Source organism: Bacillus cereus group sp. MYBK222-1 (genome assembly GCF_051916425.1).
Lineage (GTDB): Bacteria > Bacillota > Bacilli > Bacillales > Bacillaceae_G > Bacillus_A > Bacillus_A paranthracis.
This window is the reverse complement of the sequence record NZ_JBQAGP010000001.1, coordinates 749,730-807,400: the sequence shown is the minus strand read 5'-3', so window position 1 is coordinate 807,400 and position 57,671 is coordinate 749,730. Positions and strand designations below refer to the sequence as shown.

The following is a 57,671-nucleotide window of genomic DNA, read 5'->3' as shown; positions in this document are numbered from 1 at the left end:
TGCATCATATTCGTTTTGTAACACACTTTTTTTCTAGTTTTTCGGTAACTATTTTTTTAGCTTAATGGGTATGTTGTTCGTTGTACAAGACCTACATTTTAGTAATATTTCGTAAGGTATTAGGAGATAAAAATGTTTAAATTCCTTGACCAAATTGTAGTAATAGATTAGATCAAAAAACGCCATCCTTTCCTATGATTCTATAGAAAGAATAGCGTTTTTTTCATTTTAGGTAGAATTTTATTTTGTTAACTTGATGATACTGTGCTTCTATCCCACATCGTCTCTAATTTGAAAACATTTATTCCATTTAATAATCCTTTAATGAAAATAACCTAACTGACATATTCAAACAACTCTATTGACACTTAACACTACACTTCATTAAGGTACATTATTCTAAATTTATTGATGTAGTTGAGATGGACTCACTTTTTGAATTTGAACAAGTATATCAAACGCTTTACCTAATGATATATCAACTGTTTTTGGTATATCAGGCCCTTCGGTAGTTACTCCAGCGAAAATTGGATGTTGTTCGTTCAACCAAGTTTTTGTCACACCGTTTGCCTTACGTAAATCAATAAAAAATTGATCTTTTTTAACTTGTCCAAAGATGTAGTTATAACTGTTTGGATCATCCGATTTTAATATTCCATTTGGGCCAAATTCACCATCGCTATTCTTGACATTGTATTGTCCTTCATAAACTGATGTTCCAATAGATACGTACCGTTTTCCGTAATACTCTGCTAAATACTGCCCAGCTACTTTAGGGTATACAAAAGGAAGCATATTTGTTTTCGAAACGTGGCCATTATGCCCCCATACAATAGTTTTTCCTAAATGTTCTTCAGTCCACTTTGCATTTTCATACATTGCGATATCATGTTTCAAATATAAATCAGATGGTTTATCAGGAGGTGACGTTAACATTGTAGTAAACTGTTCAATAATACGAGCATTTTGTTTTATCCATGCGAACTCTTTAGATTTCCCATTTAAATAACTTTTATTTTCCTCTAATAAAGCACTAATTTGTTTAGCATCTGAAATATACTTTTCTTTTTCTTCTTTCGTAAGGCTTTCAAAAGTATTCATATCCTTTGTTACAGGAATAAGACCTTTTATCTTCTCTTCTATCCTCGGCACAAGTTTTGAATTGGTTCTTTTAACATATTCTATTATATTATTATAAACATTCTCGTTTACTGATTGAATGTCCATCCCGATGATACGCACTTTAGATTTATGTTTTGGATTAGCATTATATTGCCGAATCCAATCAAGTAAATCTAACATTTCTTTCGTCTTAAATACAGGTGATAAATGCTGGCTTGGATTTCCCTTACCAGTAAGAACATATCGATCAAGTTCTAAAGCTCTGTCCCACCCCTCTTCTAAAACTAGGTTGGTAAAACCCTTTTCAGATACTAAATAATTTACAATACGGTTTTTCATCGTAAAAACTTCATGAGCCCCATGTGTAGCTTCACCTAAACCTACAATTGAAGCTGAACCCACCATATTCTTAAATGGTTTTAAATCATTAAAAGATGTATTTGGATTTGTTGTTTTTAAAGGCTTCGCGTGCATTTCTAACCATTCCGCTATTTGATTTTTATTGTAGGGAGCTGTAACAGAAACTCCTGTTTTAGAGTCTGCATAAGTACTTCCTACAAAATTAGTCAGTATTATAGCAGAAACACCAAGTGCAGTAATCATTTTCTTTTTCATAAAACCCTCCTGAAATATTTACTTAAAACGATAGCGTTCTTTTATACTTAATTACGATTATTAAATTTTTTTAGAGCAAGTTGTTTTTTGCACCAAAATGATATATTTTAAACTATAAACCTATGACAAAACTTATCCATTTCGCCTTTTTGCCTACTTCCTAAATTCAGCAAGTAAAATACTTTTAAAAGGATCAGGATTACTAAAGTTAAAGCTGTTCAAATTGACGGCCAATGTATGCTTGCCTCCAAGTGTTCCACCAACAAAAGTGGAAAACCCTAGAACGCTACCTCTGTGTCCCCATACCGAGACACCGTTCGGAAGCTTAAATTCAACGATTCCAAGACCATATCCCGCTCCTTCTCTATCTGTAGGAACTGTAGTAAGCATTTGTTTTAGTTGCTGTTCCTTCAGTAATTTACCACTAAGTAAGTAAGAGAAGAATTTATTTAAATCGTCAGCAGTAGAAATTATATCTCCATCCGAGCTACCTGGGTTCATATATGTAACGTCTTTTAGCTCACTTGCTCCGTCTAGTTGGAAATAGCCACGGGCATGCTTAGTGCCTGGAATCACGCTTGAATTACCAGGTAGGAATGTATTTGACAAATCAAGCGGTTCAATAATCCGATTTTCAACCTCTTCCGCATAGCTGTTGCCAGTTACTTTTTCAATAAGGATCCCCAGTAATACGTATCCTGTGTTTGAATAAGACCAACCCTTTCCCGGGGCAAAGTCTGGGGGAAGAGAAATCCCCATCTTTACAAATTCTTCAGCCGTATACGATTTTTTTATATCCGTAATATCGAAGTCTTTTGAATTTATATAGTCAGCAATACCACTTGTATGATTCAATATTTGCCGGATTGTAATCTGGTTACCATCATATCCGTTTCCTTGAATGACACCAGGCAACCATTTTTCAATGGAGTCATCTAGATTCAAACGGTTCTCTCCAGATAATTGCAGTAGCACTGTTGCAATGAACGTTTTCGTCACACTGCCAATACGAAAGCGAAAATCTGCTTTCATTGGTTTCTTAGTTCTCACATCTGCTACCCCAGCGGTATAACTCCAAGTTTTACCACCCTTAGAAATTTGAGCGAGTATTCCTGGGTATCCAAGTTGTAGTGCATCTCGCATTGCTTTCTTAACGGAAGTACGATCGCTTTGCGTACTTGTTTGTAAAGAACTAGATACATTTTGCGACGATTCTGCTTTTACAATTGAGGCTGGTGTTATGTATAACAGGGAATTCCCAGCTATTAATAATGCTAGACTTCCACATATAATTTTACTGCGTGTTTTCATAAAGCATTCCTCTCCTCTATTTAAATTGTATTAATGATTGATAGGTCTAACCACACAGCTATCAACTCTCCCCATGATAAGGGTCAACACTGAATTTGCAATCATCTATAGACCAATTATTTCTTCAAACAACTCTCTGACCTAATAAATGATTAATCCCTCTTCTTCAGATATCTGTTAACTTCTATAATTTCTTCTTTTCTTCCATAGCGTTTTATTAATTAATTTGTTTTTATATAAATAGATAGTAACTACTCCCCCTCCCGTTCTTCTCTATATTTTGATCATACACATTGAAAATCTCTTTTTTCTTACTCCTTCCTTACAAATTCCTTACGTTCCAAACCACTTCTATATTTCGGTGGTTTTTGTTTTAAGAAAACTTAGTTCTATTAACTTGGTAACATTGGAATAACACCAAATGCCAATCAATTGAAGTAAAGTAAATGCTTCAAAAATAGGAATATTAGGAATTTCTCTTGATGGACATAGAAATCCGGTCCTCAATATAGAGATTTCCTTATGTAAGTATATTCCGCATTATAATTATAAAACTTAATTATTTTCTTATTTTTCAGAAAAATATAAAAACATCCCGGAATTTATTGTATAATGTTGTAAAAAGATGTCGGAGGGATTTAATGTTACATAAAATATCTCAATTCACAATGAAGCTTTCATCAATTCTTTTATCACTCTTATTATTATTAAATTTACCTTATTTATTTATCACTCAAAATGGATTTACCTTTCAACCAATTCTTTTTTTTAACCAGATTGTTACTATGTTAAAAGATGTTTTCTCCCCTGAATCATTAGTAGTGATAGGATCAGATCCGAAATTTGGTAGTTTCAAAAAAATACCCTTATTCCCAACTGTTTTAGAACCTTACCTATATTCATTTACTGTATTATTTTTAGCCTTTTTACTTGCGCTCTTTCTATCATCCAGCATGGCATTTTTTTATTTTTTAGCAAAAGATTATATAAAAAAATGGATAAACCGAATTGTGTTCATATTAGAAGCTGTCCCTGATATGATGATGATGATTTGTTTGCAAATATTTTTCATATGGGTACTTAGAAAATTCGGGGAAGCTCCTTTCACCATTATTTCTTTTAATGAAAATCGAGCTTATTTACTCCCAATTGTATCTTTAGCAGTCTTACCTACATTACAAATGTTTCGAATGATGGTGTTATACATAAAAGAAGAACATGGAAAAGATTATGTAGAGGTTGCCTATGGAAAAGGCCTTTCATCAAGTTATATACTATGCATTCATTTATTCAAAAATATATCTATCCACTTCTTCCACCATTTAAAAACGATTTTTGTTTTCTTACTTTCTAATTTATTCATTTTAGAATTTGTTTTTAATATGGAAGGCATTATTCAATTCTTATTTAATAAGGCGTTTATTTCACCTCCAGCTGCATTTATCATACTGGTTATGATTATCTTACCGTTTTATACTATTTTTCAAATAATCTCATTCATGATGAATAGATGGCAAAAGCACTTGAAAGGAGTAGCATTATGAAATCTATTTGGAAATCAAAACGCTTTTTAATCGGCTTTACTTATTTATTTATACTTATTTCAGCCAGTTTTATTTATAGTTGGTTCTTTAAAGATAACATCCCAAAACCTCCTCAGTTACTTTACAATGACAATAACGAATTACTTGGAAAGGCCCCCTTTCCGCCATCGTTAATTCCGCCTTTTGGATCTGATCGTTTTGGAGAGTCTGTTTTCTTACAAATTATAGAAGGAGCAAAATTTACTATTTTATTAGCCGTGGCAATTAGCTTCTTTCGAATTTTATGCGGAACATGTATAGGAATTCTCTTAAGTTTATATGCTCCAAAATTCAAGAGATTTTTCCAAGCATGCTCAGAAGTTTTTTATTATATTCCAACTCTATTTATCGCATTCATACTCATCACGCCCGTTAATATTGTAATCACATCAAATGCTGATGGGTTAGATCCAAATATTTCATTTACGTTTTATCAAGTACTCGTACTTATTTTCGTTGCTCTGCCTACACTTTCTTTATATATATCCTCAGAGGTTGATGAATTTATGAAACGAGATTACATTTTAAGTGCACAATTATTAGGTGCTAGCCGTTTTCATATTATGAAAAAACACTTACGAGTCTTATTACTTGACCGCTTATTTGTATTATTTATGGAACATATCGTCCAAACACTCATACTCGTTATCCATTTAGCGTTGCTTAACATTGTAATTGGTGGGATACAAATGCGTGAACTGTATGACGGAGTGCTCAAACCTGTTTCTCTATCTAATGATTGGGCAGGCCTTATTGGCTTAAATCGTAATGAAATGAATCTTTCATGGTGGATCATTTTTTATACTCTCGCTTCATTCTTTATTACGATTCTATTTATTAAGCTTATGACACTCGGGATTCAAGATGCACTGAAAGCAAGAGATTCGCAAACTGTAGCAATTCAAACCGTTCCTGATCATAAAAAATTTGTTAAACATAAAGATTCTTTTTCTTTTGCAAATAAAGTGAACCTTTAATCCTGTCTCATTAATCAAGTATGGATTGGCATTGATATTAGTAGAATATAAAAAAGATGATCCCTATTGCATACAGGGATCATCTTTTTATGCAGTCTAACTTTTTTACATGTACTTTGTTAGACTCATATTTTTTATATTTAATGTGAATTATTTGCAATCACAATTATGCTGTTTAAAATCGATTACCATACGTCCTTGAATTCGACCTTGTTCCATTTCTTCGAATACACTTTGTACTTTATCTAGAGAACAAGTTTGAACAACAGGCACTACTTTTCCTTCTGCACCGAATATAAATGCCTCTTCTAGATCCTTACGAGTACCGACTAGAGAGCCAACCACTTCAATTCCATCTAGTACAAGTCGCGGAATGTTTAAATCCATCGTTTCTACTGGTAAACCTACTGCAACGACTTTACCACAAGCACGTACTGCATCAACTGCAGAGTTGAATGCTACTTTTGAAACAGCTGTTACTACAGCAGCATAAGCACCACCAAACTCATCTTGAACAATCTTATCAGCAGGACCTTGAGAAATTGGATTGATTGTCATATCAGCTCCAACCTCTTTTGCTAAGGCTAATTTATCGTCATTAATATCTACTGCAATTACCTTTGCACCAAATACGTTTTTAGCATATTGAATAGCTAGGTTACCTAATCCACCACAACCATAGATGACGATAGGTTGGCCAGGTTTAATATTGGATACTTTTATAGCTTTATATGTAGTTACACCCGCACATGTGATTGATGATGCTTGAGCTGGATCTAATCCTTCTGGTACTTTCACCGCATAATCAGCTGTCACAATACATTGTTCAGCCATACCACCATCTACTGAATAACCAGCATTCTTAACTTCACGGCAAAATGTTTCCCTACCTGTTACGCAATATTCACAACGTCCACAAGATTGGAACATCCATGCAATACTTACACGGTCTCCCACCTTTAGTGAAGTAACATCATCAGCGATTTTCGTCACAATACCTATACCCTCATGACCAAGAATACGGCCATCTGTGTTTCCAAAATCATGATTTGCAACGTGTAAATCAGTATGACAAACTCCACAATACTCTACATCTACTAGCGCTTCACCTGAGTGTAACGGACGTAATTCTTTTTCAATAATTTCAATGTTTGCTTTACTATTTTTATTAACTACTACTGCTTTCATATGTGATCTCCCCTTTAGTGTTTTAGAATTTTTCATGAGTTCATCTCACAACTTCTGTCTTCACTAGTTTGGCTAATCATTGTGCCAAGTTTAAATGTTCAATCATCATTACATGTTCATCATAACATGACACTTCAAAAACAAATTGTGAAATTATGAACAATGTTTGAATTGTTGTATAAATCGTTTTATATTTTTTTAAATGAGAGTCATCACTGGCTATAAGTAAGTCTCATATTTCTACAAGAAAATAAATAAACAAACTATTCACTAATAAAAAAGGGGCTGTCTCATAAGTCTCTTTCGAAGTAAGATCACATGAAATTGAAAAGGCAGAAACGTTATAAAATCAACATTTCTGCCTTTCACTTTTTATACGATTTTGGCTAAAAAGCACCTTTTGAGACAGCCTCTTTTTTATATTCGTTTCATCGAAATTGTTTCACGAATACTTTGTAGATTTTGCAACGTTTCTTCTTGGTGTTGTAACGATAACCCAACGTACAAAGTATCTAATAAACTTAACTGCGCTAATCTTGATGAACTTGCTTCTGTGCGGAATTCCGTTCCACGTGTTGAAGTGTATAATGTAATATCAGCCAGTTGAATTAATGCCGATTTCTGATAACTCGTAATCGCAATAATTTTAGCTCCTCTTGCTTTCGCTACTTCTAACGCTTCCAGTAACCCTTTATTGCTACCAGAATGAGAAATGCCGATAACAACTGAATTTTTCGAGAGCAAACCAGCTCCTATAATTTGAAAATGCGAATCAGTATGAGCGATACATGAAATACCCGTTCTCATAAATTTATGATATGCATCCATCGCAATAATACCAGAACCACCATTTCTGTAAAACTCGATTCGATTTGCTTCTTACAAAGCTTTTACAGCTTGCTCTAATGCCGTATCATTTAACAAATGCAATGTATCTTGTAGTCCTGTAATATGCGAATGAAAAACTTTTTAGCAACAGTTACCATACTATCTTCTGCTGATACTTCTTCATGAATATTTTGCATCGGTGTATGGACAATTTCACGAGCTAATGTAATCTTTAAATCTTGGAATCCTTGCCAACCGAGGTGTTTACATAAGCGAAATATCGTAGCCTCAGAACTATTCGTAACTTCTGCTAACTCAGTAATAGATCTATGTACAACATCTTGTGGATGTTTTAAAATATGTTCAGCAATACTTCGCAATTCCGGTGATAAACCGTTTAACGAAGCTTGAATCTTTCCAATCCCACTTCTTGTACCAGGCATAGCATATCTTCACCTTCCATCGTAGCTTTATCCCGTAAAAAAACAATTGGTGTGGGTTAATAATCAGTGGGTATAGACCCTCCACGGATTAAAATTTCATTTTATTGTACCTAATTATTGAAAGAAGAAAAACCTTTATTAGACTTAACTATAACATTTTAATTGCTCCTATGTATTCTGTCATACTATGCGAAACATTTATTCATACTTATTATTATTTTCCCCATGTTTCACTGCATACAATGCAGCTTGCGTACGATCATCTACTTCTAATTTAGCTAAAACATTTGAAACATGTGTTTTTACAGTTTGTTCTGTAATATGAAGCACTGCTGCAATTTCTTTATTACTTCGCCCTTTCGCAATTTCACGAAGTACTTCTTGTTCTCTTTTCGTTAACATAGAAAAAGGGTTTTCTTTCTTGACTACTGATCGTCCTAATAGTGCTGGTGTTACTTTCGGATGAAAATTCGTATTTCCTTCATGTACTGCAATAATAGAAGCTACAAGTTGCTCAGGTTGTACTTCTTTTAATTGATAACCATCTGCTCCGGCTTCAAGTGCTGGTAAAACATAATCTTGCTCTGAAAAACTGCTTAATATTAGTATCTTTATCGTTTCATCATATTGTTTTATTTGTTTTGTTGCTTCGATGCCATCCATCTTCGGCATTGATAGATCCATTAATACTACATCTGGCCTTTTTGTTTGGACGAATGTGAATGCCTCTTCACCATTTTCTGCTTCCCCAACAATTTCAAATTCTTCTCTCGTTTTCAAAAAGAATACAAGTCCTCTTCGAACGATATGATGATCCTCAACTAGTAGTAATTTAATTTTCAACCTTCTTCTCCCCTTCAAACTGGCAATTGAATTTCAATTTTCGTACCCTTTTTCAGCTCCGTTTTTATTTGAAATGATCCCCTCATTAACTGAATACGTTCCTTCATACTTTTTAAACCGAGTGCTGACTCTCTTACTTGCTCTTGTATAAATCCTATTCCGTTATCCTCTATGTAAAAATACAACTGGTTATCTTCTATTTTTAAAAGAACATGTACCTTTTCACATGAAGCATGTTTTTTACAATTATGTATCGCTTCTTGACTAATACGCCATAAAACTTCTTCTATTTCATCACCAATTGAAACCATTCCATCAATTCGAACTTCCACGTGAATCCCTAACAACTTTCCGTAATTTTTAATTGCTTCAGCTAACCCTTTCTCTAATCCTTCCGGTCTTAATTGCCAAATCAAAAGTGTCATCTCTTGTAATGCTTCCTGTGATAATTCTCCAATATAGCTCAACATCTCTTGCAAGTCTCTATCTTGCGTCATATTTAGAGTACCTTTTGCGGTTAACATGATAGAAAATAACAATTGTTTTACTGAATCGTGTAAATCACGTGCAAGTCGATTTCGTTCAGCTACTACTACATATTTACGTTCTTTTTCCACTAGCTGAATACGTTGGATTGTCGTCCCTATTTGAAATGCAATTGATTCTAATAATGCTAATTCTTCCTCTGAAAAATGTGTTTTTTGAGGCGCGGCCACATTTAAGAGACCAAACTTCTCCGACCCGGACCTTAATGGAATTGTCGCATGGTGCGTAACATCTTCAGTATCTCCCCAATTACACTCAATCGCATCCTCTATTCGCTTACATTCAATAATATTTGTCGCTTTTTCCAATCTGCCATTTACAAAACGCTCTACACACCAGCAATCTCCTTCACACATCGGCTTCTTCTCTTGCCACGTAAGAGCTGGCGGTAAGTTTTGATCTACAAGCATACGGTGTTTTCCACTTTCATCAATAAAAAAGATCCAGCCTGTTTGTAAATTCATAACTTGTAACAAAGTATGTAACACTTTTTCTAACATGTCTTGTAAATTTGTTGCTTCATTTAATAATTCAGCAATTTCTTTTAATGCCTCTAAACGATGCATCTCTTTTTCTTCAAAGTTCATTTTCATCACCATCTATCATTATAACATTAAGAAATTTCTAAATTCTACAAATTAAAAAGAACTGAATTCCTTCAGCTCTTTTTTATATCAATCATTTTATTATTATTTTTCTATCCAATGTCGAAAGCAGCACTTCCGTTACCAAACTATTCTACTTTAGCTGTCCGATAAAGATTGTCCACCTTGTCTATGCTGTAAACTTTCAGTAGTAACAAGCATATTTGCTGCTGGCATTTGCACTTGATTCTTATGGAACATAGACATTAATTCAAATCTTACTTGTCTAGAAGTTTCAAAATAATCTTCTGGCTTTATTAAACCTGTAATACAAAATTCATATCCAACGTATTTCAGATTCGGGTTTAAATCTGTAACACCTACATATTTAAAAGGTTCAACAGCTTCATCCTCTACTTTATAAAGACTTGGGGCCAACTTTTCATTACAATTCACACAAACTTCCTCTAACAATTCCTTAACTCTTGTCGGATCTTCCTGATAACTTACCGTAATTCGTTCAATTACGCGCATCCAGCCTTTATTAAAATTTTGTATCGTTCTAATCTCTCCGTGTGGTATGGTAAGGAGTTTTCCTGACCATTCACGAATTTGCATAAAACGAATACTAATTTCCTCAATCGTTCCTGAGTTTGTTCCGTTAAAAGTAACAAAATCGCCAACACGAAACTCTTTGTCCGCTAATCTCGCAAAGCCTAATATAACATCTTTCAGCATCTGTTGTGCAGCAAAACCGATAACAACCCCCGCTATCCCTGCACCTGCAATGATACTTTTTATATCTACAAATTGGCTAATTAAATATATGATTAGACTAATGATAATGATATATCTAAAAATAGATCGAATCACACTTTGAATCGTTTGCTCTACCTCTTCATCAAAAAAGCTTGATTTCCTAAAAAACCAATCAATAATGCGGTTTATGACAAATGAAATAATGATTAGGACGAAAGCAAATAGTAAAAATCTTAAAAGTAAAAACTCTCTTACATAATTAAAAAATTCTTCAGTATACGTTAATAAACTCATCTAACCACTTCCTTACTAATTAAAAAATTCATAATCGTCTCAGTTTATTCTAGGAAAATCTATTATCTTCTCTAAAACGTCGCTACCCTTACTATGTATTTTGACTTTATTACTAATTCACTTTAAACAGTATGTCTAGATGTTCTTTTCCTTTCCCTTTAAATATACCCTTTTTAATAACCTAAAGGGAGCTAATCGTGAAATTTTTTAAGCGTTAAAACTTTATTCTACTCATTACGATTTCAACTAATTTATTCATTAACTAGATAAAAAAAGAGCTGAATTTATCAGCTCTTTTATTCGATATTAATTGTTGTTTTACTGTTTTTTTCTTCTTTCAATTTTGGCAATTCAATTGTCAGTACGCCATCTTTATAATTTGCTTTAACATTTTCTTCCTCAACTCGTTGAAAATTAAAGCGTCGAGTTACAGAACCTATAGAACGTTCTTTACGAATATATATGCCATTCTCATTTTTTTCTTCTACTTCATTATGATTAGTTGCTTGAATCGTTAATACATCTTGTTCAAATTCAACTTGAATGTTTTCTTTTTGAAAACCCGGTAAATCTGCTTTTACTGTATATTTATCAGACTGTTCATGAACATCTACTTTAAAAGTATCCATGTTCATCGGTTTAAAGAAAGCATCTGTCATCCCTTCTAATAAAGAAGGCCCAAAATCAAAAATACCATTTTGACGTTTTGTTATCTCTGGAAATAAATTACGCATATTTTTTCCTCCTTATTATTTATGAATGAAAGATTATCTCTTTCTGCCTTTATTATAACATTTGATCAAAAAAGGTCAAAGATTTTGTTTGACCTTTTTTGATGTATATTTTACCAAATAAAACAAATAAGTTATATGACTTCTCTCCCTCTTATAAAGAGGAAAATATTCACATAACAACGAATAGTATATTTGCTCTTATTTTTTCTTACGGAGGTTACATACAATGGGGTATATTGAAGAACTTAGAAAAGTTGTCGGATCAAGACCACTCAATCTAGCAGGAGTTGCTGTAGCTGTTTTCAATGAACAAGGACAAATATTACTTCAACAAAGGCGAAATGGTATTTGGGGTGTTCCTGGTGGATTCGTTGAACTTGGTGAATCAACAGAAGAAGCTGGGAGACGAGAAGTGTTCGAAGAAACAGGGATTGAAATAGGAACCTTACAGTTAATAAGCGTATTTTCTGGAAAAGAATTTTTTGTAAAATTACCAAACGGGGATGAGTTTTATCCTATAACAATCGCATATCTTTGCAAAGACATTAAAGGCGGCTTGCTAAAAGCTGATGGGATCGAATCATTAAGTGTCCAATTTTTTGATTTTGATAAGCTACCAGAAAATATTAGCCCATTTATAAAAAAATTAATTGAGCAAAACCTCGTCTCAATTTAAACGTAAAAAGAGACCTTTTTTAAAGGCCTCTTTTTTTACTTCACTTCTGCATTTAAACAAGATTTAAAATGTCCAAGTGCAAATTCATGCCCTTGCGCATTAAAAGATGCAACCGCCTTTTCATAAACTACAATTTTAAACCCTTTATTATAAGCATCTACTGCTGTATGAAGAACACAAATATCAGTACATACCCCTACAAGGTGAACCTCTTCAATTCCTCTTTCTCTTAACTTCATCTCTAAGTCTGTTCCTGCAAATGCACTATATCGCGTTTTATCCATGTAATATACATTCTCTGCATTTTTATATGTTTCGTACACATCTTGTAATTCACCAAACAAATATCTTCCATTTGTACCCGTTATGTTATGAGGCGGGAATAATTTTGATTCAGGATGATATACATCATTCTCTTCATGTTTATCAATAGCAAAGACAACGTAATCTCCATTTTCGATATATCGCTTCGTTATATGTACAAGTTCTTTCTCAATTTCTTGACCGGGTTTTCCGCAAGTTAAAGCACCTTTTTCCGCTACAAAATCATATGTATAATCAATATTTATAAGAGCTCGTTTCATTACTATCTCTCCCTCTCCTGTTTCACAGTAAACAATAGAAAATTTGTTATTACGACATCGTATGTACTATTCGACATTTCAAATGAAATACCTACATTTTTCTTCTGAAACTTACCTTATTCCGAGTTTATCATATAATAGCTAAACAATGGTAAAACAACTAGACCCTATCGATAAGTCATAAATTTGATAATGGAACGTAACTTGCATCATAAACCAAATTACTGACATCATCATATTAATCAAGAAGATACAAATACACCAGTTCACCTCTTCAACCGCTTTTTCTGTCATAGTAGTAACAAGTGGTCTCTTCCTAATTTAATCATATTAGAAAACGAAACAAGTGATTCACTATTACAACCTCTAGTATAAACAAAAAGTACACTACTTTTTGAGTAATGTACTTTTTATTCTTCTTATGACGCTGGTTTTGTTTCGAATGTTGCTTGATTAAAACTAATAACCTTTCCTTTCGGATCATTGTTTTCATACTGAACTGCCGTAATCGTATGACTACCTGTTTCAAGCGTCTTTTCTTTTAATTGTACTGTTGTCTGTGTTGTACTAGTTACTTGATATTTATCTGCAAACACTCGATCTACAAATACGAATGTTTCTTTATCATTTTGAAAATTAGAGAGCTCTAATTCAACGTGTTGAATTAAAGTATCCTTTTTAATGAATACAGCTGGTATATTACCATTCTCAGAAGTACCGTCTGGTGTAATAACTTTTACTTTTCCTTCTCCGACTGGCACTGCTCCTTCAGGAAATACTACTATATTCTCATTACTTGCGTTTACAACTCTTTCTTCCTGCTTTGATTGCGCACCTTCTTTTTCTTGTGGAGCGCCGCAACCGGCTAATAACAATACAGACAATCCAGTGATTATGAATTTTTTCAAAATTCATCCCCCCTGTCATTTCATTATAATTTATTATACAAAAATAACTTTTAAATTTTAAGACTATTTCCAACACTTTCATGAACAAATAGAATCTTGCTCACGATTAATGTATCATACTTTCCCTAATAGAACATTAATTTTTTTTATGAAATAAATAGTAATTCCCTCTTATCTATCATTTTAGCCTAACAGATTAATTACATACCTATCCAAAATAAAAAGACATTGTTTATTCAATGTCCTTTTATTTTGAGCTTTAAAAAACAAATGTTGTAATCTCATCTACTTCTTTTCTTGGAAGTTTCTTCGGCTTATCTTTCGGAAAACCGAGTGATATAACCATATTTATTTGCTTTTCAGGCTCAATTTGTAAATATTGTCGTAGTTCATCTTGAGCTAACAATACCGGTCCTGTCATTGGGCATGTACCAAGCCCCTTCGCATGTGCAGCTAACATTAAGTTTTGTGCCGCTAAACAGCTGCTCTTAATTCCTTCTTCTTCCCAAACTGAATCTGGAACAAAAGCAATCGGATCAAATATCTTTTCACGAAACTTTGATTCATATGGCGTTGCCAAACATACGATTAATACTGGTGCCTCCGAGAAAGCTGTTGCATATGGTCCAAAAGAACGTGTAAGTAATTTCCCTGCTTTCTCTTCTCCGGTTTCTGCCGCTTTTGCCGCAAGTTTATGTAATGCATCCCATGTCATTTGTTCAATTTCTTTAATTTTCTCTCGGTTCATAATGACCAAGAACTCCCAAGTTTGTGAGTTCGTATCACTCGGTGCATAACGAGCACAATCAATAATTTCTTTTATATCACTAGTGGATACTTCTTGTTCTGTGAACTTTCTAACACTTCGTCTACCGTGAATTACTTCTTTAAAATCTTCATAATTCATACATTAAATCCCCTTTTTACAGCGTTTTCAAATCTTGTCCTATCCTTGAATTATATCATGAAAAAAAGCTGGAGTAATACCAGCTTTTTTCTTCAATATTAGTTCGTAACTTTAAACAAACGAATACTTTCTTCATATGCAACTTGGAGTTTCTTTGTAATCGGTCCTCTTTCGCCGTTCCCGAACTGCTCGTCACCAATTTGAACGACTGGGAATATTTCAAGTGGCGTCGCTGTGAAGAAGCATTCATCGGCCTCATACACTTCTTGAAGTGGAAATTCTCTTTCTTCTACTTCAATATGTAACTCTTTCGCTAATGTAATAACATAGTGACGTGTAATGCCGTGTAGAATGAAATTGTCAGCCGGATGTGTAATCAATTTATTATTTTTCACCATAAAGAAATTTGAATGACAACCTTCCGTTACAATTCCATCTCGCACTAATATCGCTTCTTGATAGCCTTGTTCGTTTATTTTATTTTTAATCATAATATTAGGTAGCAGGTTTAAGGATTTTATATGACAGAACTTCCAGCGTATATCCTCTTCTACAGTAACTTTTATTCCTCGTTCCATAGAAGCAATTGGTCGTGGAAAAGAAACAATGTTTGCGAAATATGTTGGTTGCATATTTGACTCATATACATGATTACGTGCTTGAGCCCCTCTTGATATTTGCAAATATACATTCCCATCTTCTTGAAATTTATTTTTTTCAATCATTTGATATAACTCTTCCACTAACTCTTCCTTAGTAAACGGTGGAATTAATTTTATTTCTTCCATAGAATGAAAGAATCGTTCTAAATGTAAATCTAATAAATGTGGCTTCCCATCATATAGTCTGAATACCTCGTATATACCATCACCAAATTGAAAGCCTCTCTCCTCTAATGGAATCATCGGCTGTTCTTCCTTCGTATTTACAATTCTTCCGTTAAATAAAATCCAATCTTTATGAGTAGCTTTCATTTATTCCCACTCCTTTATTACATGATTGTTTTAATTGTACAACTTATGCACGATCAAAAGAAGCAATTTTCTGTATTTTAACAAAATAAAAAGTGCATCACCTATTTAAAGTGATGCACTTTTTATTTACTTCAGAAAATATTTTTCAATATCATCTAACATAAGATTTGCAGCTACAATACCACCTGCTGTATTCCAAATCACTTCATCTACTTGGAATACTTTATTCTCTTTAGAAGCCTGCAGTTGCTTAAAGAGTGGATCTTCTGTCCATTCTTTTGCTAATGTATTTCCTTCATTATTCTTATCCGCGTCTTTATCAGATGTGAAATAGAATAAATAATCCCCGTCCATATTTGGAATTTGCTCTTTTGTAATTCCTTTAATTGCAAATTCATCTTTATCTTGTAATGGTGGTCGTTTAAATCCAATATCATTTAATACAACACCTGAGAATGAATTTTTTTGATAAATACGAACGTCACCAGGGACGAAACGAATAATAGAAACTTTAGAGTTAACTTTATCACCTAATTTTTCTTTTATTCCTGCAATACGCTTTTTATAATCATTAAGAGCATTTTGCCCTTCTTTTTCTTTATTTACAGCTTTCGTATAAAGTGTAAAGTTTTCTTTCCAATCACCGCGTAATGTTTCAGCATATACTGTTGGCGCGATTTCTTTTAATTGTTCGTATATTTTTTCGTGACGCATTTTATTTCCGATAATTAAATCCGGCTGAAGCTTCATTACTGCTTCTAAATTAATGTCACGCTCAGTTCCTACTACTTTCGTATTTTTTAACTCTTTCGCTAAATGAGGATACCATTCATCACCAGCTCGTGGTTTTGTAGTTCCAACTGGTGTTACTCCAACAGATAAAAGTGCCTCAGCGCCCTCATTTGTTAAAACAACAACTCTTTTTGGCGTACCATTTACTGTCGTTTCGCCCATTGCATGTTTTATCGTATACGAATCTTTTGCTTTAGCTGATGTCTCATTTTCTTTCTTCTCTTCTTTACTACACCCTGCGATTATGATCGTTAGTAGCATAACGCAAAATATAAGTATATTTTTAGTGCGTGCCATAAGTCCTCCTAGTTGAAATTGATTATCATTTACTTTTTAAAGATTAATGTATATATCATACATTGTCAATAGATATATCAGAAAACTTTTTCAATATATATAATTTAGACCTCATTTTTATTCAAACTATTTTTATATTTATTTGCTACTCACATTTTTTATTCGTAACATGTGAAACATAAATGGACATAAGAAAGTAATTGTAATTCCAGTCACTGCATAACGTAAATAATACATATCAGGTATTACTTTTTTTAGTATAAACTGCATTATTAGCATGATACTTAGGCCCAATACTGTTTTTACCACTTGCGTTTTAAAATCATTACTTTCATTCATATTAATAAAATGATTCTCTAACATGATACCAATCGTAGAACCTGTCAAAACTCCTAGTAATTTAAGATTATCTACTTGGCTTGTCATAACATACATAATGAGTGAAACAGCCAATATAATTCGTTGTAACAATATAAATTTCCTATCACTTAATTCCATTGTTACTTTCGTATATAAATAAACAACTATGACACTAAATAAAACGGCACCTATTATATCACTGAGCCAATGTACACGTAAATATAGACGAGAAATAGCAACTAATATAATAAAAACAATACCAATGATCCAAACGATTCTCTTTTTACATAAAATCATGAATGAACCCCAAAACGTTGTTGCTAACTGCACGTGTGTACTTGGGAAAGAATAACTTGCAGCTGATTTTTCATATAAAGATTGAATTCCGTCGTATGTATACGGTCGCGGAATTTTCATAAATTCTTTTATCACTATCCCTATATATCCAGAGAAACAAAGCATAACAATCATATGAAATGCTTTTCTTTTAGAAACGCACCAATACGAAATTGAAATAACAATTAAATATAATGTTTCATTTGCAATAATAGATACAAGTTTAAAAAATGCTGTAAGTACACTTCCCTCCAGACTGATCATCCATTCAAGAAATAACATATCAATATTAAACATACAAACACGATACCTCCCTAAAATTTAATTCTGCTATTTTTTAGCACTTCATATAAAGTGAAACTTTAATCAGCCCTAACCAATCGGACTTTTATGGGCAGCCCAATCCCCATCTAACTTCTTTGCTTTCGTTGAATTTTGAGGTGTGGGTCTTACTGCCCATTAAAGCGAGACAAACTAGTTGATTAACATTTCCAATTTATACACCCACTTACGTTACAGATTAAGAATATATAGTACCACATACTAAAAACAGATAATATGTTAAATCCTCTAATCATTTTTATAAATTTCAATGGAATTTTGAGTTTTATATACAAAGCCATTACAATTACAAATTAAAAAACCGCCTTATGTAAGGCGGTTTCTATCATTTTGTTTTAACCAATTTAAAATAAATATATACGATTGATAGTGAATATAACGTATGCAAAATAAAAGAAATAAAAGGGCTATTCCAGTGGTACTATACAGCAAACCAAACTTCAAAAAAATATTTAACAGCGGTGGAAAGTTCGTTATGTTTTGTAATGTAAGTAGCATACAAAACAAAAGGAAAAACACTGGGGCATATTGTAATTCATATGGCTTTCTCTTCTTATTCATTCTTTTTCGAATAAGCATATGGCTTAGCTCCGCTACTAAAAAACATCCTCCAATTAATACAAGACCAGAAGTCATCGTCATACACCCACCTGCCTTATATTTATCCCGCATAACTACTCATCGTTATATTTTCTTCACATATATTCCGTCTTCCACATTAAATCCAAAGCTCTCTATGAAAGATTTCGCTTGTTCTGTTAATTCCGTTTGTAATACCTTTATCTCTTTCACATTTCTTTCTTTCATCATCATTTCAAATGTGAAATACGTATTTGCCCCATAACCGTAACTTTGATAATCAGAGTGAATAATTAACTGAGATAAAACCACAGTCTCCTCTTGAACACGATAATCTATTACACCAATATATGTATCATCGACTTTCACACAATACTGTACCTGTTTCTCACTTAAACTATGTGAGTGAAACATTTCTTTAACAACGCTTTCATTTTCTACAGTTACTTTTTCAAACGTAATCATATGTTGTCCATCCTTTTACTATTATTGTATCAATAATACGTCCTATTTATGAAAAAAACCTTAAGACCATATGCGATCTTAAGGTTTTTCTAATTAAACTAAGCTATACGCACGTTTCGTTTCTTCGTGGAACTTATTCGTATCGTATTTATGCTCAACATAAATTTGATGCCATACCATAAACGCAAGTACAGTCCAAATTTTACGGCTATAATCGCCTTTATCTGCACAATGTGCTTCCAGTAAGTTTAATACATACTGTTTGTCGATTAAATGCTCTGTTTTACTCTCGTTTATAATATTGATAGCCCAATCATGCATTTCGTCTTTTAACCAGTGACGAATTGGTACTGGGAATCCAAGCTTTTTACGATCTAATACGTGATCTGGAACGATTCCGCGTGCTGCTTCACGTAAAATAGCTTTCGTAGTTCCGTTAGCAATCTTAAATTCAGTTGGAATTTTAGATGCAACATCGAATACTTCTTTATCTAAGAACGGTACACGAAGTTCTAATGAGTTCGCCATTGTCATTTTATCAGCTTTTAATAAAATGTCACCGCGTAACCAAGTGAACATGTCAATGTATTGCATTTTGCTTACATCATCATAATCTTTAATTTCGTTATACAATGGTTTCGTGATATCCATATAGTTAACACTTTCATTGTAATACTTCATTAATTCGGCTTTCTCTTCTTCACGGAAGATTTTCGCATTTCCATAGTAACGTTCTTCAATTGGCGTACATCCACGCTCTAGGAAGCTCTTTCCTTTAAAGCCTTCTTTAAGAGCACCACTTAATGCTTTTAGAACGCTCTTACCTGGGCTAGGAATGTAAGAGAACATTTTCAGTGAGTTTGGCTCACGATAAATGTTATAACCACCAAATAGCTCGTCTGCACCTTCGCCTGAAAGAACAACTGTTACATGCTTACGTGCTTCTTTTGCAACGAAGTACAACGGTACAGCTGCTGGATCTGCTAAAGGATCATCCATATGCCAAATGATTTTTGGGAACTCATCCATAAACTCTTTCGCTGAAATGAATACGTTATGGTTTTTAACACCTAATTTCTCAGCAGTTTCTTTCGCAACATCAACTTCACTGAAACCACGTTGCTCAAAACCAACAGAGAATGTTAAAAGATTTGGATTCATTTCTCTTGCGATAGAAGCGATGATAGATGAATCGATACCACCAGATAAGAATGAACCTACTGGTACATCACTGCGCATATGCACTTTTACTGAATCATATAACACATCACGAATTGCTTGGATATGCTCCTCTTTCGTTGCACTTGAAGCATTGAAATAAGGTTTCCAGTAGCGATGGATTTCCATCTCTTTACCGATTTCTTTTACGAAATAATGACCAGGTTCGATTTTATTAACATCAATTGTTAATGTTTCTGGCTCTGGACCATATTGGTACGTAAAGTAATGTTGTAATGACGTTGGGTTAACGCCTTTATCTTCCATCACATGCATAATACTTTTCTTCTCAGATGCGAAGAATGTAGTATCACCTTGTTGTGCGATGTATAAAGGTTTAATACCGAAGTGGTCACGTGCACCGAAAAGTTTCTTTTCTTCACGATCCCAAATCATAAATGCAAACATACCACGAAGGTAGTCTACACATTTTTCTTTCATATGTGCATACAATGCAATGATAACTTCTGTATCAGATTGCGTTGCAAACGTTGCACCTTTTTCAAGTAACATTTCACGTAATTCTACATAGTTGTAAATTTCACCATTAAAAATAATTACATATCGATCATTTTCATAAGTTAGCGGCTGATGTCCTGCCTCTAAGTCAATGATACTTAAACGGCGGAAGCCAAATTGTACATGCTCATCACGAAAATATCCTTCGTCATCTGGACCACGGTGGAAAATCATCGTGTTCATATTTTCAAATTGATGTTTTTCTGTTTCTGAAAACTCTCTAGGGTTTTCACATAAACATCCTACAAAACCACACATACTTCTTACCCTCTTTCAGTTTTCATTCTGTCTCTATACTACTATATCAACCCTATTTATACTAGCATAATCAACTGAATATGGCGACCAAAAACTATAAAAAAATCACTCCATTTCACATTTTTAACAATTTTTTATGAAAACATGAAAATTAGGCAATCACCTTTCTCCGCTTTTGTCATATGATATTGCAAATTGATTTCTAGGAGGGAATACCATGAGTGAAGAAAAAAAAGACTCTTCTCGCCCACCGGTTCGCAATTATTTAAAGCAAATTGATGATTTCTTCGAGCAAACACCACTTCGCAATGTAATTGCTGATTTAAATCATTTTTTCCAAAAAGGAAATCGTTTATTAACATTCCCTGTAGATTTATATGAAGTTGGTGAAGAACTCGTTGTTACAGCTGAACTACCAGGTATACAAAAAGAACAAATTCAAATTGAAATACAAAGTGAATACTTAAAAGTCTCTGTAAAAGAAGAGATACTGGAAGAAGAAGAGCAAACATCCCATAACTATTATCGCCGAGAACGTTCTATTTCAGAAGCATCCAGATTAATTAAATTACCGTACTCCATTAATAAAAAAGCAGCAAAAGCTTCGTATCAAAATGGCGTGTTAGAAATTCGGGCTCCAAAACTTCCACAGCAACATGACATTTTATCCATAGATTAATGTAAAAAAGAAGGGTGCTTTAATCTGCACCCTTCTTTTTATTCTGCTAATCGCTTCATATCACGTATAATGTCCTCATACGGCGTATTACTAATGCCACTGTACTTTTTCATTACTTTTCCGTTTTGATCAATTAAATAAAATGACGTACCATGTATCACTTGACCATTTTCAGGTTTATCTACAAGTGATTGGAAATTATCTTTTGAAAACTTTGTAATATCTTCTAACGAATAACCTGTTAACAGGTTCCAGTTACTTGTATCTTCTGTAAACTTTTGAATGAAAGCTTTCAAGTTTTCTGGCTTATCAAGGTCAGGATCTACGCTAAATGATACAAACTGAACATCTAATTTCTCTTCCTTTGCCATTTTCTGCAATTTCGCCATATTAGCAGTCATTGGCGGACAAACTGTTTGACAGTTTGTGAACATAAAATCTGCAACCCAAACTTTCCCTTTTAAATCTTTTGTACCAAATGGCTTTCCATCTTGATTTGTAAATTGGAAAGTTTCTAAATCCCAATTCAATGGTTTACGAAGCTTTGAACCTGATCCACTACATCCAGCAAGTACAAAGAGACAAAATACAACCATAAGACCAATTACTTTTTGATAACGCTTCATTTATAAACCTCTTTTCTCTATCCTAAATTTAAATAGGTTATGTTTATCATAACAAAAGTTAACACTACGAGAAAATTGTTTACTACATTTGTTCACGAAATCGTACGAATTTACGTATGTTACTTCTTTATTTCAAGCGAATTACTAGACAAAATAATTTTTTTACTATTATTTCTCTAAATAATCGTCGCAAAACTAATTCTATTGTTATTTTTGTAAATGCACCTTCCTGTTTTTTTACAATTATTTAAACATTCATCCATGTTATACACTGTATTCCTTAACAACATTTCGGTACAATACAATTACAACGATTTTAAATGAGGTGATGTTCATGGCAAAGCGCTATGAAAATATGAATAATGTGAGTACAAAAAAATCAATTCGCTCTTTTATACGCTGGCGTAAAGAACGAAAGCAAAACAAAAAAGATTTTTCTTTCTTAGTAGAACAATCACCCGTTAAACAAAGTGCATTTTTGCAAAGTAATATTGAAAAAACGACTGTCACATGGATTGGGCATTCTACTTTTCTTATCCAAACGAATGGACTTAATATACTAACGGATCCAGTATGGGCCAATAAATTGAAGCTAGTCTCAAGACTTACTGAACCTGGTCTTTCTATACAAGAACTACCTAAAATTGATATTGTCCTCATTTCACATGGTCATTATGATCACTTAGATTTTTCAACACTTCGCCAACTTAATGATGACGTATTATACTTAGTACCCATTGGGCTAAAAAAATTATTTACTCGTAAAAAATTCAATAATGTAGAAGAGTATAAATGGTGGGAAAGTACGACTATTGATGATGTTTCCTTTCACTTCGTACCTGCTCAGCACTGGACGAGAAGATCATTATTTGATATGAACACATCTCACTGGGGTGGATGGATTATTAAAAATGACAATATGGAAGAAACCATTTATTTTTGTGGAGACAGTGGCTATTTCCAAGGTTTCAAAGAAATTGGCAAACGCTTTTCAATTGATGTTGCCCTTATGCCAATTGGAGCTTATGAACCAGAATGGTTTATGAAAATATCTCACGTTTCACCTGAAGAAGCAGTGCAAGCTTATTTAGATTTAAATGCTACACACTTTATACCAATGCATTACGGAGCTTTTGCACTCGCTGATGAAACACCTCGCGAGGCAATAACAAGGCTTCGAAATAATTGGAATTTACGTATGTTACCGTGGGAACAACTGCATGTACTCTTTTTAGGTCAAACTTTCATTTATAATAGTGAAACACATTATAAGAAAGTGAATGAAAAAATTGAAACATTACATGTGTAACGTAACTACTGATTTTCTATATTCAACATATAATATAGAAAATCATAAAGGGTGTTTTTTATGAATGAATATTTACAGACTCGCTATATCATTAGCGGTAGTGCCTGTATAGCCCTTCTTATTTCTTACTTTCTATTCACATAAAAAAGCTACTTGAAATAAATTTCAAGTAGCTTTTTTATTACTCTGCTAAATACATAAATCCGATTGCACCCGGACCTGTATGAGTACTAATAATAGGCGTTGTAAAGAAAATTTCTGATTTAGCAAATCCACTTACTTTTTCAACAGCCGCTTTTACATTTTCAGCTAAAGGAATTGCTTTCGCATGCGGAATTGCCACAGCTTTTACAACTTTTCCAGCTGTATCTTCCTCAAATAACTTAGCTAACGTTTTTACAATTTGACCTTGGCTACGCACTTTCGTTACAGGGTTATAAACACCATCTTCAAGGCTAGCAATTGGCTTTATATTAAGTAGCGAACCGATAAACGCTTTTCCTTTACCGATACGCCCACCCTTCACTAAGTTTTCTAATGTATCTACTACTACATATAATCGAGTATTCTTCCTTACTTCATCTACACGTTTTAAAATTTCTTCTAGTGAGCGTCCTTCATTTGCCATTTTCGCAGCTTCAACTACTTGATATGCTAAAGCATGTGTAATAAATTGCGAATCAACAACTGTTACTTTTGTGTCGGTCATTGATGCAGCACTATTTGCAGTTGCCACAGTACCACTCATTCCACTTGTCATATGAATGGAAAGTACTTCACTTCCATCTTCCCCTAACTTGTCATACATTTCTACAAATGTACCCATTGCTGGTTGTGATGTTTTTGGTAGTTCCTCTGATTTAATCATTTCTTCAATAAATTCATCTGGTTGTAGATCAACGCGATCTAAATATGTTTGTCCATTTACAGAGATTGATAATGGTAGAACATGGATGTCATACTTCTCAATTACCTCTTGTGATAAATCTGCCGTTGAATCTGTTACAATTTTAATTTTTTGCATATTATATTCTTCCCTTTCCAATACGCTCTCCTTGTTATTATACTAGTATTCCCATTGCTTTCAACAATTTGAAACGAAATTTCATTAAATTAATTATATTTTTATATCTAAAATGAAAAAGACAGAGCTCTTAACCCTGTCCCCACTCTATATCATGCATTTTTTTCAAGAGTATTTGTTTTATATACATTTAAATAATCATTCCACTTCAAACAATTTTGTAAATATTCACGGAAAGAATACGAAAATCTTGGGTGTTTTTGTTTTTGAATTTTTGCAATAAATAATTGAAGACGAGACTGTATTAGAAACGATAATGGATGCTGCGCTTGTAGGACAGGGATTTCAAATATTTTAATACACTCCCCTGTTGAATGAGTGAAATAAAAACTTTTCGTAATCACAATATCAATCCTCTTTTTCATTGGATTTTTGAACTTCTTCTACTTTACGCTGTAACACGTTGTTTAAAGTGGCGACTCCCATGAATACAAAAGTATCCTTAGACAATCTCTGTAGTCCTTTTGGTTAGAAGATTTATACTCTATTCATCTTCACCTAATCCATCCCCCACCCTAAATTCCTAATAAGATAAGGACTCGTTATCCGTATATTGCTTAATATATTCAGTATAAACTTATAAAAGCGCAAAGTTTGTCTAAATTTTGGAGATTCTATAATTTTTTTCTTCTCTATATTGTATACGTTTATAACTAGAGTATAACAAATAAATAAAAAAAGTGCCTTTATAACGAGGCACTTTTCGACTGAATTTCTTCTTCTCTTTTCTTTTTTCGCTTACTCACAATCTTTGATAAAGCGATACTAATTTCATAAATACAAATAAGCGGTACCGCAACTAAACTATGTGATAAAAAATCTGGCGGTGATATACACGATGCAATGATAATCAATGCTACGTAAGCATATCTTCTTATTTTTATTAGAAATTCCGCCGTCAATAGTCCAATACTCGTTAAAAACATTACTACTACTGGCAATTCAAAAATTACAGCAAATGGAACTGTTAAATTAAGAACAAAATGAAAATACTTTTCTGTCGTAAACATCGTATTAAACATTTCATTACCTATCGTAGTTAAAAAATGAAATAAAAACGGCATTACAACAAAATATCCAAAGCATAAACCTGCAATAAATAATATAGACAATACCGGTATATACATTAACGTCATCTTTTGTTCATTTGCATGTAAACCCGGTTTTACAAATAACCAAATTTGTATAGCAGCAAAAGGAATTGTACAAACGATAGCAAATACTGTAGCAATCGAGAAAAAAATCCACAATACATCACTTGGACCGAGAACAGTTAATTTCATTGGTAAGTCTTTTACAAGCCAAAAATAAATATCCTTCGTAAAAGTAAACCCAACAATTAAAAATAGTACAAAGGATAACACGGTATATATTACTCGTTTGCGAAGCTCAACTATATGTTCTACTACACTCATTTCCCGATCTTCCATCTCGTTCACCACACTTTATTTATCCATTTCGAAGAAAATTCATTACATTTTTTCTTTCTTTTCCTTCTCTTGAAATGCATCATCAGTCAATTCTTTCGTTGATTTTTTAAATTCTTTTAACGTTTCCCCTAAAGCCTTTCCGATTTCCGGCAATTTTTTCGGCCCAAATAAAATAAGTACAGCTACTAAAATTAAAATTAATCCTGGAAAGCCAATATTTGAAAACATTTCTCCATCCCCTTTATTAGTAGATTCCTTGTCCTACTATTGCATAATTTTATTTTGTCAAAAAAGTTTGAAAACGTCAACAAAACCATTACCTTTTGTCAAAAAAATTCAAAAATATAATCAATTATACAAATTTCATTTTCTATTGCTCTTGTGTATGATATGGTAAGGGAAATGACATATTATTTTATCCCGCTTTAACGGGCAGTAAGAACCACACCTTAAAATTCAGTGCAAGCAAAGAAGTTACGTGGGGGTGGGCTGCCCGTAAAAGCCCGATTGGTGAGGGCTGAAAATCAGTGGGGGGATGCCCCCCCACTGATTAAAGTTTCACTTTATAATAGTAGAAAGGATTACCATTATGACTGAAAAAATGACACGAATGACCCAATTTGTAAAAGAAGAAATTGCAAATGCAATAACACATGGTATCGGTGCCATTTTAAGCATCCCTGCCTTAATCATATTGATTATTCATGCTTCTAAGCACGGTACCGCATCTGCTGTTGTTGCATTTACGGTTTACGGTGTAAGCATGTTCTTACTGTACTTGTTTTCGACATTGTTACATAGCATTCATCATCCTAAAGTAGAAAAAATATTTACTATTTTAGATCATTCAGCCATTTACTTATTGATTGCTGGCACGTATACTCCTTTTCTACTTATTACACTCCGCGGCCCATTAGGATGGACATTACTTGCTATTATATGGACCCTTGCAATCGGAGGTATCATCTTCAAAATTTTCTTTGTACGTCGCTTTATTAAGGCATCGACGCTATGTTATATCATAATGGGATGGCTCATAATCGTTGCTATTAAACCACTTTATGAAAATCTAACTGGACATGGTTTTTCACTACTTTTAGCAGGTGGAATTTTATATTCTGTAGGAGCTATATTCTTCCTTTGGGAAAAGTTACCTTTCAACCATGCCATTTGGCATCTTTTCGTATTAGGTGGTAGTGCGATGATGTTCTTCTGCGTACTCTTTTACGTCTTACCTACAGCATAATAAAAAAGGTTTCAGCTTAATGTAAGCTGAAACCTTTTTTATTACTTATGTAATTGTGATGCGATAACATCCTGTGTATACTTCGTTAACTCTTTAATATCCATAGTCGCATACTCTTCAGGTGTAATCGGCTTAGAAATTGTTACTGTTGCACGAGCTCGCTTCATACGATTTCCATTTGCTTCAAACATTTTATATGTCCCATCTAATGTTACAGGTAAGATTGCTACACCAGATTTTACAGCAAGATGAAAACTACCAGCCTTAAACTCTCCAACTTCCCCACCCTTACTTCTCGTTCCTTCAGGGAAAATTACGATAGAATGTCCATTCTTCAATAGTTCAATCCCATCTTTAATCGCTTGAAGTGACTGGCGGCGATCGCTACGATCCATAAATACACAATTCATAAGTTCCATCCAAGTTGGTACAACTGGGAACTTTTTAATCTCTGCCTTTGAAACGAAGCCAATTGGTTTATTTAAATAACCTAGTAAAACAGGGATATCCATATTACTCTGGTGATTACTTACAACTAGTACCGGCTTGTCTTTCGGAACATTTTCAAGTCCTTTAACTTCTACTGTTCCTCCAGCTACATGTACCATTTTCTTACCAAACCAATTTGTCGTTTTGTACACAGCATTATCTTTTTCTTGTGGCGACATCGTATTTACTTGTCTTTTAAGACGCCACATTCTCGGTGTAATCGCAATTACGATTAAAATTAAATAAAAGATTTTAAAAAACGTTTGAATCATACAGAACCCCCACCTATTATCATTCCGACCTTCATTATACTAGACAAACGAAGGAAAAAGAAGAAAAAATGTCCAAACAACAAGTGTTTGGACATTTTTAAGTATGATATATTAGAAACGTTTTGCTAATTCACGAGCATTAGCAATTGCTGCTTCTTTAATTTCTTGTGCTTTTTCAGGGTTTGCATTCATACCTTCAACTGCAATATATTCAGTATCATTTACACCGACAAATCCTAATACAGTTTTTAAGTGATTGCGTCCGAAGTCTACAGCTGCGTATGCTCCTTCAGAATATACGCCACCTGTTGCTTGAATGTGAAGTGCTTTTTTACCTTCTAATAAGCCAACTGGACCATTTTCAGTATATTTGAATGTTTTACCTGCGATTGCTACGTTGTCTAAGTATGCTTTTACTACTGGTGGGTAGCTAAAGTTCCACATTGGAGTTACAAATACATAACGATCTGCATTCATAAATGTTTCTAAGTTTGTGTTCATTGCTGCAACTTTTTGTTGTTGAGCTTCAGTTAAAGCTTCAAATCCTTCACCTGCTGCAAATTTACCCCAAGCAGCGAATACATCTGCATCGATTGCTGGTACTGTAGTATTGAATAAATCAATTGTTACAACTTCATCTTGTGGATGTTCGTTTTTATAAGCTTCGATGAATGCTTCCCCTACTGCCATTCCGAAAGAACCTTCTGCTGAATTTGGATTTGCTGTAATAAATAGTACTTTTGTCATTGTATTCTCTCCCTTTTCTACATTTTATCTTTAATTTGAGATTTATAATTTGAAAGTAAATAACTTACCTTATGTAAGTATAATACAAAAAGTTTCATTCGATGTCAATAAAAAATAGCTACTTTTTTTTCGTAAGTTAATAATTTATTTTGTTTCCTTAAAATTCAGTATATAGATATTAGGAATTCTTTCATAGAAAAAGGCTAGCTCTACAAATTATAGAGCTAACCTTTTATTACATATTATTTTTGAAATACATGTTTTACTTTTTCAGCTGGAATATTACTTCCGCCTCTACCTTTTACATCTTCAATCATCATAGTAATAACCATATCTGGTGAATTTAAATCAAATGCAGCGAACCAGCCTAGTTCTTTTCCTTCAGCCTCTTTTGATACTTTTAATTCCGCTGTACCTGTTTTTCCAGCAAGAGTCATGCCATCAATTTTAGCAATTTTCCCAGTACCATCTGGATCATTAATTACTTTCGTCATAGCAGTTTTTAATATATCCTGATTGCCTTTTGAAATTACATTCTCTTTCCAAACTTTTGGTTGCTTATCTGTTTTAATAATATATGGAGAAGGTATGTTTCCATCATTAACAATTGGTGCGTACGTTAATGCTAGATGGAGTGGCGTCATTAATACTTGTCCTTGTCCATAACCTGTGTCTGCCATTTGAATATCATTTTTAATACTATCATTTGCGATTTTAGAAGCTGGGAATCCATATTCAATTGGTAATTTCTCATCGAATCCGAATTTTTTCGCTTCACTCATAAATTTGTCTTTCCCGATCTTCAAAGCTTCTTGTGCGAAATAAATATTATCCGAGTATTTCATCGCCTTATCAAAATCAATCGGATTTGCATCTTTTACACGCGTTACATAATAATTACCCCAAGAAGAATCTTTTGTCCATTTCAATCCTTCAATTTTTAACTCTTCTTTTGGATCAATCGTTTTCGTTTCAAGACCAATTGCTGCTGTAATAGGCTTAAATACAGAACCTGGAACTGATAATTGTGTAAATCGATTCGTCATCGGTTTTTTCGGATCATTATTTACCGCATCACGTTGCGCTTTTGACGCCCCTCTTGTAAGGGTATTTGGGTTATAAGCTGGTGTGCTCACAAGTGCAAGTGTTTCTCCAGTCTTTGGATTAATTGCTGCACTTGATCCTACCTCATTTTTCATTTCATTATAAATTTCGCTTTGAACTGCACTGTCAATCGTTAAAGTTACATTTTCTCCATCAACAGCATCTGTTTTTGCTAAATTTTTAATTTCTTTTCCTTGTGCATCTTCTACGAAGACACGACCACCTTTTTTACCGCGTAGCTTTTCTTCCAGTACTTGCTCTAAACCGGCTTTACCTACTGGATCATCTGCTTGATAACCTTTCTTTTGTAACGTTTTTAAATCTTCAGCATTCACTTTTCCAATATAGCCAGTAAGATGTGCGGCTTCTTCTCCTAATGGATATGAGCGAACATTTACTGGTTTTGTTGCAACACCAGGTAAATCTATGTACGTATTTTGTGTTGCTCCTTCAGGCAATATTCCAATTGGTACAAGGTAATTTGGTTTTACCCATTTAGCTGCTAGTTTTTGATCAATTTCTTCGACAGACATATTTAGTAACTTCGCTACCGTTTCTTTCGTTTGCGGAGCTGTATCCCCTAATTTTTCAGGAATCAATCCGATTTCAGAAGCTTTACCATTTACCGCAAGATATTTACCGTTACGGTCATATATTTCTCCGCGCTTCGGCTCTGTCGTTTGCATACGCACTTTACTATCTTTCGTCATACCTGGGAATATAAAATCAGGAGTCCAATCTATTTTCCAAGATTCTTTATCTCCATCCTTTTCTTTCACCATTTTTGCTTCATGGGCAAAATTGATTTTACCACCAACAGTATCCATGCTTACTTTAAAAGGAACAGGACCTTCATCTTTTTTATCTTCTTTTACTTCTCCTGCTTCTACTTTTAAGTTTTTCACTTCAATGCCAGAATAAATTTTTTCATATTTCTCAGTGAACTCTTTCTTTGAAATATCTTTTTTTGCCTTTTCTGATAATTGATCATACATTTCTGCAAATTTTTGTTTATTCCATGCTTTTGCATATGTATCAAATGCTTCTTGTGGTTTTTCTTCTTTACCACATCCGACTAACATGAATGTTAAGCAAAGAAAAAGAATCCCCCATATCTTTCTCAATCGATTCTCCTCCTCTTTCTCTCTTAATACTCTTGAAAATTTTAGCATTTTCACATGCTACCTTTCATTATAGCACTATCGAATCTCATCTATAAACCTATATTGATGGATATAAATAAAAAGATTGATGCGAATATTCACATCAATCCTTATTATTATTGTTGCTTTTCATATACATGATAATAGTACGTATACGGATTTTTTTCATCCGTTAAACCTTTTTCAACAAAAACTTCTTTCCAATTTGTCATATCCATTTCTGGGAAGAATGTATCTCCTTCAAATGCATGATGGATTTTTGTTATATATAACTTGTCTACATAAGGTAAAAAGAGATCATAAATTTGTGCTCCGCCAAAAATAAAGATCTCTTCTTCATTTTTGCATAGCTCAAACACTTCTTCTACAGAATGTGCTACTTCACATCCTTCAACATGATACCCTTCATTGCGAGTTACAATAATATTACGTCTTCCAGGCAGTGGTCTACCAATCGCTTCATAGTTCTTTCTTCCCATAATAAGCGGATGACCCATCGTTGTTTTCTTTACATATTGTAATTCACTCGGTAAGCGCCAAGGTAAATTATTATCTTTACCAATTACTCTATTCTCGTCCATTGCGACCATAAATGAAACTATCATCTTTTCATCTCCTCTACAATTACACTGCAACCGGTGCTTTAATTGCTGGGTGTGGATCATATCCTTCAATTGTTAAATCTTCCATTTCAAAATCGAACACAGATTTCACATCTGGATTTAATATAAGTTTCGGGAATGGACGTGGTTCACGTGCCAATTGCTTTTCTACTTGTTCAAAATGATTCGTATAAATGTGTGCATCTCCAATTGTATGAACGAATTCTCCTACTTCAAGTCCACATTCATGTGCAATTAAATGTGTTAGTAACGAGTAACTTGCAATGTTAAATGGAATTCCAAGGAATATGTCACCACTTCTTTGATATAGCTGACAAGAAAGTTTGCCATCTGCTACATAAAATTGGAATAACGTATGACAAGGCGGTAATGCCATACTTGGTACATCTTCAGGATTCCACGCAGAAACAATTAGGCGACGCGAATCTGGTGTTTTCTTAATCATTTCAATTACATCTTTTAATTGATCGAGTGTCTCACCAGCTGTCGTTTTCCAAGCACGCCACTGCTTACCATATACGTCTCCTAAATAACCATATTTATTTGAGAAATCATCATCTTCTAAAACGTTCTTTTTAAACAATTCCATTTGCTCATCGTACTGAACTTTAAATTCCTCATCTTGTTGTGAGCGAAGACCGAAATCAGTCATGTCAGGACCAGTATACTCTTCACTTTCTACCCAACTCTTAAATGCCCATTCATTCCAAATGTTGTTATTATGCTGCAATAAATAACGAATATTTGTATCACCTTTCATAAACCAAAGTAGCTCACTTGCTACAAGTCGAAACGGCACTCTCTTTGTTGTTAATAAAGGAAAACCTTTACTTAGATCAAAACGCATTTGATATCCAAATACAGATACAGTGCCTGTCCCTGTACGGTCTTCTTTCTTCGTACCATGCTCCATTACATGGCGGCATAAATTTAAGTATTCATTTTCAGCATGTTTCATATGTAGAAAAACCTTCTTTCAAATCTCTAGTCTATATGGATTTTATCATAAATTTAATGCTAACAGATTGAACAAACTAAATTTATAAAAAAACATTTCTATACTTAACAAAATTCTACTTCTGTATGTTCTTACAAAATCTAAATTCATATGCGCCTGAACCTAATTTCATTTCAGGCATATCACTTGACCTCCAATCATCTTCCACTATTCGTAATGTAGCAGATGTATTTGTTGGCACATCAACGTTCAATACTGCTTGTCCATGTTCTACACGCCAATCAATTTTAATTTCCCCATATGCTGTTTCACGCTTAATACAAACCCAATCTAGATTAGAATTAAAATGAGGCTGAATATAAAAATGTTTATATGCTGGTTTTGTTTCATCCACTTCTAATCCAATAATATATCGGTATATCCATTCAACGATAGAACCATATGCGTAATGATTGTACGAATTCATACTATCATTCCAAAGGGTTCCATCCTCTTTCACACCATCCCAATGTTCCCAAATCGTTGTGGCACCTCGTTTCACTTGGTATAACCATGATGGATAATCTTCATGAAATAGAAGCTTACAAGCAAGGTCATGACGGTTAAACTTGCTTAATATTAAATTTAAATACGGTGTTCCTATAAAACCTGTTGTTAAATGATTTTTATTTGCTTTTAAAAGCTCAATTAATCGATTAAATACTTTCTCCTTCACATTATCTTTCACTAGTTCAAAAAGAAGTACTAATATGTGGGCTGTTTGGGTATTTGAAATTAACCTACCATTCGGTGTAACAAATTCATTTTGAAACGCTTGAACAATATTTCCATGTAGCTCAGCATAAAACTTAGCATCTGTATTTTCACCTAAAATCTCAGCAACCTTTCGTAAAAGCGATGTAGAATACGCGTAATAAGCTGTCGCAATAAAATGCTTGTCTGTTCCGCCTTCATATACATCAGGTTTCGTATCTAATGCGAGCCAATCCCCTAAATGATAGCCTGTATCCCATAAATACTCATTTTCACCTTGTGAACGTATGTAATCTATATACTTCTTCATACTGTTATATTGCTCTTTTAAAATGGATACATCTCCGTAATGTAAATAGTGAACCCATGGACAAATAATTGCTGCATCGCCCCAACCGCCAGAAGTATGTAAATCAAAATCCGCTCTTTTCCCAAATGCATCTGGAATAACTAATGGCACAGCTCCATTCACATTTTGATCTAATGATAAATCTTGGAGCCATTTTTTAAAGAACAATTGCACATTCATAATTTGCGTAGCTGTCCCAATAAACATTTGTGCATCTCCTGTCCATCCAAGTCGATCATCCCGCTGCGGACAATCTGTTGGCACATCAAAGAAATTCCCTCTTTGAGACCACTCCACATTATGATGAAGTTGATTGATTAATGGATTAGACGTTTCAAATGCTGTTGCTTTTTCCATATCTGTATGTAATACACACCCTTCAAAATCTGCTATTTGAGGGGGCTGGGTTAATCCACTTATTTTCACATATCTAAAGCCTTGATAAGTAAAATGAGGTTCAAACGTTTCCTCCTCTTCTCCTTTTGCTATATACACTATTTTTTGTTTTGCCTTTCGGAGATTCCCAGTATAAAAGCAACCGTCTTTATTTAATATTTCAGCATGATGCAATTCTATCTTTTGTCCAGTATAAACATGACGGACTTTAAACCGAACCCAACCTACCATATTTTGCCCCATATCAATAAGCCATTCATGATTGGGTAGTTTTGAAATAGCGATTGGTTTTATAATTTTCACTTTACGAATCGCTTCATTTTCCTGTGCAACAATTATTTGTTTGGAATGCTCAATTACTTCACCATCTTCTAGCACTTGTTCACTTTCTTCTAGCCTAGCGTCATAAACTTCTCCTTCATAAATTTCCGAATACAAAATAGGGCTTGGAGTTACTTTCCATGTTTCATCTGTTACAATTTTTTCTTTCGTTCCATCTTCATACGTGATATGTATTTGAGCCATTATCGCACGTCTTTTCCCGTAATAATTACGTACATGCTGCATAGTAATCGGCCCTTTATACCAGCCGTTACCTACCAGAGTAGAAATATCATTATACCCAATCTTTAATACATGCGTTATATCATATGCTTGATACAATATCCTTTTATCATAACTTGTCCATCCAGGGGTAAAATAACAATCTCCAATACGCTCTCCATTTATAGAAGCCTCGTATAATCCTAAACTAGTCATATATAAACGTGCTTTTTTAACTAATTTTTTAATAGAAAAGCTTTTATGAAAAGACATAACTTGCGTGCGTTCTTTTTTCGCAGCAATCCATTTTCCGCTCCAGTTTTGCCCTTGTAATCCAGTCTCCCAAAATGCTACTTCTGACCAAGGTGATTCTTCTCCGTAATTATCCCATACCTTCACTCGGTAAAAATAGCGTGTTTCCGTACTATATGAAAACGAATTAATTGGTATATATAAACTTTGATCTGTTTCTACCTTCTGTGAATCGAATACTATAGTTTGAAACTCTTTATCCTTCGCAACCTGCAATTGATACGCAAGTTGTTTTACATTTCGTTTACTCGACTCGATTTGCCAACTAATTTTAACAACTTTCGAATCTATACCTATCGGATTATTTTTATTATCACAGAGCAATTTTTTTATTGTTAGCACACTTCTTCACCATCTTTTCTAAATCTTAATTTAAATTAATTATAATAAAAATAAAATTCTAAATAAATAATAATTTTATTCATCCTTACAAAATTATTAACTTTCCATATTTAAAAAGGTTTTCATTTTCTATTACCGAAAGTATAGTGCGGTAGAACAAAAATTATATTTGGAGGTTAGAAGTATGTCTAAAATTGAAACGCCTGTTATGACTTCTTTACAAACAACGGTTGAAAAAATGATGAAGGATTTAAACGTTCCGGGAGCTGCTGTAGCTATTATAAAAGACGGTGAAGTTATTATTTCAGAAGGATTTGGCTATCGAAATCTAGAGACAAAAGAACTAGTTACACCGCGTACTTTGTTCGCAATTGGTTCCTCAACGAAAGCTTTTGGCACACTTTCATTAAGTTTGTTAGCACAGCAAAAAAGGTTTAATTGGGATACTCCTGTCCAGTCTTATATACCTAACTTCTCTTTATCTGAACTACTTGCTAGTTCACAAGTTACAGGAAGAGATTTAGCTTCTCATCGTACCGGGGTAAGTCGTCATGATGCCCTTTGGTACAGCTCTTCCTTATCTCGAAAAGATCTCGTTGAAAAAATAAAACATTTACCACTTGATGCACCGTTCCGCACATCATTTCTATATAACAACTTAATGTATGCGACAATTAGCTATATTGTAGAAAACATAACAAATCAAACGTGGGAGCAATACACTACAGAACATATTTTAGAACCTTTAAATATGAGACATACAAACTTCTCTGTTACCAATTCACAAACGACAGATGAATACGCTTTACCTTACATTGAAAATGACGGTGAAATAAAAGAAGTTCCATTCCGCAACATTGATACCGTTGGCGCTGCTGGTTGTATCAATTCTACAATTAAAGATATGGCAAATTGGGTACTTCTCCACTTAAATGAAGGAAAATTTGGAGATCATGAATTAATCTCCTCTGAATTATTACAACAAATGTATACACCACACAATTCCATTCCAGACCAACCGGTTTTATCACTCCCTGAATCTCCATTAAATAGTTACGGTCTTGGTTGGTTTATTAGCGCTTATCGTGGTAAAAAAGTAATTCATCATGGCGGTAATATCGATGGATTTTCAGCGCTTGTTTCATTCATACCAACAGAAAACATAGGCCTTGTCATTTTAACGAATGCTGGAGGAACATTACTTCCTACTTATCTCGCTAATCAAATTTATGACGAACTACTTGAATTAGAATCCATTGATTGGCATAAACGTGCTGTAGAAGATACTGAAAAAATGAAGGAAATGATAAAAGAAGCAACTGAATCCATTCCAGAACAAATTAAAGGAACTACACCTTCTCATAAATTAGAGGATTATACTGGTACTTTCGAACATCCGGCATACGGAACATTACAAGTATACAAGCGAGATGATTCGTTATTTGTACAATTTATGGAGATGGACATTCAATTAACACATCATCATTACGACATCTTTTCTGCAAAAGTTGATTTATTCCAAATGAAGATGAATCTATTATTTGCATATGAAATGAGTGTGAACGGTGAATTCCCTTCCCTTCAGTTACATGTACCAGCTACGCTAAGTACTCAGCCGCTTGCATTTAAGAAAATTAAATAAGTATTTTGATGGTAAAAAATAAAGGTAGGTGCGAATCACACCTACCTTTTCTATTTCATATCAATCTTATTTGGTTGAAACCAAATTGGCTTCGATAACTCAAAGTTATTATGATCCTCTAAAACTATAGTAAGGCGCTCTAACATATCATCTAACATATGCGGCGCTGCTCGTAATGTCCAGACAACTGAGGAGAAAACTGTCATACCAACGTACACCGTGTATAATTTCCAGAATTCCTCTGGTATTTTTCTATTAAAGTATCCTTCTATTTGTCCGATTGAATACGGAATACTAATGTCCCTTGCAAACAGTGCAATTTTCACAAAATCATGAAGTGGATCGCCCCAGTCGTAGCCATTAAAATCAACAACACCTACATATTTTCCATCCCGTACAATTATATTTTCTAAATGAAAATCATCGTGTTGAAATCGATTGGGGCGGTTCTTTAAAGATATTTCATTTTCTTCAATAAACTTTATGATTTTATCATCATTTTTTATGTTTATTCCACATGTTTTATATGCCTCTAAATATTTACTATGTTTTTTCATTGCTCTTTCATACCATGGAAGTATATCATTAGGAGCTTCATATGTATGCATTTTTGCTAAATCTTTTCCTGCCTCTATACCAATTTCATATTGTTCTTTTGGTGAATACGTAGGCAATAGCTTCTTTGCATCTTCCCCTTCTAAATACGAAAAAATACTATAGCATACACTTTCATCTTCCAATATACCTATTTCAATCGGCTTTTGTGCCTGTATGTTACGTTTTTCCATTTCATTTAAAATTTGAAACTCTATTTTTCTTCTTTCATACTCTTGTATATCGCCAATCCGTAACAAATATTTTTCCTCATCAATTGTCGTAACTATATATTTCTTATCCGGTGAAAAACCTTTAGAAATTTCTGCAATATTCGTTGCATCTTTTACTATTTGTATATTGTTTTGCCATGTTGTAATTGTTTTCATGTATATTCCTCCTTACATTTCTACATTTGGTGTGTAAGCCACTTCTATAATAAACCCATTCGGATCATAAAAATCAATCGTATAGTACCCTCCCGAATAATGATTCATTTCCATCGGACCACGTATTATCTTTATTTTCGTGCTAGAAAGAAATTCTGCTACCTCATCAACTACTTTTCTATTAATAGCTTGGTAACAAATATGTCTTGGTCCTAAAGTTCTTACGATTTCTTCATCTACTTCTTTAAAATATATTTCACTTTCTCCTGTGCTATATGCTACTTCATTTAACTTTCTCCAGCCAATTATAGAAAATAACATATCATAAAAAGAAATGGACTCCTCTAAATTCGCTACCCAAAATTCAATATGATGAATACCTGCTCGAAGTGTATTCATATTAAGAATACGCCCCTTGTACTACTTGTACAATTTCCATAGGTGTATTGACCATATAATCTGGTGCATCTTTTTTCACTGTTTCAATGACATCATATCCCCAAGATACCCATATTACGTTCACCCCAGCCTTTTTACACGCTGCTACGTCTCGCTGTTCGTCACCGACGTATAACATATCTTTCTCCGTTATCTTTTTCGATTTTAAAAACCTTTTAATCATTTTATCTTTACCGAACAAATTTTTAGAACAATACACTTCTTGTATATTTTCTATATCATTATTGTGTAAAAACGCCCGAATATGCTCTTCTGAGTTGGATGATATGACTGCAATTCCGTAATCTTTTTTATGTAGTTCATCTAATACTTCCTTCATCCCATGGAACAAAATAAGATCTTTTATGGCAGGTTGATACAATTTATAAAACTCCAGCGCTAATATTGGTAGTTTATACAGCGGTACATCAAGTTGTTTACATCTTTCTGGCATCGTTAATTTACGTAAATACTCAATTTCTTCTTCCCTTACCGTTTTATATCCGTGCTTTTCAGCAAGTTGATTATAAATTGGTACAAATATATTTTGTGAATCTACTAATGTGCCATCAAAGTCAAAAACAATATATTTTTGCATTGTCCTACTCCCTTTACTTCTTTTTCTAAACCTATTTTATTCAACAACATAGTCGTCTTACCCTTCTATAAACATAAAAAAAGAACAAGATTTCTCTTGTTCTTTTTAAGAAAGCCATTTTGGCGGCACATTCGTATTCCAATAAATATTTCCCAACTCATGATGTCCGGAGTACCCATCATCAAAACGGTGATAGTGGAAATTAAAATAATACCCATCTTGCGGTGGATGATCTCTTCTTACGTGGAAACGCAATAAGTCATTTCCTGTTTTCGTATCGTAAACGTGAAAAATCTTTTCATTATTTCCACCAGCTGGTTTTTGAGAAATCGCTAATGATTGTAACGAATCTTCCGGTACATCATTTGCTAGTTCAGCAATTGCCTCTTCAATCTTCGGTAATATTACATCTTTAAACTCATCTTCAATTACTGGGCCAATTTTAGTACCAAACTTTTGCATCGACTGTTTCTCTGCTTCTTGCATTGCATAAGTAATAAAAGTATCGGTGGTTAACCTGTCATTCGTTTCTTCATATGTATAGGACGTACTCTCCAAATTTTGTTGCCCAGCTGTGCTCGTAGGCTTGTCCGCAGCTTTGGCATTATCAAGCAATATGGAAGGAGGCGTCACTAAACCAAATGTAAATACGGTAATTAATGCGACTAAGGTTTTTCTAAACCAATTTGGCATGTATGTTTCCTCCCCTTTCACTCATTATATTTTATATAACGGTTGTTTTCTCTATTATACAAAATGATTGTAATTTTTGCACTTTACAATTTTGTTAACGTTCACATATTTTTCACTTGAATATGAAATTGTAAGATTTCATACAATAAAAATACAACAATAATGAGGAGGAGCTCCGATGACTTTAGATGCCATGTATTCCGCCGCAAGCATACTCGTTTTAGTATATTTTATTTATCAATGTGTTACAGATTAGAAAAAAGAGCCATTTTTCGGCTCTTTTTTCTATGGTAAGAATACTATCCAACCAATCCATACTATAAAAATGACTCCAGCAATTAAAGCTGGTAATAAATAAAAATGAGAAAGTATAACTATTCCATATAAAAGTATTACTGGAAGTAATAAATAGCGATCTGCCCTCCATCTTAACAATAGTAATTTTCCTTCATCACAATATAAATGAAGAAACATTTTTTTCGCAAACTCAGTCCAATAATCGCGTGCATAGCGGGAAATTGCAAATAAAGCAAATGCAAGAATAATAGCGGCAATCCATTTCGGACTCATAATAATACTGACAATGCTTATACATACAATTTGAATATAAAATATTCGTGCACTACTTGTACGGAAAAATTCTTTTAAAAAGGATTCAACAATACGATAATCCGTTTTCTTTCCTAAAAACTTTTTAGAACGCGGAAACATCCACGGCTTTTTATTCGAACTACTCGGTTTAGCTGCATGACCACCAACTTGCATAATCCCACTCGTCCAGCGCATACTTTCTTCTTTTTCTCTCTCAACTTCTTTAAAAAAGCAATTTTTATAATTTAATTTTTCTTTTATCAATATGATAATTAGAAACACTGCTAGACCGATACTTAGTATAGAATACAATGGATTTTTATAAATAAGAAACAAACTCAATCCAAAAAAGGATAGACTTATAGAAAATATTACATTTTTTATAATCCATAGTAGCCATCGTTTCCCCACACGTACATGAATAAATCTCGTTAATAACGCCAACAAAAATCGAAATATAGTAAAGAATAGCCAAAATAATACGACTTGTATCTTCGTCACTCCAATACTTTTCATCAACACTGGTAACATCGCAACAACAACTACTACATTCGTTATTGCTATTCGAATAAACGTATATGTCATGCCATACTGGATTAACTTTTTCATGTGAACAGGATACGAAATTAAAAATAAACTATCCGCTTGCTCAAAAAATGAGCGAACTCCTCTTGCATATGTAATCACATAAAATGCGAGTAGGCCTAATCCGAAAAAAACCGTCTCTCCTATCGCTAGTTCTTCCATCCATAGTGAACGATAATAAATTCCCATAAATATAAGTGCCGGAATAATAATATATAGCGCAACCGTCCAATCAGTTATAGAACGTATGGACTTCCATTTGCGCCCCAGTTCATGGCGTAATCTTTTATAAAATTGTTTTTTAATCATGCTGTTCACGCCTTACGATTACATCAAAACAATCTAATAATGAACTTCCTGGCATTTCTGCTAACGTTTGAATTGCCTCTAAATGGCCATCTGCGACTAATGTACCTTGAGAGATGAGTAAAAATCTTTCGCAAATTCTTTCAGCTGTATCTAATACGTGCGTACAAAGTAAAATTCCTGCCCCGCGTTCTTTTTCTTTATATAAATAACTTAAAAACTCTTTCGTAGCTACTGGATCTAGTCCGATAAAAGGTTCGTCAATGATATAAAAATCTGGTTCTGTTAAAAACGCTAATATAAGCATCGATTTTTGTTTCATACCTTTAGAAAACTTTGATAAATACTCATGTTTATGCTTATCCATTCGAAACATATGTAATAACTCTTCAGCTTTCCGTTCCCAGCTTCCGGCTTCGTTCTCGCGAGCTGCCATTAATAATTCAATATGTTCCCAAAGCGTCAAATAATCATAATATGTCGGGTGTTCTGGCACATATGCATACGGATTTTTCTTCTCGCCAAATGATATTTCACCATCCACATTTACAAGTAACCCGAGTATCGTTTTAATCGTCGTACTTTTCCCGGCACCATTTGCACCAATAAGAGCAACTAATTCACCTTTTTCAATAGAAAAAGCGATATCATGAATTGTTTTTTCACCTATTTCATATCCAGCAGAACGGATATTTACTTCTAACATACATTCCCCTTCTTTCCATTTCCAATACAAACAAGGAAAAGAATAATATATAACTATTTATATATCATTATAAAATATTTACTTTCCTAGCAGGAAAAAATATTTTTTAACAGAATAATAAATGTTTGATTACATTTTATTGGAGTGGATAATATGTCTTTTCAAATTCGTGAAGCGACGATAGACGATATAGATGCGCTTTGCTCTTTGACGAAAGAATTAAAAGGTTCCTCTATTTCCTATGAAGATATGAACAACCGATTGCAATTCGTACAAATGAGTCCTTTTGATTTTTTATATGTTTATGAGGAAGAAGAAACTATATTTGGATTACTTGGGTTTCGTATACGTGAAAATTTAGAAGATGTAACTCGTTATGGGGAAATTTCAATTATTAGCGTTGATTCTACAATACGACGAAAAGGCATTGGGCAAGTATTAATGGATTATGCAGAGCAATTAGCAAAGAAGCATAATTGCATTGGCACATGGCTAGTTAGTGGAACAAAAAGAGTAGAGGCTCATCCTTTTTACAAAAAATTAGGATATGAAGTAAATGGTTACCGATTTGTAAAATATTTTTAAACTACTTTTTAACGGAAAGGACTATAACTATGACAAACTTTCAAGCAATTTTCATTGACCGTGACGGTACAATTGGTGGCGATACTACAATACATTACCCAGGATCATTTACATTATTTCCTTTTACAAAAACATCCTTGCAAAAACTAAAAGCTAATCATATAAAAATTTTCTCTTTTACAAACCAGCCAGGTATCGCTGACGGGATAGCAACTGTAACCGATTTTGTACAAGAATTAGAAGGCTTCGGTTTTGATGATATTTATGTATGTCCTCATAAACACGGTGATGGTTGCGAATGTCGTAAACCAAATACAGGCATGCTGCTACAAGCAGCTGAAAGACACGGGCTTGATTTAACACAATGTGCTGTAATTGGTGATCGCTGGACTGATATCGTTGCAGGAGCAAAAGTGAATGCGTCAACGATTTTAGTACGAACAGGCGCTGGATACGACGCTTTACATACGTACCGAGACAAGTGGGCACATATTGAACCAAACTACATTGCAGAAAACTTTGAAGATGCGACAAATTGGCTTTTAAGTCAACTATAATGCAAATGAAAAGAGACGCCTTCAAAATGAAAGCGCCTCTTTTCATCTAATATTTTTTAAAACGTCAATTCATAATGGAAATAACGATTATCTCTCAAATAACCATTTTCAGCGTATAATCGCTGCGCTGATAAATTATCAATCTCTGTTTGTAATTTTACACCTTTTGCACCATTTTCTAAGGCGAATCCTTTCGCAGCTTCTAATAATTTTTTTCCTGTTCCTGCCCCGCGCTTAGTAGCTTGTACAAATAAATCATTTAAAATCCATAATTCTTTCATCGAAATAGAAGAAAATGATGGATATAATTGTGTGAATCCAATATATTCTCCGTCTTCAACTGCCACGAAAATAACTGATTCTTTTTTCTCGATTCGATTTCGTAAAAATACTTTTGCTCCTTCTAAATCGGAATCTTGTCTATAAAACATACGATAGTTATTAAAAACTGATGCTAGTCCATCTAAATCTGCAATTGTTGCCTCATATATTCTCATTTTACTCCATTCCCCTTCCAATACTGTTTCATTATATCCGTTGCCCATTTAGGCTGTACGATTTCTTCTTTCGGCATAAACTCTTTCATTATCGGCTTTATATCCAATATAGGGGTACCATCAATAGCATCTAACCCCTCAACAATAATTGATTTACCTTCTCTTTTGATTACCTTTACAATGGTTGCTCCTATACGATTCGGACGATTTTTTCCACGCTGTGCAAAAATACCTACTTTAGGATAATCATGATTATTTCTAGGATATCTAGCAAAATATTGAATTTGTTCATCAGTTACTTTATGAAAATAAAAAACAACTTCAATATGAGAAAAATCTTCAATCCCTTGTATACTTTCTTCTGTATACAATTCAGTTAAAGTAATATAGGATTTTACTTCTCCCCACTCATCATCCTTTATTTCCTTTCTTTCATTATGTACAAATGCGATTGGTTGAACTGAAAACATACGCATTCCCCCTTACATGTAACCACTTACATTATAAAATATTTTCTGAATGTTTTCCACATATACAAATTAGGTTACATAATATAATTATAATCTATTTCCTACGGCGAAATTAACTGCTTCAACTGCATGTATATAAGTCGTATCGAATATTGGAATGGATACGTCTTCCTGCTTTATTAATAATCCTATTTCTGTACATCCTAAAATGATACCCTGTGCGCCTTTTTGCACTAAATCTTCTATAACTGTTTTATAATACTCTCTGGATTGAGATACGATTTTTCCTAAACATAATTCTGTATATATGACTTCGTTTATTTTTTCTCTATTTTTTTCTAATGGCACTATGACTTTTATATCATTCTCTTTAATACGTGATTTATAGAAATCTTGCTCCATTGTATATTTTGTTCCAAGTAAACCAACAGTTTGAATACCTTTTCTTTTCATTTCTTTCGCAGTTGCATCTGCGATATGTAAGACTGGAATATGAATATTCTCCTTTATTTTCTCAACTACTTTATGCATTGTATTTGTGCAAATAATAATAAAGTCTGCGCCTCCCATTTGTAATGAATATGCTGCATTCCCTAGAATTTCTCCTGCACTATCCCAATCACCGCTAGACTGGAATCCTTCAATCTCTTCAAAGTCTACACTATTAATTAAACATTTAGCTGAATGTAACCCACCTAATCTACTTTTTATTTCTTCATTTATGATTCGATAATATTCAGCAGTTGATTCCCAACTCATACCACCAATAAGACCTATCGTTTTCATTAAACCCACACCCACCTTATACTATTTATTCAAGATTATTTCGACATTTTATTATGTATATTATACATAATAAAACAAGACTTTACGTTTGAAATATAAAGTCTTGTTTTAACTATTTCCAAGGAAATTTTATAAGAATATTCTGAAATTAATCCCCTAATGTTTTTATTGAATCTTCATATTTATAATGAAAACATTCTCGATACAACTGTTTAATTTCATCATATGATGGCACACGTGGGTTATTCGCTGGACTTCCACTTTCAATTGCATCTGACGCCATTTTAGAAATAGCTTTTTCAAACTCAACCTCACCAATTCCATATTCTTTTAAATTTGGAATACGAAGATCAAAACAAAGTTTTTTTATTTCCCCCAGCGTGTAGTCGGCTACTTCTTCATCACAATAGGAATGCAAATCTTTATTTAAACAGCGGCCAATTTCCGCTAATCTTTTTACCGCACTACCTTTTGTATATTCTAAAACTGTAGGTAATAGTATTGCATTTGATATACCGTGTGGTACATGAAATAATGCCCCAACTGGCCTCGACATTCCATGAACTAACGTAACAGATGCGTTTGAAAATGCAATTCCAGCTTGTAAGGAAGCAATCATCATCGCTTCTCTTGCCTCCATATTCTCCCCATCTTCATAAGCAATACGTAAATATTTCATAATACTTTCAATTGCTGAAAGAGCGAGTACATCTGTAAGTGATTGTGAAACTTTAGAAATATATGCTTCGACTGCATGACATAATGCATCGATCCCTGTTGCTGCTGTAATATGAGGTGGTACAGAACGTGTTAAAATCGGATCAATAATCGCTACTTGCGGGGTAAAACTCGGATGCTTCATCATCATTTTTACATCTGTTCGTTTATTCGTAATTACTGCTACACTTGTTACTTCTGACCCAGTACCCGAAGTTGTTGGAATTGCAATGAGCGGTAGCGGATCATTGTCTATTTCCATATCCTTTTGGACATAATCTTCTACTTCTCCGCCATTTGTATATAACACCGCAACTGCTTTTGCTGCATCAATACAACTTCCACCACCAAGACCGATAATAAAATCACACTTTTCTTCTTTACAAATAGTTAACGCCTCTAACACGTGTATATTTGTAGGCTCAGCATTTACCTTATTATATGTAATAACGGTAATACCTTTTGTATTTAATTGTTGTATACAACTCTCAACATATCCTAAATTCTCCATAATTGTATCCGTAACTATAAACGCTCTTTTCCCGAATTTCTTGGATTGTTCCCCCAGTTTTTCAAGCGAATTTCTTCCATATAATACAGACTTCGGCATACGAAATTCAGCAACTTCTTGCAACTACTCCACCTCTTCTTTCCCTAATTCATGTTTTCGTCTATAAAATATCTATTTAATAAATCCCTGTTAAAGTATAGAACGTGATAACTAAAAATACAGCAAGCGTTTTCAAAACTGTAATTGCAAATATATCTTTATATGACTGTTTATGAGTTAATCCGGTTACTGTAAGAATAGTAATAATAGCCCCGTTATGTGGTAGTGTATCCATTCCTCCTGATGCCATTGATACGATACGATGCATTACTTCTAACGGAATATCAAATCGATGAGCCGCTGCAATAAACTTATCTCCCATTGCACTTAAAACGATTCCCATTCCTCCTGATGCAGAGCCTGTAATACCGGCTAAAATATTCGTCGTGACTGCTCCATTCACGAGAGGGTTTGTGAATGTGGCAGAAATGCCATCTCTCATGATTGCAAAACCTGGAAGTGCGGCGATGACACCACCAAAACCAAACTCAGCTCCTGTATTCATTGTCGCAAGTAACGCTCCGCCAATACTTGTATTCAATCCAGCTTGAAATCCTGTTACGACTCGTTTCCAATATAATAATAACGTTGTTACAATACCTATTATAAGTGCCAATTCTACCGACCAAATTCCAACTACTGCACTTAATTCTACTTTTCCAAATGCTTTCATACCAATTGTAGAAAAATCAAAACCATTCGGATACCACTTCGGTATCATGATAGTAAAAACTTTATTCATTACACCTACTAAAACAAGTGGTATAAAAGCAATTACTTGCTGTGCTCTTGTAATTTCAAGGCTTTTCAGTAACGGCATATCTTTTTGTTCTACTTGTAAAGAAGCTGCCATTTCCGTATTCCCATCGTTAAAACCAAAATATCCTTCTCCAGCTGCTTTCGCCTTCTTACGTCTACTCTCTAAATATAGTAAACCTAACGTAAGTACAAAAATTGCCCCTACAATACCAAGTACCGGCGCAGCATAAATGTCTGTTTTAAAAAACGTTGTAGGTATTACGTTTTGAATTTGTGGTGATCCAGGTAGCGCATCCATCGTAAACGTGACTGCTCCAAGAACAATCGTTCCAGGGATTAAACGTTTTGGAATATTCGCTTGTCGAAACAGCTTTGCTGCGAATGGATATACAGCAAACACTACTACATACACACTAACACCGCTATATGTTAAAATAGCCCCCATTAATACAATTGCTAATATCGTACGTTTTTCACCAACTAACTCTATAATTGTCTTTGCAATTGAGTCCGCAATTCCTGACATTTCTACTACTTTCCCAAATATTGCTCCAAGTAAAAATACAGGAAAATATAGTTTAATAAAACCTACCATTTTCTCCATAAAAATATTCGAAAAGAAAGGTAATACAAAACTAGGCTCTGTCAAAAACACTGCAAATAAAGCAAAAATCGGTGCAAATAAAATAACAGAAAAGCCTCTATAAGCTACAAACATAAGTAAACTAAGTGCTAATAATATAATAACTAGCTCCAATTATACCCCTCCTTTAACAGAAGATTCAAACTTTTATTGATAAACTTCTACTACTAATCTTTTGATTCTGACATCCCTCCTCTTATTCATACAAATTTTTCATGCTAAAAATGTCTAATTATAAGTATTCGATTACATATGAAAAATCCCTTTAAACAAAAAACGATTTCATCATCATACGTTATAAAGGGATTATTAGTCTCTATATTTACTTCTTTATCAAACTGTTTTCTAAACAAAAATGATGTAGTTCTTTTACATCATTTACGATATGAGTCGCACCAACTTCAGTCAATTCCATTTCACTACCATAGCCATATAAAACGCCGATCGATGCAATTTCATTATGATTCGCGCCGATTATATCGTGCTTTCTATCTCCAATCATAACAATTTCTTCTTTATTAAGTTCTTCATTTGTTTGTAAAATATGAGCAATGATTTCTTCTTTTTTTATTCTTGTACCATCTAAATTACTTCCAATAATACCTTCGAAATAATTTGTTAGTTGAAAATGCTCTACAACTTGTTCAGCAAATATAGTAGGCTTTGAAGTTGCTATAAATAAACGATTTCCAGTATCTTTTAATTGTTTTAAAAGATTTGGAATACCCTCGTAAACATTATTCTCCAACAATCCACGTTGCTTTAAATATTCTCTGAAATAAAAAACAGCTCGTTCAACTTCTCCTTCATTCATATTATATCTCTCTACAAATGATTGCTGGATGGGTGGACCAATAAATGAATCTAACTCGCTTATATGTAATTCTTCAATGCCAACCTTTTTTAATGCATACAATACTGAATTGACAATCCCTTCTTTCGGATCCGTCAATGTTCCATCTAAATCAAATAAATATGTTGTGTACACGTTTCAATCCCCCACTCATTTTACTTTATAAGTAACCTATAACAGATCTCCCCTCTTTCCCTTCTATTATAATACTATCATTATCTTTTTTTCTGAAAAATTACTTTTCCTATGTCACATACTTTCAGTTACAAAAAAAGATACATATGGTAAAGTGAAAAAGTTACAATTATTTTAATAGAAACTGGTGAAACAAATGTCAATTACGTTAATTTTTATAATGGCTTTCACAATTATTATCCATGCGGTTGAAACTAGCTCTTATAGTATTCGATTAGCTGGTGTACGTTTAAAAAAGATTGCCGTTGCCTTATCCGTCGTAGGAATGGTACTGCTTATTTCTAGAACATCTAACTTACTACAAGCCTTTTTAATCGGTGGTATTGTCGATGAAGCAAAACTAGATTCTTCTATTGATTTAGAGCATATTATACGTCTCGTTCTATTATCTGCTTCTATCGGTACATTACTTGCGATTATACTGTATCCAACTTTGACAAAACTATTTGGATACGTCATTCAAAATTTTGAAACAGATGGTTCATTCATTCGAATGATGAAGACGAATAACATTCAAAAGTTAAAGTACACAAAAAAATATGTACGCTTTCCAAAGTTAGAAATGATTCATAGACTACGCATTGGTGGTATTCCAAAACGTATTATGCTTATTAATATGTTTGCTACTGCCATTTATACAGCAGGTGTTCTTTCTGCCCTTTACGCTTCATTTCTAAATCCAGATTATGCAACAAACGCAAGTACAGCTTCTGGTCTTGTAAATGGTTTTGCTACAATTTTATTAACCGTACTACTCGATCCACGCATCGCTCTTTTAACAGAACGTGCTTTACAATCAGAGAATGGTGCTGAGTCTATGAGTAAAATGTACGGTTGGCTAATGATTTCTAGACTTTTCGGTACATTATTAGCACAACTACTATTTGTACCAGGTGCTTACTGGATTTTATGGATTATTGAACTAATACATTAATTTACTAGAAAGGTGAATATATCAATGAATATCCAAACAGAGCAACATATCATTCGCTTAATAGAAAACGACGAATGGATGATGGACGTATTACAATTAGCAAAATCACTAGAATTACCTGATTGGTGGATTTGTGCCGGGTTTGTTCGTTCTAAAATTTGGGATACTTTACATAACTATGAAGCTAAAACGACTATGCCTGATGTTGATGTGATTTATTATGATAGTCTACATAAAGATGAGATATACGAACAATCATTAGAAACGAAATTAATGAATATGGATGCTACTATCCCTTGGTCTGTAAAGAATCAAGCTCGTATGCACGTAGTAAATAATATGCCACCGTATTCTTCTTCTGTTGATGCTATTTCTAAATTCCCTGAAACAGCAACGTCTTTAGGGGTTACATTAGACGAAAAAAACAATGTTATATTAACAGCTCCGTGCGGCATTGAAGATGTTCTTTCCTTACAAGTGAGACCAACAGCTCATTTTCTGGAATCGAAAGAGCGTATACATATGTACAAAAACAGAGTTATTAAAAAGAACTGGCAAAGTAAGTGGCCTAGCATTACAATCACATATCCAGAAATTTAGAAAGGATGCTTCTTATTTAGAGAAGCACCCTTTTCTTCATTTCAAAAAATGTATGACTGTTTCTGCAAATCTATCTGCTTCCTCATAATGAGGTGAATGACCGCTCTCTTCAAATACGATATACTTGCCGTTTCGGGCATCTTTATTAAATATTTCAATTTGTTTTTCACACGTTACTACATCATGTTTTCCTACTATTAATAGCATTGGACTTTGTACATCTTTTATTTTTCGTAATAATGAAGTATGAAATGCTCCTTCTAATTTTAATCTATCAAAATGAATCTTGGAGCGATTTGAAAATTCTTCCCACTCTTCATCACTATATAAACTCTCGTCTGTCACATCTTCCTTATAATTGTAAAGTTCCATTCTTTTTTCTTCTAATTCATCACTTAATCTTATATAAGATTCTAACAACTCTTCTGAACAAGCATTGCTAGATGAATAAGCAAAGCACTCTTTTGCTACTTCTTCTTTTCTATACTTTTTTAATAAATGCCCTGCCTTTTGTAACAAAGCCCTACTTGTTAATGCGAAATCGAAAGTTGGTCCTTCAAATATTATTTTCTCTATTGAACTTGGATATATCGATGCATATAACAATGCTAAATATCCACCGAAAGAATGTCCAATTACAGACCACTTCTCAATTTGTAATACTTTTTTTAATTCCTCACAGTCTTCAATCAAATCATTTAATCCAAAAGCTTCGTCTTCAGTAATTTTTTCTGAGCGACAAACACCTTTTTGATCTATCATAATTACATATAAAGAATCTTTTAAACGTTCCGCTTGATGAAATGAAAAATCATAGCAACTTTCTCCTGGTCCACCATGCAAGTATAGAACTGGTTTATTTTTAGGGTTTCCATGCGTTTCAACGTATAGCTTTTTTCCTCTAATATGCATGTATTTCCCTGCTTCTATCAAATTCGCCTTTATGATCATCACCTTCTTTTTTACTGAATATTATAACATCAACTGTTAAATAATCCCTATTACATTTAAAAAGACGATAATGATTGCGAGTGGTGCTACAAATCGAAGTAAAAACGCCCAACAAGTAAATACTTTCTTGCCATAATTTCCACCTACAAAAAACTCTGCTTCTAATACCTTTTTTTCCATTTTAAATGAAACGAAAATACTAATGAATAGTGCACCAAGTGGCATTAATATATTACTAGATAAGAAGTCTACTGCATCAAAAATATTTTTTCCGAAAATCGTAATATCACTCCATACTCCAAATGATAACGCTGATGGTATACCTACTAAGAAAATGCAGAAACCGATCATCCATGATAACTTTGTTCTTCTTTCTTGTTCGCCATTTGCTACTGCTGAAACAACTGTCTCTAATAGTGAAAATGCCGATGTTAATGTCGCAAATGTAAATAGTGCAAGGAATACTGTTAAGAAAAACCCACCAAATGGAATTTGACTAAATACTGATGGTAATACGATAAATAGTAATCCAGGCCCTTCTGTTGGCTCCATTCCTAATGAAAACACGGCCGGAAAAATTGCGAGTCCTGCAAATAATGAAACAAATAAATTCAATCCAACAATTGTTATTGCTGATTTTGGTAAACTTTCTTTTTTATTTAAATAGGAACTATACGTGACCATAATCGATATCCCGATACTAATCGCAAAGAAAGATTGTCCCATTGCGAACAAAATACTTTCTGAAGTAATCTTTGAGAAGTCTGGTTGTAAGAAAAACTTCACACCTTCCATTGCATTATCAAGTGTTAATGAGCGAACAATAAGAGCGACAAATAAAACGAACAACGCTGGCAACATATATTTACTTGCTTTTTCAATTCCGTTTTGTACACCTTTTGATACGACCCAAATCGTAATGAACATAAAAGCGAAATGTCCCATAATTGCCCAAACAGGATTTCCAATTGTTTCAGTAAATAATGAACCGTAATTTTGTCCTGGAGTAATAAGTTGTCCCGTTACTCCTCTGAATAAATAAATTAACACCCATCCACCTACAACACTATAAAACGAAAGTAGTATAAAACACGTTCCGACGCCAAGGCGTCCAATCCAGTGCCACCCTGTATTTGGTGCAATACTTTTAAATGCGCCAACTGCTTGTTTCTGCGTACTACGTCCAATCATAAATTCAGCTATAAGTAGTGGTAATCCAATTAATACAGTAAATAATATAAAAATTAAAAAGAATGCTCCTCCCCCGCTCTTGCCAGCGATATAAGGAAACTTCCATATTGCGCCAAGTCCAATTGCCGATCCGGCTGCAGCCATTATAAAACCTAATTTCGAAGTCCATTGCTCTGTCTGTTTCATCTTATTTTCCTCCTAATTAAATTTATTTATATAAATAATCAAATTATATAGACCAATTCAAATAAACCCTCCATTTCTATTTCCATAAAATAAAAAAATGGCTCAACGTCTCTATATAAAGAGACGCTAAGCCATTTACTTAACGCGGTACCACCCTTATTGATTCCATTATGAATCCACCTTAGTAGTAATCGTTTGATTACAAACCTAATATCGAAGGTTAACCGTTAAGATTTACTAAGAATGTGATTCCGTTCCACCTTACTGCTCCTAGGCGAGTTCAGGATGTCATTTGACTATGTCACACCAACCCATAGCTCTCTGTACAAATATACGACCTTACTACTCCTATTCAACACATTTTAATATTTAGAATATATTTTCTTTTGAAATTAATATGAAGTATATCGGTTATATTTGTAACTGTCAAGCTATATATTAATTTTTTTGTCGAAAAGAATGTTCCATTGTAACTTTGTACAATAAAGCAATGTTATTAATCATCTAGATCATCATGATCCATATCGTCTTCATCTTGGTCATCATCATCTTCATTTTTTATTAATTCAAATTCCTTTTTCGCTATAATATTCCCGTTTTTCTTATTAATATATATTTCTTCCTCACCTACATTTGTTTCTATCTCTATTTCATATACACCATTATCGTCCATACGTTCTACATCAATTCCCTCTACAACTCCATTTACTTTTTCAACTGCAATTTGTTTAGCTGTTTCCGGACTAAGCTCTTTACTTTTATAACTTTTTTCTTTTATCTCTTCAAATCCCGTTTCTTCATGTTCCATTGCATTTACACCATATGTTGTCCCTCCACCAATTAAAAGCACCATTACGATTCCAATCCATAATTTCATTTCATGTTCCTCCTCTTTATTTCTTTCTTCCTTACATACTAAAATGTTAAAATGAAAGAAAACTGTGAGAAACATTAAAATTTGATGAGAATCCGTTTATTGTTGTGATTACCCTTCGTCATCATCTTCTTGATCATCATTGCCTTCTTCTTGATCATCTTCATCTTGTTGTTGTGATGACTCCTTTTGCTGAATAGCGCTATTTACCGATGTAGTAGAAATGACTTCACCTGTTATCGTATGTATCCTTACATCGACCGTTTCTGTCTGTTTTTTTATAATAATTTGGTAGGTAGACGTACCATTTATATCAACTACACTTACCTTCTCTATAAATCCACCTGGTACTTTTTGTAACGCAACTTCTTTCGCCTGCTCTTCTGTTATAACTTTTTGTATTTGTGAAGTACCAATAAAAGCGCCTGTATTTTCTTCAATTTCTACTATCACATTCTCATTTGCACTTTTCTCTATTTCTATTACATATATATTCTTTTCATTTTTTTGCTCAAGCCTAATTCTCTTTACATTTCCTGGCACTTGCTGCACTGCAATTTCTTTTGCCTGCTCTTCTGTAATTTTTGTCATCGGCTTCTCTAACAATTGAATTTGACCAGTTGTTTTTTCAATCTCAACTACCTTACTTTGTTTATCATTTGTTTCTACCGTAATTACAAACACTTCTATCTCATTTCTCTTTTCTAATATAGTAAGTTTAATTTCACCTTGTACTTTCTGTAGCGCCATTTCTTCCGCTTTCTCTTTCGTTATTGTATTACTTTTTAATGATATTTCTTTAGCGCGTTTTATCTCTCCATTTTGAGCATCTACTATTATTTCATATGAGCCTTGTTCATTTGATAGATTTACCTTGTAAAAATCTAGTTCCCCTTTATTTACTAATTTCATGCTTTTAATTTTTCCAGGATATTGTTCCGACACAATATTTTGAATTTGTTTTTCAGATAATATTGTGTCTCCTTGCTTAGAAATGATACGTTGTGATACAAAAGCTACACTAACAAGCACAAAACAAAGTAACAATGCAACCTTCCATTTCTTTTTCATTTTCAAGCTCCCATCTCTTTATAAAAAAAAGGCAAATACACTGTAACTTTCGTCCATTTTCCCTCTTCACTTTCCAGTTGTATATCACCTTCATGAGCATCAATAATTTGTTTCGCAATCGATAAACCTAAACCAGTACCGCCTGTTTCCCTACTCCTCGCTTTATCAACTCGAAAAAAGCGATCAAACACTTTCTGTATATCTTCCTTAGGAATTCCAAAACCGTAATCTTGAATAGAAAAATAGACTTTTTCTTTTTGTATTCCTACTATAATATCTATAGAATCTTTACTGTATTTCATTGCATTATCTAATAAAACTACTAATACTTGTTTTATTTTTTGTTCGTCAATATTTACAACAATCTTTTCTTCCTCTGTAATAACACGAAAATCCCGATTATATGTTTTTTCTAGTTGTTCTGCAGTCATCTTACATAATCGGACCAAATCTGATTCGTTAGTCTCCAAATTCCACTCAGCACTGCTGTTTGCAAGAAGCAACATTTGATTCGTCATACCTTTCATTCTTACTGCCTCAGAATAAATCGCTTCTACAGATTCTTCCAAAACATCTTGTTTTTTCATTCCCCATCTTTTTAATAATTTTGCATAACTTTCAATAACTGTTAACGGTGTTCTTAATTCATGCGAAGCATCTGAAATGAACTGTTGCTGCTTTTCAAAGTTCTGATGTAATAAATCGATCATTTTATTAAATGTCGTTCCCATTTTGTGCAATTCATCTTTTGATTTTTTCTCAAGCGGTATTTTTTTGAATATCCCTCTATCCTGTATATGCTCCATTGTTTGTATTAAAGAATTTACAGGTTTTAAAATGAGTTTACTTAACATTCTTCCCGCAAAAAAAGACGGAATTAAAACGAAAAGTGATGCAATAACTAATACACTTTTTAACATATTCAAATTCTCTTGCAAACTATCTAAACGTTCTGTCATTTCTAACGAAACGATTTTTCCATCATGCCAAATGATTGGTATTTTTATATAAGCAAATTCCCCTCCATTCTTCTCATAAATTCCCGCCGATTCTCTTCTTTCAAATTTCGTATTTACTGCTGGGATTGGTTTTGTACTATCTACTTCTTGTCTAATCATTACCTTTGAATTTTCATTAATAACTCTAATCATACCGTTTGATGGTAAGTACGGTTGCAACAGATTTACTGCGTCTATTTCTTTTGCTGATTCTGCATTCATTCCTTCTATAATATGTACTGCCTCACGTTTTAAACGTTCTAACTCTCCGTTCGTAGTCACTTTATAAAACAAAAAATATATAGAACTATTAATAAGTAACAAAATAAGTAGTAACCATACTGTAGAAAATAAATATATTTTATTTTTAATTTTCATATATTACACCTTTAAGACATAACCAACACCTCTAACAGTGTGAATAAGCGGTACGTCTATATTACAATCTACTTTTTTACGTAAATATCGAATATATACATCGACTACATTTGTATCACCATAATAATCAAATCCCCAAACATTCGTTACGATCTGTTCTCGATTTAACACTTGATTTTCATGTTTCATTAGAAAGTGTAATAAATCAAATTCACGTGGTGTTAAGTCGACTAGATTATTCCCTCTTTTCACCTCACGTGTTTTCTCGTCTAAATATAAATCAGCAACTTGATAACTACTATGCTCCTCTTCTTTTATTACGTTTGAAATTCTTAAACATGCTCTAATTCTCGCTAAAAGTTCTTCGATTTGAAATGGCTTTGTAATATAATCACTTGCCCCTTGATCTAAGCCACTCACTTTATCAACAACTGAGTCACGAGCAGTTAATAAAATAATAGGTATTACAGCATTTTTCAAACGTATTCTTCGAAGAACTTCTAACCCACTTATATTTGGAAGCATTACATCAAGTAATATTAAATCCCAGTTACCATTGCCGAACTTTTCCATTGCCTCTGTACCTGTTTTTGCAATTTTACTTTCATATCCTTCAAATTCTAATTCTAACTGCACGACACGAGCAATTTTTTCTTCATCCTCAACGATTAAAATCCTTTCTCCCATAAAAGCCTCCTATAATATATATTTGCACCATTTTAGTATAACAAGTAATACTTTCCTTCAAAAGAAAAAATACCCAATATATTTTCTCCTTAATGAAAAAAATCAGGAATGAAATATATTCCTGATTTTTAAAGAGACAATCCAACCCATTGCCAATATGCATAGTAAAATATAACCATTACAAATATATAAATAACGCTTAAATAACTACTTAATTTTAATAAATCTTGTGGTTGAAAAGTTTCTCTATCACTTTCTTGAAATAATAGTAGTGCTTTAGAACTGACCGGAAAGGTTAAACAATAATTTATTCCAACAATACCTAAAAATAAGACAGCTACTTCATTTAATTGTAGACTACTTGCAAAGTATAGTAGTGGCGGAATAAAAATTACCGCTCTCGTAGTGTGAGATGTAATATATAAATGTGATGTTACGGAAAGAATAACAATTACTAGTAGCACAATGAAAATTGATTGACCATCAATAAATTTTGTTATAGAAAATAACTTCTGCATAATCCATTGCGCTGCACCACTTTCCATTAATGATTTCCCTAATGCAATTGCTGCTCCAACAAATAAAATTAAGTTCCACGAGACACCTTTTAAACTTTCTTTCCACTGCATTACGCCGAGTTTTGGTAAAGTTAATAAAAATACCCCTATTATAGTTACGGTTGCAATTTCCAAACCGTGTAACCATTCCGTTAGCCAAAATGCTACCATCGCTAATAAAATACTTATTGTATACTTTTCATTTCGCGATAATTCAAACTTAACCTTTTTCTGTTGCAGTTTCATTTTTACTTCCTCTTTGTCTAAAAATAGTACTAATATTACGCGACAACTTATAAAGCTCATTATAATTCCAAATGGTAATCCCCATATTAACCACTCTACAAATGTAATGTTTTTATTATTAAATTCATTTAACATATCTAGAGCGATTAAATGTGAGCCTGCCCCAATAATTGTAGAACTTGTTGAAACTAAAATCACAGTAGGCATTAAAATTGCTAATGCTTTCGCAATTCTTCTACTTCCAATTTCTTTACATATAGCTTGAAAAACAGGTAATACAACCGCTGCGCGTCCCGATGTAGATGGAATAAAAAAGG

At 33.5% G+C, this 57,671-nt stretch carries 57 protein-coding genes, 1 pseudogene and 1 other annotated feature (1 of these 59 only partly in view); of the genes and pseudogenes, 11 read left to right on the top strand and 47 right to left on the bottom strand.

The features are described 5' to 3' along the window. Positions 1-405: 405 nt before the first annotated feature. Both ACTFR9_RS04055 and ACTFR9_RS04050 read right to left on the bottom strand, forming a co-directional pair. A complete protein-coding gene (locus ACTFR9_RS04055) occupies positions 406-1,737 on the bottom strand; it encodes an erythromycin esterase family protein (RefSeq protein WP_000728411.1) in 1,332 nt (443 codons plus the stop codon). Between the two features lie 153 nt (positions 1,738-1,890). Further along, positions 1,891-3,048: a serine hydrolase domain-containing protein gene (locus ACTFR9_RS04050; protein ID WP_000857777.1), complete on the bottom strand. Its 1,158-nt coding sequence runs from the start codon at positions 3,046-3,048 to the stop codon at positions 1,891-1,893. Positions 3,049-3,689: 641 nt separating this feature from the next. Between ACTFR9_RS04050 and ACTFR9_RS04045 the strand changes: the two genes are divergently transcribed. Together ACTFR9_RS04045 and ACTFR9_RS04040 are read left to right on the top strand one after the other, a co-directional pair. Beyond that, a complete protein-coding gene (locus ACTFR9_RS04045) occupies positions 3,690-4,592 on the top strand; it encodes an ABC transporter permease subunit (protein WP_000902497.1) in 903 nt (300 codons plus the stop codon). Beyond that, positions 4,589-5,608: an ABC transporter permease gene (locus ACTFR9_RS04040; protein ID WP_000836563.1), complete on the top strand. Its 1,020-nt coding sequence runs from the start codon at positions 4,589-4,591 to the stop codon at positions 5,606-5,608. Before ACTFR9_RS04045 ends, ACTFR9_RS04040 begins: the two co-directional genes overlap by 4 nt. 150 nt (positions 5,609-5,758) lie before the next feature. Here ACTFR9_RS04040 and adhP read toward each other — a convergent pair whose 3' ends face one another. The 6 genes and pseudogenes from adhP to ACTFR9_RS04010 form a co-directional block, all read right to left on the bottom strand. Continuing rightward, the gene (adhP, locus tag ACTFR9_RS04035; protein WP_000649104.1) at positions 5,759-6,796 is read right to left on the bottom strand and encodes an alcohol dehydrogenase AdhP; all 1,038 of its coding nucleotides are present in this window, start codon (positions 6,794-6,796) and stop codon (positions 5,759-5,761) included. Between the two features lie 417 nt (positions 6,797-7,213). Further along, a pseudogene (locus ACTFR9_RS04030) lies at positions 7,214-8,067 on the bottom strand (MurR/RpiR family transcriptional regulator). 198 nt (positions 8,068-8,265) lie between these two features. Then, positions 8,266-8,910, bottom strand: a complete 645-nt coding sequence (locus ACTFR9_RS04025; protein ID WP_000694646.1) for a response regulator — start codon at positions 8,908-8,910, stop codon at positions 8,266-8,268. Positions 8,911-8,924: 14 nt separating this feature from the next. Further along, on the bottom strand, positions 8,925-10,022 hold the full coding sequence (locus ACTFR9_RS04020) for a sensor histidine kinase (RefSeq protein ID WP_130777026.1): 1,098 nt from the start codon (positions 10,020-10,022) through the stop codon (positions 8,925-8,927). Positions 10,023-10,199: 177 nt separating this feature from the next. Continuing rightward, positions 10,200-11,093 carry a mechanosensitive ion channel family protein gene (locus ACTFR9_RS04015; protein WP_000055418.1) on the bottom strand — a complete coding sequence of 298 codons (894 nt, stop codon included), beginning with the start codon at positions 11,091-11,093 and terminating at the stop codon, positions 10,200-10,202. A gap of 296 nt (positions 11,094-11,389) precedes the next feature. After that, a complete protein-coding gene (locus tag ACTFR9_RS04010; RefSeq protein WP_001245061.1) occupies positions 11,390-11,827 on the bottom strand; it encodes an Hsp20/alpha crystallin family protein in 438 nt (145 codons plus the stop codon). 226 nt (positions 11,828-12,053) lie between these two features. On the opposite strand from ACTFR9_RS04010, the gene ACTFR9_RS04005 reads away from it, so the two are divergent. Continuing rightward, the gene (locus ACTFR9_RS04005) at positions 12,054-12,503 is read left to right on the top strand and encodes an NUDIX hydrolase (RefSeq protein ID WP_000540517.1); all 450 of its coding nucleotides are present in this window, start codon (positions 12,054-12,056) and stop codon (positions 12,501-12,503) included. A 35-nt stretch (positions 12,504-12,538) separates the two neighbouring features. Here the strand turns inward: ACTFR9_RS04005 and ACTFR9_RS04000 are convergent, their stop codons facing one another. From ACTFR9_RS04000 to asnB, 9 genes are all read right to left on the bottom strand, one after another. After that, entirely contained in the window at positions 12,539-13,087 is a 549-nt protein-coding gene (locus ACTFR9_RS04000; RefSeq protein ID WP_000816787.1) for a cysteine hydrolase family protein, read from the bottom strand. 419 nt (positions 13,088-13,506) lie between these two features. Further along, on the bottom strand, positions 13,507-13,995 hold the full coding sequence (locus ACTFR9_RS03995; RefSeq protein WP_000713485.1) for a hypothetical protein: 489 nt from the start codon (positions 13,993-13,995) through the stop codon (positions 13,507-13,509). A 259-nt stretch (positions 13,996-14,254) separates the two neighbouring features. Next, on the bottom strand, positions 14,255-14,902 hold the full coding sequence (locus ACTFR9_RS03990) for a nitroreductase family protein (RefSeq protein WP_001105307.1): 648 nt from the start codon (positions 14,900-14,902) through the stop codon (positions 14,255-14,257). Between the two features lie 98 nt (positions 14,903-15,000). Further along, complete coding sequence (gene dat, locus ACTFR9_RS03985; RefSeq protein ID WP_000648366.1) at positions 15,001-15,876, bottom strand: D-amino-acid transaminase; 876 nt, start codon at positions 15,874-15,876, stop codon at positions 15,001-15,003. 126 nt (positions 15,877-16,002) lie between these two features. Then, entirely contained in the window at positions 16,003-16,965 is a 963-nt protein-coding gene (locus ACTFR9_RS03980; RefSeq protein ID WP_000124633.1) for an ABC transporter substrate-binding protein, read from the bottom strand. A 138-nt stretch (positions 16,966-17,103) separates the two neighbouring features. After that, entirely contained in the window at positions 17,104-17,958 is an 855-nt protein-coding gene (locus ACTFR9_RS03975) for a phosphatase PAP2 family protein (protein WP_000481802.1), read from the bottom strand. Between the two features lie 351 nt (positions 17,959-18,309). Continuing rightward, positions 18,310-18,639 carry a hypothetical protein gene (locus tag ACTFR9_RS03970; protein WP_000200476.1) on the bottom strand — a complete coding sequence of 110 codons (330 nt, stop codon included), beginning with the start codon at positions 18,637-18,639 and terminating at the stop codon, positions 18,310-18,312. 48 nt (positions 18,640-18,687) lie between these two features. Further along, positions 18,688-19,047: a GNAT family N-acetyltransferase gene (locus ACTFR9_RS03965; protein WP_000627507.1), complete on the bottom strand. Its 360-nt coding sequence runs from the start codon at positions 19,045-19,047 to the stop codon at positions 18,688-18,690. A 93-nt stretch (positions 19,048-19,140) separates the two neighbouring features. Further along, positions 19,141-21,042: an asparagine synthase (glutamine-hydrolyzing) gene (gene asnB, locus ACTFR9_RS03960; protein WP_000333816.1), complete on the bottom strand. Its 1,902-nt coding sequence runs from the start codon at positions 21,040-21,042 to the stop codon at positions 19,141-19,143. A gap of 217 nt (positions 21,043-21,259) precedes the next feature. On the opposite strand from asnB, the gene ACTFR9_RS03955 reads away from it, so the two are divergent. Then, positions 21,260-21,721, top strand: a complete 462-nt coding sequence (locus ACTFR9_RS03955) for an Hsp20/alpha crystallin family protein (protein WP_001288087.1) — start codon at positions 21,260-21,262, stop codon at positions 21,719-21,721. Positions 21,722-21,759: 38 nt separating this feature from the next. Here the strand turns inward: ACTFR9_RS03955 and ACTFR9_RS03950 are convergent, their stop codons facing one another. Then, positions 21,760-22,347: an SCO family protein gene (locus tag ACTFR9_RS03950; RefSeq protein ID WP_000833353.1), complete on the bottom strand. Its 588-nt coding sequence runs from the start codon at positions 22,345-22,347 to the stop codon at positions 21,760-21,762. A gap of 334 nt (positions 22,348-22,681) precedes the next feature. On the opposite strand from ACTFR9_RS03950, the gene ACTFR9_RS03945 reads away from it, so the two are divergent. Beyond that, entirely contained in the window at positions 22,682-23,656 is a 975-nt protein-coding gene (locus ACTFR9_RS03945; protein ID WP_001129646.1) for an MBL fold metallo-hydrolase, read from the top strand. A 181-nt stretch (positions 23,657-23,837) separates the two neighbouring features. On the opposite strand, the gene ACTFR9_RS03940 is transcribed toward ACTFR9_RS03945, so the two are convergent. The 4 genes from ACTFR9_RS03940 to ACTFR9_RS03925 all read right to left on the bottom strand — a co-directional run bounded on the left by ACTFR9_RS03940 (position 23,838) and on the right by ACTFR9_RS03925 (position 26,398). Next, positions 23,838-24,680, bottom strand: coding sequence for a DegV family protein (locus tag ACTFR9_RS03940; protein WP_025991670.1), 843 nt, complete (start codon positions 24,678-24,680; stop codon positions 23,838-23,840). Between the two features lie 152 nt (positions 24,681-24,832). Next, a complete protein-coding gene (locus ACTFR9_RS03935) occupies positions 24,833-25,084 on the bottom strand; it encodes a DUF2535 family protein (protein ID WP_000629015.1) in 252 nt (83 codons plus the stop codon). Positions 25,085-25,426: 342 nt separating this feature from the next. After that, a complete protein-coding gene (tatC, locus tag ACTFR9_RS03930) occupies positions 25,427-26,170 on the bottom strand; it encodes a twin-arginine translocase subunit TatC (protein WP_000390137.1) in 744 nt (247 codons plus the stop codon). A gap of 42 nt (positions 26,171-26,212) precedes the next feature. Then, the gene (locus ACTFR9_RS03925) at positions 26,213-26,398 is read right to left on the bottom strand and encodes a twin-arginine translocase TatA/TatE family subunit (protein ID WP_000492443.1); all 186 of its coding nucleotides are present in this window, start codon (positions 26,396-26,398) and stop codon (positions 26,213-26,215) included. Between the two features lie 361 nt (positions 26,399-26,759). On the opposite strand from ACTFR9_RS03925, the gene trhA reads away from it, so the two are divergent. Then, the gene (gene trhA / locus ACTFR9_RS03920; RefSeq protein ID WP_000136887.1) at positions 26,760-27,416 is read left to right on the top strand and encodes a PAQR family membrane homeostasis protein TrhA; all 657 of its coding nucleotides are present in this window, start codon (positions 26,760-26,762) and stop codon (positions 27,414-27,416) included. A gap of 41 nt (positions 27,417-27,457) precedes the next feature. Here the strand turns inward: trhA and ACTFR9_RS03915 are convergent, their stop codons facing one another. From ACTFR9_RS03915 to ACTFR9_RS03890, 6 genes are all read right to left on the bottom strand, one after another. Continuing rightward, positions 27,458-28,177, bottom strand: a complete 720-nt coding sequence (locus ACTFR9_RS03915) for a lysophospholipid acyltransferase family protein (protein WP_000616583.1) — start codon at positions 28,175-28,177, stop codon at positions 27,458-27,460. A 111-nt stretch (positions 28,178-28,288) separates the two neighbouring features. Beyond that, the gene (locus ACTFR9_RS03910; RefSeq protein WP_000170021.1) at positions 28,289-28,924 is read right to left on the bottom strand and encodes an FMN-dependent NADH-azoreductase; all 636 of its coding nucleotides are present in this window, start codon (positions 28,922-28,924) and stop codon (positions 28,289-28,291) included. 242 nt (positions 28,925-29,166) lie between these two features. After that, a complete protein-coding gene (gene pbpC, locus ACTFR9_RS03905) occupies positions 29,167-31,152 on the bottom strand; it encodes a penicillin-binding protein 3 (protein ID WP_001227220.1) in 1,986 nt (661 codons plus the stop codon). A gap of 155 nt (positions 31,153-31,307) precedes the next feature. Next, positions 31,308-31,796 (bottom strand): dihydrofolate reductase, encoded by a 489-nt coding sequence (locus ACTFR9_RS03900; protein ID WP_000637198.1) that lies wholly within the window; start codon positions 31,794-31,796, stop codon positions 31,308-31,310. A 19-nt stretch (positions 31,797-31,815) separates the two neighbouring features. Further along, positions 31,816-32,772, bottom strand: a complete 957-nt coding sequence (locus ACTFR9_RS03895) for a thymidylate synthase (RefSeq protein ID WP_000679613.1) — start codon at positions 32,770-32,772, stop codon at positions 31,816-31,818. A 115-nt stretch (positions 32,773-32,887) separates the two neighbouring features. Beyond that, on the bottom strand, positions 32,888-35,467 hold the full coding sequence (locus tag ACTFR9_RS03890; protein ID WP_000955696.1) for an alpha-L-rhamnosidase: 2,580 nt from the start codon (positions 35,465-35,467) through the stop codon (positions 32,888-32,890). 184 nt (positions 35,468-35,651) lie between these two features. Between ACTFR9_RS03890 and ACTFR9_RS03885 the strand changes: the two genes are divergently transcribed. Continuing rightward, complete coding sequence (locus ACTFR9_RS03885) at positions 35,652-37,109, top strand: serine hydrolase (protein ID WP_000034339.1); 1,458 nt, start codon at positions 35,652-35,654, stop codon at positions 37,107-37,109. 50 nt (positions 37,110-37,159) lie between these two features. Here the strand turns inward: ACTFR9_RS03885 and ACTFR9_RS03880 are convergent, their stop codons facing one another. The 6 genes from ACTFR9_RS03880 to ACTFR9_RS03855 form a co-directional block, all read right to left on the bottom strand. Beyond that, a complete protein-coding gene (locus ACTFR9_RS03880) occupies positions 37,160-38,092 on the bottom strand; it encodes an aminoglycoside phosphotransferase family protein (RefSeq protein WP_000849688.1) in 933 nt (310 codons plus the stop codon). 12 nt (positions 38,093-38,104) lie between these two features. Further along, on the bottom strand, positions 38,105-38,491 hold the full coding sequence (locus ACTFR9_RS03875) for a VOC family protein (RefSeq protein WP_001094657.1): 387 nt from the start codon (positions 38,489-38,491) through the stop codon (positions 38,105-38,107). Between the two features lies 1 nt (position 38,492). After that, positions 38,493-39,128, bottom strand: coding sequence for an HAD family hydrolase (locus ACTFR9_RS03870; RefSeq protein ID WP_098946739.1), 636 nt, complete (start codon positions 39,126-39,128; stop codon positions 38,493-38,495). A 105-nt stretch (positions 39,129-39,233) separates the two neighbouring features. Then, positions 39,234-39,821 carry a YpjP family protein gene (locus ACTFR9_RS03865; protein ID WP_001134413.1) on the bottom strand — a complete coding sequence of 196 codons (588 nt, stop codon included), beginning with the start codon at positions 39,819-39,821 and terminating at the stop codon, positions 39,234-39,236. A 285-nt stretch (positions 39,822-40,106) separates the two neighbouring features. Further along, positions 40,107-41,306, bottom strand: coding sequence for an ABC transporter permease (locus ACTFR9_RS03860; RefSeq protein WP_000592558.1), 1,200 nt, complete (start codon positions 41,304-41,306; stop codon positions 40,107-40,109). Then, a complete protein-coding gene (locus ACTFR9_RS03855) occupies positions 41,299-42,009 on the bottom strand; it encodes an ABC transporter ATP-binding protein (RefSeq protein ID WP_000895233.1) in 711 nt (236 codons plus the stop codon). The genes ACTFR9_RS03860 and ACTFR9_RS03855 overlap by 8 nt, the downstream gene beginning before the upstream one ends. Positions 42,010-42,162: 153 nt before the next feature. Between ACTFR9_RS03855 and ACTFR9_RS03850 the strand changes: the two genes are divergently transcribed. Beyond that, positions 42,163-42,594: a GNAT family N-acetyltransferase gene (locus ACTFR9_RS03850; protein ID WP_000009783.1), complete on the top strand. Its 432-nt coding sequence runs from the start codon at positions 42,163-42,165 to the stop codon at positions 42,592-42,594. A gap of 29 nt (positions 42,595-42,623) precedes the next feature. Then, positions 42,624-43,151: an HAD-IIIA family hydrolase gene (locus ACTFR9_RS03845; protein ID WP_000181094.1), complete on the top strand. Its 528-nt coding sequence runs from the start codon at positions 42,624-42,626 to the stop codon at positions 43,149-43,151. A gap of 56 nt (positions 43,152-43,207) precedes the next feature. Here the strand turns inward: ACTFR9_RS03845 and ACTFR9_RS03840 are convergent, their stop codons facing one another. The 6 genes from ACTFR9_RS03840 to ACTFR9_RS03815 form a co-directional block, all read right to left on the bottom strand. Beyond that, positions 43,208-43,648 carry a GNAT family N-acetyltransferase gene (locus ACTFR9_RS03840; protein WP_046197531.1) on the bottom strand — a complete coding sequence of 147 codons (441 nt, stop codon included), beginning with the start codon at positions 43,646-43,648 and terminating at the stop codon, positions 43,208-43,210. Next, entirely contained in the window at positions 43,645-44,118 is a 474-nt protein-coding gene (locus ACTFR9_RS03835; protein ID WP_076868184.1) for an SAM-dependent methyltransferase, read from the bottom strand. Before ACTFR9_RS03835 ends, ACTFR9_RS03840 begins: the two co-directional genes overlap by 4 nt. Before the next feature lie 87 nt (positions 44,119-44,205). Next, positions 44,206-44,904, bottom strand: coding sequence for an aspartate/glutamate racemase family protein (locus ACTFR9_RS03830; protein ID WP_074533062.1), 699 nt, complete (start codon positions 44,902-44,904; stop codon positions 44,206-44,208). A gap of 148 nt (positions 44,905-45,052) precedes the next feature. Next, positions 45,053-46,255, bottom strand: a complete 1,203-nt coding sequence (gene eutG, locus ACTFR9_RS03825) for an alcohol dehydrogenase EutG (RefSeq protein WP_098946740.1) — start codon at positions 46,253-46,255, stop codon at positions 45,053-45,055. Positions 46,256-46,307: 52 nt separating this feature from the next. Continuing rightward, positions 46,308-47,747, bottom strand: a complete 1,440-nt coding sequence (locus ACTFR9_RS03820; protein ID WP_229136358.1) for a GntP family permease — start codon at positions 47,745-47,747, stop codon at positions 46,308-46,310. Positions 47,748-47,955: 208 nt separating this feature from the next. After that, positions 47,956-48,621, bottom strand: coding sequence for an HAD family hydrolase (locus ACTFR9_RS03815; protein WP_000288833.1), 666 nt, complete (start codon positions 48,619-48,621; stop codon positions 47,956-47,958). A 196-nt stretch (positions 48,622-48,817) separates the two neighbouring features. Between ACTFR9_RS03815 and ACTFR9_RS03810 the strand changes: the two genes are divergently transcribed. Then, entirely contained in the window at positions 48,818-49,615 is a 798-nt protein-coding gene (locus ACTFR9_RS03810) for a lipid II flippase Amj family protein (protein ID WP_000028910.1), read from the top strand. 24 nt (positions 49,616-49,639) lie between these two features. Next, positions 49,640-50,215 carry a nucleotidyltransferase family protein gene (locus tag ACTFR9_RS03805; protein WP_001025798.1) on the top strand — a complete coding sequence of 192 codons (576 nt, stop codon included), beginning with the start codon at positions 49,640-49,642 and terminating at the stop codon, positions 50,213-50,215. Positions 50,216-50,251: 36 nt separating this feature from the next. Here ACTFR9_RS03805 and ACTFR9_RS03800 read toward each other — a convergent pair whose 3' ends face one another. The 7 genes from ACTFR9_RS03800 to ACTFR9_RS03770 all read right to left on the bottom strand — a co-directional run. Beyond that, positions 50,252-51,166 (bottom strand): alpha/beta fold hydrolase, encoded by a 915-nt coding sequence (locus ACTFR9_RS03800; RefSeq protein WP_074565293.1) that lies wholly within the window; start codon positions 51,164-51,166, stop codon positions 50,252-50,254. 36 nt (positions 51,167-51,202) lie between these two features. Beyond that, positions 51,203-52,543 carry a sodium-dependent transporter gene (locus tag ACTFR9_RS03795; RefSeq protein WP_000814557.1) on the bottom strand — a complete coding sequence of 447 codons (1,341 nt, stop codon included), beginning with the start codon at positions 52,541-52,543 and terminating at the stop codon, positions 51,203-51,205. A gap of 116 nt (positions 52,544-52,659) precedes the next feature. Beyond that, positions 52,660-52,908, bottom strand: a binding site (T-box leader). A gap of 131 nt (positions 52,909-53,039) precedes the next feature. Beyond that, positions 53,040-53,420 (bottom strand): PepSY domain-containing protein, encoded by a 381-nt coding sequence (locus ACTFR9_RS03790; protein WP_000780503.1) that lies wholly within the window; start codon positions 53,418-53,420, stop codon positions 53,040-53,042. A gap of 108 nt (positions 53,421-53,528) precedes the next feature. Next, complete coding sequence (locus ACTFR9_RS03785; RefSeq protein WP_002170261.1) at positions 53,529-54,488, bottom strand: PepSY domain-containing protein; 960 nt, start codon at positions 54,486-54,488, stop codon at positions 53,529-53,531. A 2-nt stretch (positions 54,489-54,490) separates the two neighbouring features. Then, positions 54,491-55,864, bottom strand: a complete 1,374-nt coding sequence (locus ACTFR9_RS03780; protein ID WP_000694910.1) for a sensor histidine kinase — start codon at positions 55,862-55,864, stop codon at positions 54,491-54,493. 3 nt (positions 55,865-55,867) lie between these two features. Further along, a complete protein-coding gene (locus ACTFR9_RS03775; protein WP_000504583.1) occupies positions 55,868-56,551 on the bottom strand; it encodes a response regulator transcription factor in 684 nt (227 codons plus the stop codon). Positions 56,552-56,679: 128 nt separating this feature from the next. Beyond that, positions 56,680-57,671: the 3' portion of an SLC13 family permease gene (locus ACTFR9_RS03770; protein ID WP_229136359.1), read on the bottom strand. It continues 439 nt past the right edge of the window; the window shows 992 of its 1,431 coding nt (coding positions 440-1,431); its start codon lies off the right edge, out of view; it ends in the stop codon at positions 56,680-56,682.

Bases quoted from the DNA above. Each gene is read 5' to 3' on its own strand.
- dat (WP_000648366.1), bottom strand. From the start codon at position 15,876: ATGAAAGCTACTCATAAAGATTGGATTTTATTTAACGGAAGAATTGTA.
- ACTFR9_RS03850 (WP_000009783.1), top strand. From the start codon at position 42,163: ATGTCTTTTCAAATTCGTGAAGCGACGATAGACGATATAGATGCGCTT.
- ACTFR9_RS03870 (WP_098946739.1), bottom strand. From the start codon at position 39,128: ATGCAAAAATATATTGTTTTTGACTTTGATGGCACATTAGTAGATTCA.
- ACTFR9_RS03945 (WP_001129646.1), top strand. From the start codon at position 22,682: ATGGCAAAGCGCTATGAAAATATGAATAATGTGAGTACAAAAAAATCA.
- ACTFR9_RS03790 (WP_000780503.1), bottom strand. From the start codon at position 53,420: ATGAAATTATGGATTGGAATCGTAATGGTGCTTTTAATTGGTGGAGGG.
- ACTFR9_RS03980 (WP_000124633.1), bottom strand. From the start codon at position 16,965: ATGGCACGCACTAAAAATATACTTATATTTTGCGTTATGCTACTAACG.
- ACTFR9_RS03810 (WP_000028910.1), top strand. From the start codon at position 48,818: ATGTCAATTACGTTAATTTTTATAATGGCTTTCACAATTATTATCCAT.
- asnB (WP_000333816.1), bottom strand. From the start codon at position 21,042: ATGTGTGGTTTTGTAGGATGTTTATGTGAAAACCCTAGAGAGTTTTCA.
- ACTFR9_RS03970 (WP_000200476.1), bottom strand. From the start codon at position 18,639: ATGACTTCTGGTCTTGTATTAATTGGAGGATGTTTTTTAGTAGCGGAG.
- ACTFR9_RS03875 (WP_001094657.1), bottom strand. From the start codon at position 38,491: ATGAATACACTTCGAGCAGGTATTCATCATATTGAATTTTGGGTAGCG.
- ACTFR9_RS04050 (WP_000857777.1), bottom strand. From the start codon at position 3,048: ATGAAAACACGCAGTAAAATTATATGTGGAAGTCTAGCATTATTAATA.
- ACTFR9_RS03965 (WP_000627507.1), bottom strand. From the start codon at position 19,047: ATGATTACGTTTGAAAAAGTAACTGTAGAAAATGAAAGCGTTGTTAAA.
- ACTFR9_RS03940 (WP_025991670.1), bottom strand. From the start codon at position 24,680: ATGCAAAAAATTAAAATTGTAACAGATTCAACGGCAGATTTATCACAA.
- ACTFR9_RS03900 (WP_000637198.1), bottom strand. From the start codon at position 31,796: ATGATAGTTTCATTTATGGTCGCAATGGACGAGAATAGAGTAATTGGT.
- ACTFR9_RS03990 (WP_001105307.1), bottom strand. From the start codon at position 14,902: ATGAATTATGAAGATTTTAAAGAAGTAATTCACGGTAGACGAAGTGTT.
- ACTFR9_RS03895 (WP_000679613.1), bottom strand. From the start codon at position 32,772: ATGAAACATGCTGAAAATGAATACTTAAATTTATGCCGCCATGTAATG.
- ACTFR9_RS04045 (WP_000902497.1), top strand. From the start codon at position 3,690: ATGTTACATAAAATATCTCAATTCACAATGAAGCTTTCATCAATTCTT.
- ACTFR9_RS03860 (WP_000592558.1), bottom strand. From the start codon at position 41,306: ATGATTAAAAAACAATTTTATAAAAGATTACGCCATGAACTGGGGCGC.
- ACTFR9_RS04055 (WP_000728411.1), bottom strand. From the start codon at position 1,737: ATGAAAAAGAAAATGATTACTGCACTTGGTGTTTCTGCTATAATACTG.
- ACTFR9_RS04010 (WP_001245061.1), bottom strand. From the start codon at position 11,827: ATGCGTAATTTATTTCCAGAGATAACAAAACGTCAAAATGGTATTTTT.
- ACTFR9_RS03910 (WP_000170021.1), bottom strand. From the start codon at position 28,924: ATGACAAAAGTACTATTTATTACAGCAAATCCAAATTCAGCAGAAGGT.
- ACTFR9_RS04000 (WP_000816787.1), bottom strand. From the start codon at position 13,087: ATGAAACGAGCTCTTATAAATATTGATTATACATATGATTTTGTAGCG.
- ACTFR9_RS04015 (WP_000055418.1), bottom strand. From the start codon at position 11,093: ATGAGTTTATTAACGTATACTGAAGAATTTTTTAATTATGTAAGAGAG.
- ACTFR9_RS03805 (WP_001025798.1), top strand. From the start codon at position 49,640: ATGAATATCCAAACAGAGCAACATATCATTCGCTTAATAGAAAACGAC.
- ACTFR9_RS03880 (WP_000849688.1), bottom strand. From the start codon at position 38,092: ATGAAAACAATTACAACATGGCAAAACAATATACAAATAGTAAAAGAT.
- ACTFR9_RS03800 (WP_074565293.1), bottom strand. From the start codon at position 51,166: ATGATCATAAAGGCGAATTTGATAGAAGCAGGGAAATACATGCATATT.
- ACTFR9_RS03845 (WP_000181094.1), top strand. From the start codon at position 42,624: ATGACAAACTTTCAAGCAATTTTCATTGACCGTGACGGTACAATTGGT.
- ACTFR9_RS03780 (WP_000694910.1), bottom strand. From the start codon at position 55,864: ATGAAAATTAAAAATAAAATATATTTATTTTCTACAGTATGGTTACTA.
- ACTFR9_RS03915 (WP_000616583.1), bottom strand. From the start codon at position 28,177: ATGATTCAAACGTTTTTTAAAATCTTTTATTTAATTTTAATCGTAATT.
- ACTFR9_RS03925 (WP_000492443.1), bottom strand. From the start codon at position 26,398: ATGTTTTCAAATATTGGCTTTCCAGGATTAATTTTAATTTTAGTAGCT.
- ACTFR9_RS03795 (WP_000814557.1), bottom strand. From the start codon at position 52,543: ATGAAACAGACAGAGCAATGGACTTCGAAATTAGGTTTTATAATGGCT.
- ACTFR9_RS03955 (WP_001288087.1), top strand. From the start codon at position 21,260: ATGAGTGAAGAAAAAAAAGACTCTTCTCGCCCACCGGTTCGCAATTAT.
- ACTFR9_RS03975 (WP_000481802.1), bottom strand. From the start codon at position 17,958: ATGTTTAATATTGATATGTTATTTCTTGAATGGATGATCAGTCTGGAG.
- adhP (WP_000649104.1), bottom strand. From the start codon at position 6,796: ATGAAAGCAGTAGTAGTTAATAAAAATAGTAAAGCAAACATTGAAATT.
- ACTFR9_RS03840 (WP_046197531.1), bottom strand. From the start codon at position 43,648: ATGAGAATATATGAGGCAACAATTGCAGATTTAGATGGACTAGCATCA.
- ACTFR9_RS03855 (WP_000895233.1), bottom strand. From the start codon at position 42,009: ATGTTAGAAGTAAATATCCGTTCTGCTGGATATGAAATAGGTGAAAAA.
- tatC (WP_000390137.1), bottom strand. From the start codon at position 26,170: ATGGAAGATCGGGAAATGAGTGTAGTAGAACATATAGTTGAGCTTCGC.
- ACTFR9_RS03785 (WP_002170261.1), bottom strand. From the start codon at position 54,488: ATGAAAAAGAAATGGAAGGTTGCATTGTTACTTTGTTTTGTGCTTGTT.
- ACTFR9_RS04020 (WP_130777026.1), bottom strand. From the start codon at position 10,022: ATGCATCGTTTAGAGGCATTAAAAGAAATTGCTGAATTATTAAATGAA.
- ACTFR9_RS03775 (WP_000504583.1), bottom strand. From the start codon at position 56,551: ATGGGAGAAAGGATTTTAATCGTTGAGGATGAAGAAAAAATTGCTCGT.
- trhA (WP_000136887.1), top strand. From the start codon at position 26,760: ATGACTGAAAAAATGACACGAATGACCCAATTTGTAAAAGAAGAAATT.
- ACTFR9_RS03885 (WP_000034339.1), top strand. From the start codon at position 35,652: ATGTCTAAAATTGAAACGCCTGTTATGACTTCTTTACAAACAACGGTT.
- ACTFR9_RS03950 (WP_000833353.1), bottom strand. From the start codon at position 22,347: ATGAAGCGTTATCAAAAAGTAATTGGTCTTATGGTTGTATTTTGTCTC.
- ACTFR9_RS03835 (WP_076868184.1), bottom strand. From the start codon at position 44,118: ATGTTTTCAGTTCAACCAATCGCATTTGTACATAATGAAAGAAAGGAA.
- ACTFR9_RS04040 (WP_000836563.1), top strand. From the start codon at position 4,589: ATGAAATCTATTTGGAAATCAAAACGCTTTTTAATCGGCTTTACTTAT.
- ACTFR9_RS03865 (WP_001134413.1), bottom strand. From the start codon at position 39,821: ATGCCAAATTGGTTTAGAAAAACCTTAGTCGCATTAATTACCGTATTT.
- ACTFR9_RS04005 (WP_000540517.1), top strand. From the start codon at position 12,054: ATGGGGTATATTGAAGAACTTAGAAAAGTTGTCGGATCAAGACCACTC.
- ACTFR9_RS03830 (WP_074533062.1), bottom strand. From the start codon at position 44,904: ATGAAAACGATAGGTCTTATTGGTGGTATGAGTTGGGAATCAACTGCT.